Below are 57,671 nucleotides of genomic sequence, written 5' to 3' on the forward strand. Positions count from 1 at the left end.
GCTGAAGGTGGCGCTGATCGCCTTCTGGAAAAACGCGCTGTCGCCGCCGATGGCTCGGACCGTCTGCAAGGCAACACCGTTGCTGCCGATGGCTCCGACCGCCTGCAAGGCAACACCGTCGCCGCCGATGGCTCCGACCGCCTGCAAGGCAACACCATCGCCGCCGATGGCTCTGACCGTCTGCAAGGCAACACCGTCGCCTGAATACATCGCTACAGCGCAACACCCATGAAAAAGCCCGGCCTGATCAGCCGGGCTTTTTCGTGCCCTGTGACAATCGCATCAACGTTCGCTTTCCCCCTGTAGGAGCGAGCATGCTCGCGATGGTCGTCAACGATTACGCTGGCGGCCTGACACTCCGTGGTGTCCTGTCGTCCATCGCGAGCATGCTCGCTCCTACAGAAGAAAAGCGCTCCATTGACCACGTCGATAGTCACCATTGTGCGCGTCCCTTCCGAGAAAACGGCCGCCGCGACATGAATGAAGTTCGCCAGACTGTTCAGGTAGCGCAAAACCTTTCGTCTGCAGATCAGCCTGACCGATAAGCCCTGCAGGTTTACGTTTGCAGGGCTTTTTCGTAGGGGCCTTTTAAGCGAATCTAAGGCCCCCCCTGCTATCCGGAGCCGCTGCATGAGCAAAACCGAGGTGCTGGCCAAAATAATGCTCGGGCCCGTGTTGTTGATGCAGGGGGCGTATACGCGGCGGGTAACGCCAAAATTGCCGGAGGCCGAGGGCGAGCGCGAAGGCATGGCAGGCGATGGTGAGGTCATGCGGCTGTTGATTCTCGGCGACAGCGCCGCGGCAGGTGTCGGGGCGGCGACCCAGGGCGAGGCCTTGAGCGGTCAGTTGGTCAGTCGCCTGGGCAAGCATTACCGGGTGTGCTGGAGGCTCTGGGCGCGCTCGGGCCTGGACTCGCAAGCCTTGCTGCATATGCTCGGACAGCACGCGGCGCAAACCTTCGATGTGGCATTGCTGTGCATCGGTGTCAACGACGTCACCGGCACGCTGAGCTGCGATCAGTGGATTGCCCGGCAACGCGAGTTGATGGACCTGCTGCCCGACAAGTTCGGGGTCAAGCTGATCGTCGTTTCCCCGCTGCCGCCGATGCACCTGTTTCCGGCATTGCCGCAGCCGCTACGCTGGTACCTGGGTAACCGGGCCAGCCGTTTCAATGCCCATCTCACAGAACTGACCAGTCGCCAGGATCACTGTACGATGCTGACAACCCGGTTGGCCCCCGTGGCCGGTGCGATGGCACGGGACGGTTTCCATCCGGGCCCGGCGATCTATAGTGTCTGGGCAGACGACGCCGCGCAGGTCATTGCCCGACACTTTGATCAATCTGCATCAGGCAAGCCTTGAACAACAAAAAAAACAGGAGTTGACGATGTCTGAACTGCAACTGCACCCCAAAGCCGCAGAGTCCTTGAGCCTATGGCACGCCATGATCCGTGCCGGCGACCTCAAGGCCCTGCCCGCCTTGCTCGACCCCCAAGTGGTGTTCCGCTCGCCGATGGCGCACACGCCGTATCCCGGCGCACCGGTGGTCTCGATGATTCTCAACACGGTCTCCAAGGTATTCGAGGATTTTGCCTATCACCGTGAATTGGCGAGCGCCGATGGCTTGAACGTCATCCTCGAATTCAGCGCAAAAGTGGGCGAAAAACAGCTCAAGGGCATCGACATGATCCGCTTCAACGAGCAGGGAAAAATCGTCGATTTCGAAGTGATGGTCCGGCCGATGAGCGGCCTGCAGGCCCTGGGCGAAGAAATGGGTCGGCGCCTGGGCGCTTACCTGGCCGCCAGCAAAGCCTGATCGCTACGCGACACCGGTCGAAGGGTCGGCACCACCTGCAATTCGACCGGGTCGCAAGCAAACGTGCAACAACGCGAACGCAGCCAGCGCTGAGCGCGATCGTTATGTACCGTTGCACGCCAGACCATGGACAGCTCCTGCACCGGCAATGCCAACGGTGCCGGCTCCGCCTTCAATCCCGCCACCGCCGCCATCACCCTGGCCACGTAATCCGGCACGATGGCCACCCTGTCGCTGTGCGCCAGCAGCACCGGCAACGCACTGAACTGCGGAACGGCCAGCGTCACCTTGCGCCGTCGCCCCAGCAGGCTCAGGGCATGATCGGTGTCATCCACGGCATTGCCCATGGACGACACCACCACATGCGGACGCCGGCAGAATTCGTCCAGCCCCAATGGGCCGGGTCGCGTATCCGCGCGCAGCAGCATCGGTCGGATCGGCCTCAAGGCCTTGCGTCGCGCATTGGCCGGCAGTTCGAGGGTGTGGCTGATCCCCACGGAGATGTCGCCATTCATCAACCTTTGCGACATGTTCCGCTGATCGACCCGACGTACGATCAAGGTGATGTTCGGCGCCTCGATCCGCAGTTGCCGCAACAGGCGTGGCAGCAGCGCGTATTCGACATCGTCGGAGAGTCCGACATGAAAGGTCGATTCGCTGGTGGCCGGGTCGAACGATTGGCAACGGCTCAACGCCGCCGCCATCCCCTCCAGCGCCGGCGCAAGGTTGCTGAAAATCTCCTCGGCCCGGGCCGTAGGTTCCATCACCCTTCCCGAGCGAATGAACAGCGGGTCATCGAACAACAGACGCAAGCGGCCCAAGGCAGCGCTGATCGTCGGTTGCCCCAGGAACAGCTTTTCGCCGACACGACTGACATTGCGCTCTTGCATCATCGTCTCGAACACCACCAGCAGATGAATATCGGCACGACGCAGGTCATTTCTGTTCATGAGGTTCGCCATCCGGCACGTGGCCACTGAGTTCGGGAAAGTGCATGAACAGGCTATGGCGCAGCGGGCAGCTCGTCTGTCGTACATGGGGACACCCCGATCATGCATTGGGTCAGCGCATTGATACTTCGGTATAGCGCCTGCACAAAAGCCCGGGATATGAATGAGTTGCGAATGTTGGCCGGCCTCGATCCAGAGCCTTCGGATGGCAGGTTTTTCGGGTTTTTTGTCCTAACGGAATGCGAACCGGTGCTTTTAGGATTGTGAAACGATTCTCCGCTCCCAGCCCGAACAGAAAATCGAGGCGCGCATGATCGATACACGAACAAAACAGCCTGCCTACGCCAACAGCTCGCCTCCCTTTCAGAAAGGAACCTGCAGCAAGATGCTGTACAACTCAGGCCAAAGGACGTCCCGCTTGCTGACCGGCATCAGCCTCAAGCCACTGGAAAACGCATTGGTGTGGCTGATGGGGCTGATCGTGGCCTTCGGCCTGTTGATCGCCACCGATACCCGCTCCGTGCTCTACATCGCATTGTTGCTGATGGCCATTCACCTGGTTTCGATCGGCGCGGTCATCGTGATTGCACTGTTGTGCATGGTGACGCTCACGTCGATGTTCCTTTATGAGGGTGGATTGCACCGCTGGGAATCCATAACGCAATGGCTGGGCAACCTGAGTGTGTTGGCGGCGATTACCCTGGTGGCGCTGCGCGGCAAACAGGTCTCTGACAACCTGCGCCACAAGGAAGTCTACATGGTGGGTGCCCAGCGCCTGACCCAGACCGCTTGCTTCGGTTTTCGCGCCGACCTTCAGACAATGGGCTGGTCGGAGCAGGCCGCGCGGATACTCGAATATCCCTCGGGCACGGCCCCTTCGGCTTCCTTGTTCCTGGCCCGTACTCACCCCGATGACCTGCCGCTGGTACTGGCCTCGTTTGAAAGGGCTGCGCGCCATGAATCCCTGATCGAGGTCAAACACCGCCTGCTGATGCCCGACGGACGCATCAAGCATGTACACATGTTCGCCACCCCGCTGTTCACCCGGCACGGATGCTTCGAATACCTGGGAGCACTGATGGACGTGACCGCCCGCAAACTGGCCGAAAAGGCCCTGTACCGAGCCCAGACCCAGTTGGCCCACGTCACCCGGGTGACATCCCTGGGCGAACTGGCAGCCTCGATTGCCCATGAAGTCAATCAACCACTGGCGGCGATCACCAGCAGCGGCCAAGCCTGCCTCAACTGGTTGAATCGCCCGCAACCCGATCTGCCCGAAGCGCGCCAGGCACTTGAGCGGATCATCGCCAGCGCCAGTCGTGCCAGCGAGATCACCCACCGGGTCAGGGCCTTGTCACGCAAGAGCGACCCGTTGCGTCAGAGCGAATCGCTCAACGATATCGTCAAAGAGACCCTGAGCCTGGTCCGCCATGAACTGGCCCATCACAAGATCAGCCCGAAAATCGAACTGGCCGCCTTCGGTGGCCAGGTCAGCGCCGATCGCGTGCAACTGCAGCAAGTGATCATCAACCTGATCATCAATGCATGCCAGGCCATGGAAAAGGTCAAGGCGCCCGGGCGTACCCTGCTGATTCGCACTTGGGTCAAGGATAACGAGGTGATGCTGGAAGTCACGGATCAGGGTGCGGGCATCCCGTCCGATGTCCTGCCGCAATTGTTCACGCCCTTCTTCACCACCAAGGAAAACGGCCTGGGCATGGGGCTTTGCATTTGCCGCTCGATCATCGACTTCCACGAAGGGCGGATCTGGGCCACCAGTGCAATCGACAAGGGCAGCTCCTTTGTATTTGCCCTGCCGATTCTGGTCGCCAACGAGCCTGGTTATGCCGCAGCGATTTAATACAAAGGTATGGCGTGGGCAAACCCACGTATGGAACGACTACCCACACGTATGAATGCCGCCGGTGTGGCCTGCACTTAATGTAGCGTCCTTTGCACGGCACGCAGCGCGCGGCGGTTGCCTGTCCAATCCCTTGGGAACCAGCAATGAACGAATATCATCCGGTCAACAAAACCCTTCATGGCGAACCGATGGTCTACATCGTCGACGACGACGCACCGCTGCGTGAATCCCTCGGTAGCCTGCTGCGATCCATCGGGTTGCGTGTCGAACTGTTCGCATCGGTCGCCGAGTTCATGGAGTACAAACGCCCGGACACCGTCAGTTGCCTGGTACTGGATGTGCGGTTGCAAGGCAGTAGTGGCCTGGACTTCCAGAACGAGCTGACCGGTGCCGGGATCAACGTGCCGATCGTTTTCATCACCGGTCATGGCGACATCGCCATGACCGTGCGGGCGATGAAGGCCGGGGCCGTGGATTTCCTGACCAAGCCCTTTCGCGAACAGGATCTGATCGATGCCGTGTGCGCCGCCCATGTGCGCGACAAGCATCGCCGCGAATCCGAACGCCATGCCGATGATTTGCGCACGCGTCACCAGACGCTCACCGCGCGGGAGCAAACGGTCATGGCGCTGGCGGCCTCGGGCTTGATGAACAAACAGATTGCCGGGGAAATCGGCCTGAGCGAGATCACGGTGAAGATTCATCGTGGTCAGGCCATGCGCAAAATGGGGGCCCGTTCGTTTGCCGATCTGGTGCGCATGGCCGAGGTGGTTTCGGCGTAACCGGTTTGGCGCCGACTATACCTACGTATACTGCGCCCCCCTTCAGGACGGCGTATCTTGCAATGATGGCGAGCGGCTTCAAGTGCCGTTCGCTACATGGGCAGGACACCCCTATGCGCAATGAAGCGATAATTGCCGTTGTCGATAACGATGAATCCGTTCGAATGGCGCTGGATAGTTTATTGCGCTCCAGCGGATATAACGTAAGAACTTACGCAGGCGCCCGCGAATTCATTTCCTCCAATGAACCAGGCACCTCATCCTGTTTGATCTGCGATATACAAATGCCCGATATGGACGGGGTCAGCCTTTATGAAGAACTGGCGTCCCTGGGTATCCATATCCCGGTGATTTTCATTACCGGCAATCCCGACGCCATGCGCCCGCCAGGGCCCCACACCCTGAAACCCATTGCTTGTTTTTCCAAACCCTTTTCCACGAAAAAGTTGCTTGCCAGTGTCGAAACGGCCCTTGGCAGAAGTAACTAAAGCCGACTGCATCAGCCCCATACTTTGGTATGACGCATTAATACCTTGGCATGTTTCGGCTGACCCTATGTAGCAGTGCCAGATGTAAACCCCTCGAATAACATCTGATCCAGACCAAACGAAATACAACTGATTTGCGTCGTTCTGCAACTTCGCAAACGTTCAACAACATTAACTCTCTTACATCACGACCTTTCCCACGCCCTCGATTGTTTTTCAGGAGCTAAACAATGAAACAACAGATTTTGATTATTGGTGCGGGCTTCGGCGGAGTCTGGAGCGCGTTGAGCGCTGCTCGTCTGCTGGACAAGCACGATAGAAACGACGTCGGGATCACCGTGCTGGCTCCTCAGGCCGAACTGCGGATCCGCCCGCGCTTTTATGAGCCCGACGTGCACAACATGAAGGCGCCCCTGAACGACTTGTTCGCGGCCGTGAACGTCAAATTCGTCCAGGGTTCGGCCCAGATGATCGACGAACACAACAAACTGGTTGGCTACACCGATGCCTCTGGCGCTCAAGGCCGACTGTCTTACGATCGCCTGGTACTGGCTGCCGGCAGCCGTCTGATGCGACCGCCTGTGCCGGGCATGGCCGAGCACGCGTTCGACGTTGACGAAATCGAGTCGGCCACTCGCCTTGAAACCCATATCAAGTCGCTCAAACACCTGCCCGCCAGCGCCGCCCGCAACACAGTGGTGGTCGCCGGTGGCGGCTTCACCGGCATCGAGACGGCGACCGAAATGCCGGCACGCCTGCGTGCCGTGCTGGGTGAAAATGCCGACATCCGGGTGATCGTGGTCGACCGCGCCCCGCAAGTCGCCGCCACCCTGGGCGACGGCATTCGACCTTCGATTGTCGAGGCATCCGAGCACCTGGGCATCGAGTGGATTGTCGATGCCACTGTCGCATCGGTCGATGCCGGTGGGGTCACCCTCGCCGATGGCCGGCGCATCGAATCCAGCACCGTGATCTGGACCGTCGGCTTCCGTGCCAGCCCATTGACCGAACAAGTGCAAGGCACCCGTGACCATCAGGGTCGCCTGCATGTCGACCAGCACCTGAAAGTCAAAGGTCATGCCGATGTGTACGCCACGGGCGATGTGGCCTATGCCGCCACCGATGACCTGGGCAACTTCGCCGCGATGTCCTGCCAGCACGCCATTGCCCTGGGCCGTCATGCCGGCAACAACGTGGCCGCCGAACTGTTGGGCGTCGAGCCGATCGCCTACAGCCAGCCCAAATACGTGACTTGCCTGGACCTGGGTGCCTGGGGCGCGGTGTTCACCGAGGGCTGGGATCGCCAGTTGAAACTGGTCGGCCAGGAAGCCAAGGACCTCAAGACCCAGATCAACACGGTGTGGATCTATCCGCCGGCGGCTGATCGTGCCACTGCGCTGGCGGCGGCCGATCCGTCGATTCCGGTGGCGTGAGCCAAAGGTCACATCGGGGTTACCGGGCGGCTGGCCGGTAACCTTCGACGCAGCATTCGGCCAAGACGCTTCAAGACGCTCACCGCAGGAAATCGACATGTATGGTTTTTTCGAGAGTCCGTATCGACTGTTGACCTTGTCCCGGGTTCTGCTGATTGGCGGATTGATTGCCTTGATCGTCGGCGCCGTTCTGGCCTACGGCCTGGATCAGTATCTGTCGTTGCCCAACGTGGTGGTGGCGCATGCGATGACGATACTCGGCCCGACGGCCATCAAGCTGGGCTACGTGATGCGCCTGCTGGCGTTCAATCGCCTGCGACGCGAACCCGGCCTGCGTCGACCTGGCCTTGCCCGGTGATGTGACGCTACACGCCTGTTTCCCGGCCGGCCTCCTCCTTGCCGGTCGGGACATTTCCCAAACGCCCGCCACCGTTCTTTCCGGCGGGCGTTTTTTCTCAATCCCGATCAATCGCAATTCCCGCTACTGATGGGCTCGACACCGATACGCAGCCTTCGCAAGTACCTTCTGCACACCAATGGAAACGCCCTTACAACGTGTTTGCCGGCATTACCCAGGCCGTGCGAGTTGCCGTTCGATAGCACCAATACGGAAGAACAAATGCCTATCATCAAACGTTGCAAGAAACTGTTATCAACCGATGCCGGCGCCTGGCTGGCCGCCATCGCCGTCGGCAGCATGATCTTCATCACCAACTCGTGGCTGAACCTGGATGTTGCCCCGACACTGCTTTACATCACCCTGGTGTTCATCTCGGCCAACGTCTTTTCCATTTCCGTTTTCCTCGCCGTCGCCTTCGGTTGCGTGGCCGTCCTGACGGCCAGTTTCATTGCCAACGGTGGCTATCAGGACGAGAAACTCATCGCCGGATTCATACGCTGCCTGATTGCGCTGACCACCATTACCCTGCTGGCGTTGCGCAGCAAACGCGCATCGGATGCCCTGCGTCGCAAAGAGGCGTTCTTCATGGGCGCGCAGAAACTGAGCCGTACCGGCAGCATCGGTTTCATCATCGACGCCCCTGCAACGATCTCCTGGTCGGAGGAGTCCGCACGGATCTTCGAATACCCGCCGGACGTCACTCCGACACTGGCGCTGATAAAGGCCCGTACCCATCCCGATGACTTGTACCTTGTCGACCGGGTGATCGAACACGCCACGCAACAGGCCAACCTGATCGAAGTGGAACATCGACTGGTGATGCCCGATGGCCGCATCAAGAACGTGCAGATGATCGCCAACCCGCTGTTCCGCCATGGCCGGCGCATTGAATATGTCGGCGCGGTGATGGACGTGACCCTCGCCCGACAGTCCGAGGAAGCGCTGCTGGCTTCGCAGGTAAAACTGGCCAACGTCAGCCGGGTGACGTCCATGGGCGAGCTGGCCGCCTCCATCGCCCATGAGATCAATCAACCACTGGCGGCCGTGATCACCAGTGGCGAATCCTGCAAGCGCTGGATCAACCGCCCCGAACCCAACCTGGAAGAAGCCCGCCGCTCACTGGACCGGATCATTCAAAACGCCTGCCGGGCCTCGCAGGTCATTACCTGTATCCGTGCGCTATCGCGCCAGAGCGACGTACAACGCAAGGCCGAGGTGTTCGATGACATCGTCAGCGACTCCTTGAGTCTCATGCAACATGACACCTCCAACCACCAGGTGCGTCCGCACCTGCAACTGGGCGCACCCGGCGCCTGTGTGCAAGGCGACCGGATTCAACTGCAGCAGGTGATCATCAACCTGATCATCAATGCCTGCCAGGCCATGGCCGATGTGCAGGATCGAGCGCGGACCCTGCGCATTCTCACCTCGATACAGAACAACGAGGCCGTGCTTGAAGTCGCCGACTCCGGCACCGGCATTGCCGAACAGGTCCTGCCATCGCTGTTCGATCCCTTCTTCACGACCAAGCAGAGCGGTCTGGGCATGGGTCTGTCGATCTGCCGTTCGATCATCGAATTCCATGGCGGACGCATCTGGGTCAGCAGCACGGTCGGGGTCGGCACGCGGTTCCTGTTCGCCATTCCGCTGACAAACCCCGGACACCCTCAATAGCGTTCAACCCTGCCTGACTGGAGAGCAATGCAATGTCTTTCGATGATTCAAACGATCGCCTGGAGCCAGCCCAATCCGTGTCGGCAATGCCGCGCAATGTCGTGTTCGTGGCTTACCCGCAAATGGGCCTTCTGGACCTGACCGGTGCCCAGACCGTTTTCTGGGCGGCGACCTACTGTCTGGGTGAACGCGGGTTGCCAGGCTATGACCTGCACACGGCCAGCCTGCAAGGCGGGCCGATCCAGACCGCCGAGGGGCTGGCCGTGCAAACCGGCAGGCTGGAGGAGCTTGCCGATACGGCGATTGATTCATTGCTTGTCCCCGGCTCCCCGCACATTCGCCAGGTCATGGCCGACAATCAGCCGTTGGTGGACTGGTTGCGCAAAGCCTCCAACAGCGCCAAGCGCACGGCATCGGTATGCAGCGGGAGTTTTTTGCTGGCCCAGGCGGGTTTGCTCGATGGCCGGCGCGCGGCAACCCACTGGATGATGGCCGGCGATTTCGAATGCCGGTTCCCGTTGGTCGAACTCGACCGCGAGGCGATCTTCGTCCAGCAGCAATCGATATGGACATCGGCGGGTGTCAGTGCCGGCATCGATCTGGCGCTGGCGCTGGTGGAGGCCGATCACGGTCGCGAAGAGGCGATGCAAGTCGCCCGCCACCTAGTGGTGCATTACCGCAGGCAAGACAACCACGAACAATGGAGCGCACTGCTGCAGGCACAATTCCGGACCGGTGCCTGACCGACCGGACTTGTCTGCGGGGAACGTTCTTGTGCCCCGGCGCCAGGCGTTCATACCCTGGTATGAACGGCTTGACCCCATGGGCTAGGCCACGGTCCCTAAGTAGGAGTGTTATCGAGCCGGCATCGAATTACGCTGGCTGCATTGAATCAATCAACTCATCGCGCCCATGCGCAGGTCCCGGGACGGTTGTCATGAACGCACGGCAAACGCTGTACATCGTCAGTCATCCGTTGCGGATCAGCCGTTATGGCGCGCACACGTCCCTGTCGGCCGCCGAACGCGTGGAGATCGTCGACGCCTTGAGCGATACATTGGGCACTACGCTGGGCATGCTCGCACAGTTCAAGCGGGGCCAGCAGAAACTGCGCAACATCAGCTTCCTGCCGGTGCAGCAGCTGTTCCACTGCCTGGTGCGCGCCAATGGCGTCTACGCCGAGTTCCTTGCCACGGTGATCGTCGACCTGGGCGGCCATGTCGAAACCGCAGCCCTCTACAGCCTCCATGACATCCACGAACCGCAGTGCCTTGCCGATTGCCTGGCTCACATTTGCCGGGGCGCGCGCCGCCTGCGGGCGCTCGATGCCTTGCTGCGCGATTGCCGCGAAAACGCCATCGACCACAAGGACAATGCCAGCAGACGTCTGCTTGATGAGTGCATCCGACACACCGCACGCTTCACCTCCCTGATAGAGGACAACCTGCCCCATGAGCAGCCCTGGTGAAGCTGTTGTTTCACCACTTTGAACCAGGACCGGGCCCGCAATGAACTCGGCCTGATTCGCCTGATCAAGTTGATAAACCGTCGAAACTACGGTGAAACTCCGAACACACATACACAAGTATACTTTTGCGCTTTTTCGCAGCGCGTATCTTGCAAAGATGACAGGTGCCAGCAATGCCACTGGCAATAACGCAAGGTTTCTACATGTTCAAACCGGCTATTATTTCAGTTATTGACGATGACGAACTTGTACTTATTGCGCTGGACAGTTTATTGCGCTCTTGTGGTTACACCGTCAACACCTATGCCAGCGCCTGTGCCTTTCTCCAATCCGATGGGCCGCAGCAAACCGACTGCCTGATTTCGGACATCCAGATGCCAGGCCTGTGCGGCGTGCAGATGTACGAAGCGCTGGCAGCAGGAAACATCCACATCCCTACGCTTTTCATCACCGGAAAGCCGGGCCCTCCTCCCGTATTCAGCACCCGCGTGCGCAAACCCGAGGGCTACTTTTCCAAACCGTTCGATTCCGACGCGCTGCTGGCGTGTATTGAAATGGCCTTGAAACGCCGGGCCTGATAAACCGAACAAAACCGGATAAGCGCTGGTTGCCGACTTCAATAACTTCGCCAAGCGAATAATTGCTTCGCACGTTTATTGCCAACAACTTAAAAAGTTTAAAAACCTCATTTACACCTCCAACTAAAGCCTCAACTTGAAGAGCCGTGCCATGCCAAAAGAAAAACTGACTTCAATCAATGGCGCCCCCGTCGCCGACAACTTCAATATTCAAACGGCGGGGCCTCGAGGCCCGGCCTTGCTGCAGGATGTCTGGCTGCTGGAAAAACTCGCTCATTTCGATCGCGAAGTGATCCCCGAGCGACGCATGCATGCAAAGGGTTCCGGCGCCTATGGCACCTTCACCGTGACCCACGATGTGACACGCTACACCAAGGCCCGCCTGTTCTCTGAAGTCGGCAAGCAGACACCGATCTTCACCCGCTTTTCCACCGTGGCCGGCGAACGGGGCGCGGCCGATGCCGAGCGTGACATTCGTGGTTTCGCCCTGAAGTTCTACACCGAACAGGGCAACTGGGACCTGGTGGGCAACAACACCCCGGTGTTCTTTTTCCGCGATCCGTTGCGCTTTCCCGACCTCAATCATGCGGTCAAGCGTGATCCGCGTACCGGCATGCGCAGTGCGCAAAGCAACTGGGATTTCTGGACATCCCTGCCCGAAGCCCTGCACCAGGTCACCATTGTCATGAGCGAGCGCGGCATTCCGCGCAGCTACCGGCACATGCACGGCTTCGGCAGCCACACCTTCAGCCTGATCAATGCCGACAATGAAAGGCACTGGGTCAAGTTCACCTTCAAGTCCCGCCAAGGCATTGAAAACCTGAGCGACGAACAGGCAGGGAACATCATCGGTCGTGACCGGGAAAGCCATCAGCGAGACCTGTACGACAGTATCGCGGCGGGCGACTTTCCGCGCTGGACCTTCTACATCCAGGTCATGACCGAGGACCAGGCCAGGGACCATGACGTCAACCCGTTCGACCTGACCAAGGTCTGGTCGCACAAGGACTATCCATTGATCGAAGTGGGCTGGTTCGAGCTCAATCGCAATCCGCAAAACGTGTTCGCCGAAGTCGAGCAAGCGGCGTTTTCGCCGTCGAACGTGGTACCCGGCATCGGTTTTTCACCGGACCGGATGTTGCAGGCACGCCTGTTTGCCTACGGTGATGCCGCGCGCTACCGGCTGGGCGTCAACCATCACCAGATCCCGGTGAATGCCGCGCGTTGCCCGGTGCACGGTTTCCATCGCGATGGCGCCATGCGCGTGGATGGCAACTACGGCAGTCAATTGGCGTACGTACCCAACAGCCAGGGCGAATGGGCCGACCAACCGGACTTTCGCGAACCACCCCTGAAAATATCCGGCGCGGCCGGGCATTGGGATCATCGCGTGGACGAGGACCATTTCGAACAACCGGGCAACCTCTTCCGCCTGATGTCGCCTTCGCAGCAACAAGCCCTGTTCGATAACACGGCACGCTCGCTGCGTGGCGTGTCGCAAGAGGTACAGCAGCGGCATATCACTCACTGCACCCAGGCCGATCCGTTTTATGGCGCGGGGGTTTCCAGGGCGTTGGCGCAATTGAATCCGTAAACACCGCACCTGTGGGAGCGAGCCTGCTCGCGATAGCGATGGTTCAGTCGACATCTGCTTTGACTGTCACACCGCCATCGCGAGCAGGCTCGCTCCCACAGGATTGCGCGGCTGGTGCAGTCAGCCGCACTTTTTACTCCGATCAGATTTCCCAGATCAGGTTCACGGCAGTGTAACGACCTGGCTGGGTCAGGCGGCCAAGGCCGGCGGCATCTTCGTCGCGGCCCTGCACATCGCTCCAGTTCCAGTACTTCTGGTCAGTGATGTTGAACAGCCCGGCGTTGATCGAGACTTGCCGGGTCACTTGCCACCAGGCGTTGAGGTCAAGCACGCCGTAGCCCGGCGTCTCGAACTGGCGGTTGATCAGCAGTTCGGCGTCACCGGTGTGGTCGACGCGATCCTTGGCCTGCACCAGGGTCCAGGTCAGTTGCCCGCCATAGACACCGCTCGGCGCATCGTAGCCCAGGCCCAGTACGGCCTTGAGCGGGTCGACACTGTTGAGGGCCTCGCCGGTTTCTTCATCCTTGCCACGGGCGTAGGCAATCGAACCCAGGGCACGGGTGCCGGCCGGCATGAAGGCGTCGAGCTTGATATCGCCCTTGGCTTCGGCGCCACGGATGGTGACCTTGCCGATGTTGCGTGGCTGGAACGTCAGCAGACCGGTGCCGTTCGGGTCCGGCACGGTGTCGGTGGCGATGAAGTCCTTGTACTTGTTGTAGAACAGCGCAATGCCGAAGCTGCCCAGGTCGTAGCGCCCGCGCAGGCCGAATTCGTAGCTGTCACTGGTTTCAGGCTTGAGGTCCGGGTTGCCAATCTGCTGATAACCGAACTGCGGGTTGCTGAATTCGCCGAACATGTTGATCGGGCTTGGCGCACGGAAACCGGCGGCATACTGGCCATACAGGCTTTCGTGTTCAGTCAGTTGATAGGTGATACCGAGCTTGGGCGAGATGTGATCGTCGGTGATGCGCGACGGATCGGTTTCCGACGGCAAGCCCCGCAGGTAGTCATCGGTGACATGCGGCGTCTGGCGGTAATAGTCGTAGCGCACGCCTGGCAACAGGGTCCAGCGGCCGATTTCGATGTTGTCCTGCACGAACAGGCCCAGCGAGTCGCTGGTCGGGTCCGGGAAGTCGCTGACCGGGAAGTTTTCCGTGGCCGGTACGGTCGCGCCGGTGTCCAGCCGCACTTCCTTGCCCGTGCGCAGGTTGCTGGCGTCGATGCGCTTGACCTCGGCACCATAGATCAGATGGTGGCGGGTATCGGCAATGGCGAACTCTTTGTCCAGCTGTGTATTGAGGCTCCACAGGCGCTCATCGTATTGCGAGTCGCGGGTGCGCAGACGGTTGACCCGGGAGGTGGTCTGGCGCTGCTGCAGGGTCTTCTGGCTGTTGCCGCTTTCCTGGTAGTTCAACTGCCATTGCAGTTTGTCGGCCAAAAGGCTGTCCAGGCTCAGGGTGTGCGCCAGGCTGTAGCGGGTGCGGTCGATGCTGTCTTCGGAACTGGAACCGAGAATTGCCGGGCTGGTCAGGGTGGCGCGGGTCACCACGTCACTGAGCAGGTTGCTGTTGGCGTCGTCCTGATAATTCTCGTAGGTGAATTGCAAACGGTCGCCGTCGGCGTAGTCCCAGCCCAGTTTGGCCAACAGGTTCTTGGTGGTGTAGTCGAGCGGGTTGGCGTCCTCGCGGGATGGACCGACGCCGCCGGTGCCACCCCAGGTATCGGTGGACTGGCCATCGCGGCGGCCCAGGTGCAGCAGGCCATCGACCGATCCTTCACGGGCCGCGAACGTGGCGCTTCGCTGCCAGCTGTCATCGCTGCCGTCATAGCCGGTCTTGAAGCGTGCGTAGGTATCGTTGCCCTCCTCCAGGTAATCGCCGGCATCCTTGGTCAGGTAACTGACCGCACCGCCGATGGCGTCACTGCCGTACAGCGAAGACGCCGGGCCACGAATGATTTCCACCTGCTTGACGGTGTCGAGGTCGACGTAGTTGCTGCGCACGTCCTGGAACGGACTGAAGAAGTTGCTTTGCGGCATGCGCACGCCATCGACCTGGGTCAATACGCGGTTGCCGTCGATGCCACGAATGTTGGCGCCGGTCAGGCCGAACCGGCTGCCGGTGCCCCCCACCGAAACACCCGGCTCATAGCGCACCAGGTCCTTGAGGTCCTTGTCGTTGTGTTGATCGATTTCGCGTTCGGTGTGGACCGAAACCGTGCTCGGCACCTGCAACAGGGTCTGCTCGGTGCGCGTGGCGGTCACACTGACTGTATCGAACTGGGTGACGGGTTCTGCGGCATAGGCCAATGAAGGCGAAAGCAGCAACAAGGACAGCCATGGGCGCTTGGCGAATGGCGGGCGAATGGACATCTAGCTCACTCCTGATGATCGAACAACCGTCACTTCGCCAGGCCCTGGGGCAGGCCTGTACCAGCGACTGTGGCTGTCCGGCATGTGTTTGATTTTGTTGTGAACGCAGCGCTGGAACGCTTTCTGTGAAGCGCTTTGACCAAACGCTCGCTTGGCAGCGGGAGGCGAAGATAAACGAGCTTGACTCGTGAATGCAAATTATTATCATGTGCGTTCTTACTAATAACCAGAACAAACGTGCATGAAGCACTTCCGGGGTTTTCTGCTGCTGTCGATTGCGCTCCATGCGGGCGCCGGCTGGCTATTGCGCGAGCTTCATACCAGGCCGGAGCCACTGGCCTGGCAGCCGCCGATGTCGATTCAACTGGTCAGCCTTGCGCCGACAACCGAGGCCATGCCGACTGCCCAACCCGAGCCAGTGCGTCGCCCGGTCGCGCCTGTACCGCCACCCAAGGCCATTGCCCCGGCGAAAGCCGAGCCGGCGCCCTCGCCCCCCAAGGCGATCGTGCGGCCAACAGCGATCGCCAAGGCATCGCCCGTGCAGCCACAGGCTCGACAGCCCGCGCCAGTGCGCCCGGCCACACCTTCAAGCGCACCGGCCGCCGTCGCACAAACCAACAGCGCTTCGGTGCCGGCCGCCACTCCCGTGCCAACAGCCGCGTCGCCAGCGCCGGTCGTTGCCGCTCCCGCACCACCGGCCACCCCCGTCGTCAGCCTGCGCCCCGCTTTCGTCACACCGCCACCGGCGCCGCGTTATCCGAACGAAGCCCGACGCCGCAACCAGCAAGGCATCGTGCGGGTCGAGGTACACCTGGATGAACGCGGGCAGCAGCTCAAGTGCGTGCTGACGCGCTCCTCGGGCATAGAGAGCCTCGATCAGGCTGCCCTCGAAGCCGTTACCCGATGGCGTTTTCGCCCCGAAATCGTCGACGGCCGGGCCGTGCCCAGCCGCGTGGAAATACCAATAGAATTCGCCCTCACGGCGAACCGATGACCCTGAAGGAGTTCACATGACCGCTCAATCCAATGCCCTGTCCGCCGCCCCGGCGCTGTACCAACGCTGGCAACAGCTTCGCACCGAGCAACCGGGCCTGCGTGCCCGCGATGCCGCTGCCCGACTGGGTGTCAGCGAGGCCGAGCTGACGGCCAGCCGCCTGGAAATCGACGCCGTGCGCCTGCGCCCCGAGTGGGCGGCGCTGCTGCCGGCACTGGGTGACCTGGGCTACATCATGGCGCTGACCCGCAACGAGCACTGCGTGCATGAACGCAAGGGTGTGTATGCCGAGGTGACGGTGATGGGCAGCGGCCAGATGGGCATGGTGCTGTCGCCGGACATCGACCTGCGTCTGTTTCTCAGTGGCTGGGCCAGCGTGTTCGCCGTCGACGAAGCCACCACCCGTGGCCCGCAACGCAGCATCCAGGTGTTCGACCGTCAGGGCGTGGCCGTGCACAAGGTATTCCTTACCGCCACCAGTGAAGAAGCTGCCTGGGCGCCGCTGATCGAGCGCTTCCGCGCTGAACAACAGGACGCCGAGCTGGATCTGCAACCGGCACCACCAGCCAAGGCGCCACGCGCCGATGCCGAGGTGGATGTCGCCGCCCTGCGCAGCGAATGGTCGCAGCTCAAGGACACCCACGACTTCTTTGCACTGCTCAAGCGCAATGACGTGGCGCGCACCCAGGCCTTGCGCCTGGCCGGTCACGAATGGGCCGAACCCCTGGCCACCGTCGAGTTGACCAAGGTCATCGAGGCCGCCGGCAAAGGCGAAGTGCCGATCATGGTGTTCGTCGGCAACAAACATTGCATTCAGATTCACTCGGGCCCCGTGAGCAACCTGCGCTGGATGGACGCCTGGTTCAACGTGCTCGACCCGCACTTCAACCTGCACCTCAAGACCACCGGCGTGACCGAACTGTGGCGTGTGCGCAAGCCGAGCGTCGATGGCATCATCACCAGCTACGAAGGTTTCGATGCCGAGGGTGAACTGGTCATCCAACTGTTCGGCGTGCGCAAGCCAGGCATCCCGGAGCGTGACGACTGGCGTGCCCTGGCAGAAACCGCCACCGTCCTGATCGACTGAGGAAGTCTGTTGATGCGTATGAAATCACTGCTGGCCTGCGCCGGCATGCTCCTGAGTCAGCTGGCCCTGGCCGATGACCTGCCCCAGCGCTGGGTCAGCGCCGGGGGCGCCTTCAGCGAATGGGTGGTCGCCCTCGGTGGCGAGCGCAAACTGGTGGGCGTCGACAGCACCAGCCAATACCCGCGCTCGCTGCACAACCTGCCGGGCATCGGCTATCAGCGTGCGCTGGCGGCCGAAGGCATCCTGGCCCTCAAGCCCGATATTCTGGTGGGCAGCGCGGAAATGGGCCCGCCGCCGGTACTGGCGCAGCTCAAGGCTGCCGGTGTGCGCATCGAGTTGCTGTCGGCCAAGGCCGATGTGCCCTCACTGCAACACAACCTGACCGCACTCGGACAATTGCTCGGCAACCCGACGCAAGCGCAAGCACTGATGGGCACTTACCAACAGCGGCTGCAAGCTCAGGCTGCGTGGGTCAAACAGGCGCAGCAGCAAAACCCGGCGCCTCGGGTGTTGATGCTGCTCAGTCATGCCGGCGGCAACCTTCAGGCCGCCGGCAAGGACACCCTGGCGGCGTGGATGATCGACCAGGCGGGCGGGAAAAACCTCACCGAGCACAATGGCTACAAGCCGATCTCCAACGAGGCGATGCTGGCCCTGGACCCTCAGGTCATCATCTTCGCAGGCGGCAAGCTGGAAGGCGATTTGGCACGGGCGGCGCTGCTTGCGCAAAACCCGGTCCTGGCGCAGACCCAGGCCGGTCGTGATGGCCGGGTGCTGGTGATTGACCCGACATTGCTGGTCGGCGGTCTTGGTCCGCGTGTGCCGGATGCACTGGGCGCACTGTCCAAGGCGTTTTATCCGTCGGTCCAGACAGCCGGGCTCCAGACAACAGAGAGCACCCGATGACCGCTATCGTCCGGCCTCGGCCGATGTTGATGACGCTGGGTCTGCTGTTGCTGTTGGTGTTCTGGTTGTCACTGGCCCTGGGGCCGGTCAGCCTGCCACTGGGCGATACCTTGCTGGCCGGGTTGCGCCTGTTCGGGCTGCCGGTCAATGGCGGCGATACCCAACAGGCCGAGCTGATCCTCGGCCAGATTCGCCTGCCGCGCAGCTTGCTCGGCATTGCCGTGGGCTCGGTTCTGGCGTTGTCCGGCGTGGCCATGCAGGGGTTGTTTCGCAACCCGCTGGCCGATCCGGGGTTGGTCGGGGTGTCTGGTGGCGCGGCGCTCGGCGCGGCCGTGGCCATCGTCGGCGGCAGCCTGCTGGGCGGGATCTCGCCAACGCTCGAGCCGTATCTGCTGTCGATCAGCGCATTCGCCGGAGGCCTGATCGTCACCGCCGTGGTGTACCGCTTCGGTCGCAGCAATGGCCAGACCAACGTCGCCACCATGCTCCTGGCGGGCGTGGCGATGACGGCGATGGCCGGTGCCGGGGTCGGCCTGTTCACCTACCTGGCCGACGACGCCACATTGCGCACCCTGACCTTCTGGAACCTGGGCAGCCTCAACGGCGCCAGCTACCCGCGCCTGTGGCCGTTGCTGATCGTGGCGGTGGGCGTGGCCCTGTGGCTGCCGCGCCGCGCAGCGGCACTCAATGCGATGCTGCTGGGCGAGTCGGAGGCCAGGCATCTGGGTTTCAACGTCGAGCGAATCAAGCTTGAGCTGGTGATCTGCACGGCGCTGGGTGTCGGTGCCGCCGTGGCGGCCGCGGGCCTGATCGGCTTCATTGGCCTGGTGGTTCCGCACCTGATGCGGTTGCTGGTGGGACCTGACCATCGGGTGTTGTTGCCGGCGTCGCTGCTCGCCGGTGCCAGCCTGTTGCTGCTGGCCGACCTGGTCGCCCGCCTGCTGCTGGCGCCGGCCGAACTGCCGATAGGTATCGTTACCGCGCTCATCGGGGCACCCTTCTTTCTTTATTTGCTGGTACGGGGGCGCACCTGATGCTGCGGGCAAACAACTTGATGGTCCGACGCGGCAGCCGCACCGTGCTGGCCGATATCGATATCGAGCTGCATCCGGGGCAAGTCCTCGGTGTTCTGGGCCCCAATGGTGCCGGTAAAAGCACCCTGCTCGCCGCCTTGTGCGATGAGCTGCCGGCCAGTGAAGGCACGGTCAGCCTCGACGGACGCACACTGGCCGACTGGCCCGGCCAGGAGCGTGCCAGACGCCTGGCGGTGTTGCCCCAGAGTTCGAGCCTGAGCTTCGCATTCTCGGTCAATGAAGTGGTGGGCATGGGGCGCTTGCCCCATGCCAGCGGTCGTGTGCGCGATGGCGAGATCGTCGAGCTGGCCCTGCGTGCCGCCGATGCCCTTCATCTGGCCGGGCGCAGCTATCTGGCCTTGTCCGGTGGCGAGCGTCAGCGCGTGCATCTGGCGCGGGTGCTCGCGCAATTATGGCCTGGCGCCGAAGGACAGACCCTGCTGCTCGACGAGCCGACATCGATGCTCGATCCACTGCACCAGCACACCATTCTGCAAGCGGTACGCGACTTCGCCGAAAGGGGCGCGGCGGTGCTGGTGGTGCTGCATGACCTCAACCTGGCGGCACGTTATTGCGATCACCTGCTGCTGTTGCAGGACGGTCGCCCCCACGCCTATGGCACGCCGGACAACGTCCTGACCGCCCAGGCGCTGGAAGCGGTGTACGGGCTGCAGGTGCTGATTCAACGGCACCCGGAGCGCGGGCATCCGCTCATCATCGCGCGCTGAAAACCGCCCCCTGCCGCCATGGCGAGCGAGGGGGCCATTGTCTGACAAGGAAAACCGATGCGCATTCTGCTGCTATGCCTGTTCAGCCTGCTGGCTGCCTGCCAATCCCACGTTGTGGCGCCACCACCGGCCGCCATCGCCCCACAAGGGCGCGACCATGCCGACCTCGGCGTGATCCGCGAACTCGCCACCGGGCGCAGCCTGACACCACAAGAGCTGGTCGAGCGCCTGGCGACCGCGCCACGGGTGCTGGTCGGCGAGCAACACGACAACCCCGATCACCATGCCTTGCAACTGTGGCTGCTGCGCGAACTGGCGGCGCAACGCCCGCAAGGCAGCCTGCTGATGGAAATGCTCAACCCCGACCAACAGGTGAAAGTCGATGCGGCACAGGCCGCCACCCGTGCCGGTCAACCGCCGGCCGATCCTTATCAGGCGTTGTCCTGGCAGGCCAATTGGGATTGGGGGGTGTACGGTGCGCTGGTCACCTACGCCTTGCGCCAACCCTACCCGCTGCTCTCGGCCAACCTGGACCGCGCGCAGATCATGCAGATCTACAAGCAGCGGCCGACGCTCGAGGGACAGGCCTCCACCACTGCACAGGTGCAGGCGACATTGCTGGACGATATCCGCCAATCCCATTGCGGCTTGCTGCCTGAGTCGCAGATGCCGGCGATGCTCGCCGTGCAGCAGCAACGCGACCGGCGCATGGCCGAGCGCCTGTTGGCCGCACCGACACCAGCGGTATTGCTGGCCGGCTCGTTCCATGTGCGCAAGGACCTGGGCGTGCCGTTGCATCTGCAAGACCTCGGCGCAGGCCAGGGCAATGCCGTGCTGATCCTGGCCGAGGTGGGCAAGACCGTGACCGCCCAAAGCGCCGATTACGTGTGGTACACCGCGGCGCAACCGGAGCAGGATCACTGCGCGAAATTGCGATAACACGCAGGCAGCCTGACAACCGGCCTGATTCTGTGGCTGTTCTCATTCCAATGTGGGAGCGAGCCTGCTCGCGATGGCGGCCTGATGCCGTGCGGCGCTATCGAAAACGCTTCGCCGGCAAGCCTGGCTCCTACGGATTTTGCGGGCCCATGAAATGGCGGTGTATCGCGGCTCTGTAGGAGCGAGGCTTGCCCGCGAAGGCGGCCTCACGTCATGCGTCTATTTCGAAAACGCCTTCGCTGACGTCATGCGGCGCTATCAAAAACGCCTTCGCCGGCAAGCCTGGCTCCTACGAGGGGGTTTGGGGTCGACCATGAAATGGCGGTGCGTCGCGACTGCTGCACCATCACGGCGCCTGGAAGGTCTGCAGGTAAGCCAGCAGGTCGTCGATTTTTTCCTGATCGCTGATCCCCCAGAAAATCATCCGCGTGCCGGACACCACGGCTTTCGGGTCTTGTATATAGGCGGCGAGTTTTTCCCGTGTCCATACAACGCCTGATGACTTCATGGCATCGGAGTACTGATAGTCCGTCGTACTACCGGCAACGCGCCCGATCACATTGTTCAGCTGTGGGCCAAAGAACGCCCGTGCCGACTCGCCGACCTGATGGCAGCCGCCGCAGACCCGCTTGAACAACTTCCCGCCCGCTTCGGCATCACCCTGGGCGCAAGCCTGCAAACCGAACAGACCCGTACCCAGCCCCAGGATCAGTGCCATCACCGCCGCTTTACTCATCGACCACTCCAGATCAGGTATTACCCAGCGAAAACCGGCCGCCATTTGAGCATGAGCCGGCCTCTGTTCCGAAGCTTTTCATACCGTTCGCTTGAAAATCTGCCGTCCATCCTTCGCCGCTGGCAGACCGATAACCCACGCCTAAGCTGGCAGACACGGCGTCTTGCCTGAAACAACTCAGCAGTACCCCTGCCTTGATGAGGACTGTCCCATGCGAACCCATGTTCTCTTGTCCCTGCCTGCCCTGCTTTTAACCGCGAGCCTTTCGGCCCTGGCTGCCCCCCCTCCGGTCGTGACGCCCGTTTCGCAAATGCCTTTGCCTGACTACCCCGGCAAGGAAGTGCTGATGCTCACCGTCGAGTATCCGCCTGGCGGCGCCGATCCGATTCATCGGCACGACGCCCAGGCGTTTGTCTACGTGCTCGAAGGCTCCATCGTCATGGGGGTCAAGGGTGGCAAGGAAGTCACGCTCATGCCGGGGCAAACCTTCCACGAAGGCCCCGAAGACATTCACACGGTGGGCCGCAACGCCAGCCAGGACAAACCGGCCAAGTTCGTCGTGTTCTTGTTGAAAGACCAAAACAAGCCGGCGTTGATTCCGGTCAACAATTGATCTGCCCGGGTAAAAAAAAAACCGGAGCCAGGCTCCGGTTTTTTATGCCCCCGTAGGAGCCAGGCTTGCCGGCGAAGGCGACCTCACGTCAGGCAGCACCAATGAAAGCGCCTTCGCCGGCAAGTCGGATCGCCGCACCGCAGGCTCCTACAAACAGGCGAAACGATATAGTTATGTAAAAGGCGCCAAAAGCCTCAGTCCTTGAAATCGGTGGACAGTGCCAGTTCGTTCCACTGCGCCAGTTCCTGTTCAACGAAGCGGTTTTTCGCTTCGATGCGAGCCAGGGTGTCGCTGCCCAACGCCAGGCGCTGCGGCGGTTTTGGCGCGTTGACCAGGGCCAGCATGGCCTCGGCGAACTTCACCGGGTCGCCCGGCTGGGCGTGATTGGCCGACTCGGCATACTTGCGCATGGCACCCACTGTCTCGTCGTAGTCCGACAGCTCCAGTGCGGTCTTGATCAGCGACTGTTCATCGAGGAAGTCGGTGCGGAAGAACCCCGGCTCCACCACTGTCGCATGGATGCCCAATGGCGCCAGTTCCTGATGCAGTGCCTCGGTGATGCCTTCGACCGCAAACTTGGTGGAGCCGTAGACACCCCACCCCATGTAGGCCTGGTAACCGCCGATGGAGGAAATGTTGATGACGTGCCCGCTGCGCTGGCGACGCATGTGCGGCAGTACCGCACGGGTCACGTTGAGCACGCCGAAGACGTTGGTGGCGAACAGGCGTTCGGTCTCCTTGGCGCTGGTTTCTTCCACCGCACCCAGCACGCCGAAACCGGCATTATTGAGCAGTACGTCGATCCGGCCGAAACGCTTGATGCCTTCTGCCACGGCCTGATGGGCTTCTTCCTCGCGGGTCACGTCCAGACGCACGGCCAGCAGGTTCGGATGTTCGCCCAGACGGGCAGTGATGTCTTCGGGTTTGCGCGCGGTGGCAATCACCGCGTCACCGGCACGCAGGGCATGTTCTGCGACGAGGGTGCCAAAACCACGGGAAGCGCCAGTAATGAACCAGGTACGCATATCAACTCCTCCTGTCTGCGACCCTGCCTGATTGCCGGGTCATCTCGATGAGTTGACGCCACTGTAGAACTCCACTACTGATGTGATAATCCCAATAATTTTTCATGGCTTTGTGAAACCTGCTCACATATGAAAGCACCTTCGGCAGCCGACCTTTCGATCTTCCTTTGCGTGGCCAACCACCTGAACTTCAGCCGTGCCGCCGTCGAACTGGGTGTGACGCCTTCGGCGTTGAGCCATTCGGTGCGCACGCTGGAGAACCGCCTCGGTGTCAGGCTGTTCAACCGCACCACCCGCAGCGTCGGCCTGACCGAAGCCGGGGAACGCCTGTACGAACGATTGAAACCGGCCTTTCGCGATATCGACGATGCGCTGGAAGACCTCAACCATCTGCGCGACAAACCCTCGGGCAACTTGCGGATCACCGCCGGCCGCCAGGCCGCCGAACTGGTAGTGCTGCCGCTGGCCAGTCGGTTCCTCGCGGCCTACCCGGACGTGAAGCTGGAGATCGTGGCCGACGATGGCCTGGTCGATGTGGTCTCCGGCGGTTTTGATGCCGGCGTGCGCTTCGGCGCACGGCTGGAGGCCGATATGGTGTCGTTGCCCATTGGCGCTTACTTGCGTTCGGTGGTCGTCGGCTCACCGGCATTCTTTGCCCGGCATCCCGCTCCGCAACAACCCCGGGACCTGCATGGCCTGCCCTGCATCCGTCATCGCTTCCCCAGTGGCGCGCTGTATCGCTGGGAATTCGAACGTGGCGGTATCGCCCAGGAAATCGAAGTCGACGGCCCGCTGACCCTGGGCGACGTGAGCCTGATGGTCGACCCGGCAGTGCGCGGCGTCGGTATGGCCTACATTTTCGAGGACATGGTCAAGGCGCAACTGGCCGACGGCCGCCTGATTCAGGTACTGGGGGACTGGTGCCCCTATTACCCGGGGTTGCACCTCTATTACCCGAGTCGTCGGCATGTGCCGGCAACACTCAAGGCCTTTATCGAATTCGTTCGCGCCGATCGGCAGGCCGATCCGGCTCTGGCGCCACCAGTAACCCGGCCAGGCGTTTGATCAAGGGCGTTGCCAGCAGCACGAAGGGAATGAGAGTGGTCCAGGCCAGCAGCCAGGTCTTGAACCCGTAAACGAGCAGTGCCTGGGACGACAGACCGGATGGACTGGCAATCGCCGTGGCAATGGCACAGGTGATGGCCGACTGGATAACGCCGGTGACCTGTGGACGATAACGCGGGGGAATTCTGGGCATGATTCGGGTCTCGCGGTGAGCTGGCACTGCCCGGCAAAACGGGCAGCGCCAGGTGCCTGGGGGATGATCAGGCCTTGAGATAGTCCAGGGTCTGCGCCGTGGTCCACAGGGCGTTGGCGATGTAGCGGTAGTTGATCAGTGCCGCCAGGTAGCCATCGCCTTCCGGGGTGGTCGGGCCGGCGGTGGCGTCACGCACCACGGCCACCTCGAAGCCCTGCTCCAGCAGTTCACGCAAGTGCGATTCGACGCAGAGGTTCGCCGCCATGCCCGCCAGGATGATCTGCGAAACGCCCTTCTTGCGCAGTTGCAGGGCCAGGTCGTTGGTCTCCGGGCCGTAGACCTTGTGCGGCGAAGCGATGATGGTCTTGCCGTCGAGAATGTAGGGCTTGAACTCGGGCATGAAGTCGGCGCCGGAGTTTTCGAAACCGTCGAGGGTCAGCGGCCCCTGGCGATCGAACATGCAGATGCTGTGCATGACCTTCTCCAGCGGCCCGCCGAACTGCCATTCGTGATCGCATGGGTAGTAATAATGCGGGGAGACGGCAACGGTGATGCCCGCGCCCTTGGCGGCGGCGAACAACTGGCCCAGATGATTGACCACATCGTGTTCGACGATGCTCTTGCCGAATACCCCCCAGCTCACGCCTTCGGGGCTGAGGAAATCGATTTGCGGGTCGATCACTACCAACGCCGCGCGTGACAGGTCAAGCTTCATGCCCGGGTCGGGGAGCGCGGGCTCTGCCGGGTCGGCGTACTGTGGGGTGGTACGAATCGGATCATTGCTCATGTCTGTAGGCTCCTGTGAATGGACGACGGTCGTTCTGCGCCATGGCCCCTTCAAGGGGTTGTTTGCCATGGGAGAGAGCTGCATCCTACGGCCGCGACCTGCCCCACTTTTGCCAGGCCGTACACAGTCTTTACCCGGACGTCTCCAACATGGATATCCTTTCCGAATTCTTCGAACGCACGCACCTGCAGGGCCGTCTGTTCTTCGCCGGTCCAATGGACGGCACCCTGCTACTCGATAAGCCGCCGGGCATGGCGTTCATTCATGTGATCAGCCGCGGCGATATCGATATGGTGCAGCCAGGCCTGCCGAAAATATCCATCACCGAGCCCAGCGTGCTGTTTTGTCCCAGCAGTTGCCGCTACCAGTTGCGCTCAAGCTCGGCAGGCGGCGCGGAGCTGATCTGCGCCTCGTTCCAGTTCGGGCGTCACTCGCTACAGCCGTTCCCGCTGGGGCTCAAGCAAACCCTGGTGTTCCCCTTCCGGCAATTGAGCAACCTCATGCCCCTGCTTGGCACCCTGATCGACGAATTCCAGAGCCAGGCCCCGGGCCGCAGCAAGGCGCTGAACCTGCTGTTCGAATACGTTTTCGTGTTGCTGGTACGGCGTTCGGTCATGGAAGGCAAGATTTCCGGCGGTCTGCTCTACGCCCTGCAGGACGGGCGCCTAGCGCCCGTGTTCAATCGCATTCACCAGGAACCCGAGGCGCTCTGGACCGTCGAGAAACTGGCCAGCCTGGCGAACATGTCACGGTCGAAGTTCTCGGCCTGCTTCTCCCGAATCATGGACATCTCGCCCATGGGCTATGTCACCACCTGGCGCATGAAACTGGCCCAGGACCTGTTGCGCGACGGGGTACAGATCAAGGTGATTGCCGCGACGGTCGGCTACAGCTCCCAAGCCTCGTTTTCCCGGACCTTCCTCAACGTGGTCGGCTTGCCCCCGGCCGAATGGCTCAAACGCGATGGCAGTGACGATGCAGCAGGCAACGACGTAACCCAGGTGACGGCGCGAGTGCTGCGCGACCTGCCGGACAGTTCCACGAACAACCAACCCTGACAGAGAGAAAACGCGATGGTCACTTGCTACCTGAAATACGTGCTCGATCCCTACAAACTCGACGCGTTCGAACACTACGGCAAACTGTGGATCCCGCTGGTGGAAAAATTCGGCGGCCAGCACCACGGCTACTTCCTGCCCTCCGAGGGCGCCAACAACATCGCCATGGCGATGTTCACCTTCCCCAGCCTTGCGGCGTACGAATCCTATCGCCAACAGTCCATGAACGACCCGGACTGCATCGCCGCGTTCCGCTACGCCGAAGAGACCCGCTGCATCCTCAGTTATGAGCGCAGTTTCTTTCGGCCGGTGTTTGGCCAACCGCCAGCCTGAAATCACTCGAGGCACGGCAGAGCCCGACGCCGACCAAGCCCCCGCTATGGCTAATGGCTACCGTGCCGCATGTCTCAAAGCCTTCCGAACGCTGCCCCGACGTCTGGAAATGCGAGAAAAGCGACCTACGCTGAACCTGTCGAACTATGCGTTTGCAAATAAGAATGTTCTACGGTAGCGGCAGTTCGGGGGCTCCACCATGCAAGCACCACCGCGTCTGCTCTCAGGCCTTCACCTGCGTCCTCAACGTCAATCACTGGCCCTGGAGCCACGAATACTGTTCGACGGTGCCGCCGCCTCGGCCGCCGCCGACCAGCATCATGCCAATCCCGTAGTAGCGGCGCCGGCAGCTCCCGATGCCGCCGCACACGCCGCACCGACCGAAGGCCGCCCTACCACCGAACAAGCGCCCTCCGCTGCGCGCAGCCTGCTGGTACTGGACAGCCGCATCGAAAACCGCGAGCAACTGCTGGCCCAACTACCGGGCAACGTCACCGCCATTGTCGTCAATAGCAACCAGGATGGCCTGGCCGCGATCTCGGCAGCGCTGGAGCAATTGGGCAAGGTCGATTCCATCCAGGTGCTCTCACACGGTGCAGCCGGCCAGTTCACCCTCGGCAATCGCACAATCAGCTCCGACAACGTGGACCAATTTGCGCAAACCTTGCAGCAATGGCAGCACAACCTCACCGACAAAGCGGACATCCAGTTGTACGGCTGCAACATCGGGGCTGGCACCGCCGGCCAGACCCTGGTCACCGAACTGACCCGCTGGACCGGCGCCGATGTCGGGGCGTCGAACAACGACACCGGCAGTGCCGCAGCCGGGGGCGACTGGACGCTGGAAGTGCACGTGGGTGACATCGACAAGCCCATCGCCTTGAGCAGCCTGGCCCTGGCTGAATTCACCGGGCTGTTGCCAGACGCCGCACCCACGGCAGCCCTGCCGACCACAGCCCAGCAAGTTCTGCTGGGCGACCAGTTCAGTTTCACCGTCAATTTTTCCAATACCTCGACACAGCCAGGCTTTGCGCCCTTCATCGACCTGTTCATGCCGGCCACCGGCAAGGACGGTAACGATGGCGCCACCTTCATTTCTGCCAGTTACCTGGGCCAGAACCTGGTCAGTCACGTAGTAGTGTTCGATGCAGCAGGCAACGCTACCCACCCGCTTGCCAAAGACGCCAACGGCAACTTTCTGGTCCTGTCGGCCACGACCTTCGGCATGAACCCGGGGGATCAACTGGTGGTGCTGGAACTGCCCTTTGCCAGTGTTACTACCGATCAGCCCGTGATTGCCGTGCAGGTGACGGCAAGCCTGAGCAACCTGGCCGATACCAGCTTCTCCAATGGCAGCCCCGACCTGACCGTGAAAGTGAACGGTGGCTTCCAGTTCGGCAACGATGCCCAGGACAATCCCCTGGCCGACCCAAGCCTGATTCAGGCCGGGACCGCGAGCCTTGTGCTGCACCCGAGTGTCCTGACTTTTGACCAGACGATCAACGCCCCTGAAGGCGAAACGGCCACAGGCCCCAATTTCGAACGCACCCTGACCCTGACGGTCAACCCGGCGCCCGGCCAGACCCTCACCAATGTGTCGATCACTCAGCCGCTGCCTGACAATATCCAGGTCAATGCGATCACTCCCGGACCAGGCGGCGTCATCACTTCGATCACCCGACACGACGGCACTGTGGTGACGAACCCCACCGTCATTGCCGCCCTGATCGCTGCCAATGACGTCTTTATCGACTCATTTACCGTTCACTATGCCACCCTCACGGGCCCGACCAGCACGGTCGTCGCGTTTTATGTACCGGAGATCAACGGCGACGGCCAGACGATTCTCAATCCGGTCACCGGAGACGCCGTCACCATTACCATCGGTGCGCCTTCAGCGTCCGGCCAGTGGACACCACTGGACCCACGGGATGTGGTGGCGCCGAACACCACCATCGACTTCAGCGGTACCGGCGAAATCACCACATTTGTCGCCAAGTCCATCACCCTGCTCAAGCAAGTGACCGAACAGACCGATCTTGGCACGCCCGGCCTGACCCCCGGCGATACCTTGCAGTACACCCTCAATATCGCGGTGTCCGACTTCTTCGCCTTCGGCAAGGACTTCTTCGGCGGCGGTCAACTGGTGGTGCGTGACCAACTCAGCGACGGCCAGACCCTGGTCGGCACACCGACCATGACCGTTACGCTCAACGGGGTGTCGCAGACCATTACCCTGGTGACCGCGCCCCCGGTGGTCAACGCCGACGGCACCACGTCGCTGGTCTTCGACATCGCCCAATCCTTGCAAAACGCATTTTTCGAATTCCGCGGCTGGCTCAACGGTGACCTGGCCTTCGATACGCAACTGCAGGGTGCCGTGCTGGCAGTACTGAGCTACTCCGCCGTGGTCGGGCAAAGCTACAAGCCACCTTCCGGAGCGCCCCACAGCGAGATCAACGAAGGCGATGACGTGGGCAACAACGCCGTCGTCGACGGCACCCTCCTGCAAGATCCGTTCAACCTGACCGGGGCCTCGGAGACCGATACCTCGGCAACACTGAGCACGGTGCCCACCCACACCGTGGACATCCTGGTGCTGGACGTCAACAACCTGCCGCCGCCGAGCAATGGCGAGCTGCGCCCGGGGGACGAAGTCACCTTCCAGCTCAGTTACGACCTGGTGACCGGCGACTACGAACAATTCAAGCTGACCACCTACCTGCCCTTGCCGTTGTTCGATGTGTCGGCCATTACCTGGACCGTGGGCGATCAGGCCGGGCAATGGCAGATCGGCACCGGCAACACCAACGCCGGTGCCCTGGTCAGCGTCACCAGCGGCCCGGGCAACTCGGTGATCTTCGATTTCGGCAACTTTGTGTCAGCTGCCACTGTCGGCAGCCGCATCGTGGTGAATTTTACCCTGCGCGTGGGTGACCAACCGTTTGCCGATCAGCGTTCGCTGGATGTGCTGGCCCAGTCCAGCCAGCAGACCACCCTGACCGACCGGACCTTGATTTCATCCGATGTCGCCGTCATCACCTCCATCGCCGAACCGGTACTGGCGATCAAGCATGGGGTGGTGGCTGCGTCCAATGGCACGGTCACCGGCACCACCGGCAGCTGGAACGCGCCGGGTACCCAGGGTGTGCCTTTCAGCGGCAGCGTGATTGACCTGGCGGCCGTGGACGGCAATGTCAGCGGTATCGACGGCGGCGACCTGCTGCGTCTGGTGACAGCCATCGAGAACAGCGGAGGTGGCGGCGCCTTCGACGTGATTACCCGTATCACTTTGCCGACGGGCCTGAGTTTCGTCGGAGGCAGCCTGGCCAGTGCCAATCTGCAAATCTACCGGGGCGACGGCACACAGTTGATCCTCGGTGTGGACTACAGCGTGACCGGCAACCAGGTGACTTTCCTGGACGCCGGCGGCCAGGCCACGCTGCTGGCGGGGCGCAGCGGCACAGCCGCCGACAACAGCGGTGCCAATCTGCTGGTGATCAGCTATGACGTGGTGGTCAGCGCCACCATCGACGCCAGCCGCAGCTTGCAGAGTACGGGCGTGCTGACCAACTATGCCAGCGTCAACAATGGTCAGGACTTCACGCCCACCGACCTGCAGGACCTTGCCAGCCAACAGGTGGCTGCGCCCGATGTGCGCAAGACTTTCGCCGATGGCAGCCTCGATAACGGCGACTCCAGTGCCCCCCACACCACCGGCAGCGACCTGGTGGTGGGCGAAAGCATGCGCTACGACATCGTCGTCACCCTGCCTGAAGGCACCACTCAGACACTGCGTATCGACGACCTCATACCACCGGGCCTGCGCCTGGACACCAGCTTCAACGGTGGTCTGGGCTATCAGATCATCACCACCACGGCCGGTAGCGGTGCCCTTGCCGCCAATTTCGCCGGCTCCGTGGTGGTCAGCAGCTTTACCGGCCAAGGCGGCACCCTGGGTGGCGACGGTGTCGATGGTCGGCTGACCTTCAGCGTTTCCAGCGCCAACGCCGACAATGTGACCGGCAACAACAGCTTTGTGATCCGCCTGCAACTGGTCGCCAACAACGTCATCGGCAACCAGGCCACCAAATCCCTGCAGAACAGTACACAAGCACTGTACAGCGACCCGGATGGCGACACCGCCAATGGCGCGACGCCGCTGGATCGCGCCGTTGCAATCACAGGCGGGGAACCGACCATTACCATTCGCGAGCCGACACTGCAGGTGACCCAGGTCCTGACCTCGGTCGCCAACCCCGCCGGCTACGATCAGGGCGACGTGGTCTCGTTCAACATCACCCTCAGCAATGGCAATGCCAGCAGCGATTTCAATGCCTTCGACATCACCTTTCTCGACAACCTGCCGACCGAGCTCAATAACCTGACCCTGACCGGCGTGCTCTATCAGAACGGTGCAACCAACAACGGCGGCGTGGACTTCATATTGGTCAACGGCCAGTTGCGCACGGTCAATGGCGCCAATATCGATATCCCCAAAGGCGGCAGCATCGTCTTGCAGGTGACCGGCGTGGTCAATGCCACGGCCGCCGGTGAGTCGGTTTTTACCAATACCGCGACGGCGCAATGGACCAGCCTGGACGGTACCCAGGCCAGCGAGCGCACGGGTGTCGACGGCCTCATCGGCAGCGGTGTGCTCAACGACTATCGCACAAGCTCGGTCCTGGTCATCGACGTCGCCCAGAAAATGCAAATCTCGCGGGTCGGCGGCCTGCCCGACAGTCTGGCGGCGATCCCGACGACTGCACCATTGGAGGCGGTGACCATCGGAGAGATCATCCGCTATCGGGTGGTCGTGCTGGTCCCCGAGGGCAATAACCCCAACTATCAGATTCAGATCACCTTGCCCAACGGCCTTGAGTTCATCTCGCCCGATGCCCTGGCCAACGCCCTGCGCATCGCCTTCATTTCCAACGGCGGCTTGTCCAGTGATGCGAACCTGATCGTCGGGGGCACACTCAATGTCACCGGCAACCAGAACAACCCCGAAGCCCTGCCAATCACCCCGGACCTTTCCGGTGTAGCGCCCACCGGGATACTCGACCCTACTCGCGTGGTCGTGGTCACCAACCCCGACGGCAGTCAGACCATTACTTTCAACCTGGGCAACCTGGTCAACGCGGAAAGTGATGCCGACCTGGAAGGTATCTCCCTGGAGTTCAACGTCCGTGTCAGCAATGAAGCGTCCAATATTGCCGGTGCCCAGTTGCCAGTGACCGCCCACGAAATTGTCAACGGTATTGGCCGGTCCAGCAGCGACACCATTTTCGAGCAGGTGGTGGAACCCGGTTTCACCGGCCTGGACAAATTCATCAGCAGTTTCGACCCGAACCCGAGCGGCAGCACCGGTACGGCCACCGTACAAATCAACTTCACGCAAAACGGTGGCCTGCCTGCCTACGACACCCACCTCACCGACAGCTTCGTCGGCGGCAGCGGTTATACCCTGATCAGTGTGCAGATCAACGGCACCAGCTTCGGCCCGGGCAACCTGCCAAGCGGCGTCACGTTCAGCACCACCGGTGGCCTGAGCGTAGACTTCGCCCAACTGAACGTCGGCACGAAGGTCAGCGTGCTCTATCAGGTGACCCTGCCCAACAATGCGGTCATTGCCAGCAGCGATGCCACCCTGACCTGGAGCAGCCTGCCAGAAACCTTCACCAGCTTCGGCGGCTCTGCGATCGGCCCTGACGGTACTGTTACCGGTGAGCGCACGGGCAGTACCGTGGGGCCCAACCAGTACATTCTTCACGACAATGCAGGGCTGGGTGTCATCAGCGGCACCTTGTGGAACGACACCGCCTCGGCCACCGCCAGCGCCGTACCCGATGGTGCCGGCCTGGCCGGGCAAACCGTGACCCTGACCTGGGCCGGCCTCGACGGCTCACTGGCCACCACCGCCGACAACCTGCAGTTCAGCACCCTGACCGATGCCAATGGCCAATACCATTTCGGCGTGCTGCCGACCGGGGTATTCCGCATCGATGTACCGGCCGGTTTGATCAGCTACCCGCAACCGCTGGGTAGCCTGCGCGTGCGTATCGACACTGAGGCTGCCACGCCCCTGGGCCAGATCAACGTCACCCTCGGCGATGCCGCCACGGCCAATGCGAACGCAGGTTTCGTCGAACAGAACGACGCCCCGGTCAACATTCTTCCTGGCACCCAGAACGGTCAGGAGGATATCCCGCTGCCTATCACCGGCATTCGCGTGGCGGACGTGGATGCCGACCGCGATCCCAACCCTGCCGATCGCACCCTGAGCATCACCTTGACCGTGCTGCACGGTACCCTGTCCCTGAGCGCCACGCCGCCCGGCGTCGTGGTCACGGGTAGCAATACCGCCAACCTGAACCTCACCGGCAACCTGGCCGATATCAACCTGGCCCTGGCCAACCTGCTCTATCTGGGCAATGCCAACTTCAACGGAAACGACACCCTGACCGTTTTGAGCAACGACCAGGGTAATTTCGGCGATGCCAATGGCGACGGCACGCCTGGCACGCCGGCCGATGCCCTGACCGACCAGGACAGCCTGCTGATCGTGCTCGCCGCCGTGAATGACAACCCGCAAGCCTTTCCGGACACCGCAGTGGCAGTGGAAGCCGGTGGTACCGCCAACAACGTGCCCGGCGTCAACCCCCAGGCCAATTTGTTGACCAACGACACTGACGTGGACATCGCCACCAATAGCGACCAACTGCATATAGCCTCGGCAGGCGTGAACCTGGCCTCGCAGGTGGCCATCCCGGCCAACAGTGTCACCGCGATCACGGGCCAGTTCGGTCAACTGGTGGTCAACAGCAACGGTACGTACCAATACATCGTCGACAACAACAACCCTCAGGTACAGGCCTTGCGCCTGGCCAACCAGATTCTCACCGAACAGTTCACGTATGTGCTTTCCGACATTGCCGGGGCGACCAGCAGTTCGACCCTGACCGTGACTATCCAGGGCGCCAACGATACGCCGGCAGGTGTCGATGATGCCGACACCGCCATCGAAAAAGGCGGTGTGGCCAATGGCTCCGGCGGCGCCGATGCCGTCGGCAATGTGCTGAGCAACGACACCGACGTCGATAGCGTCGCCAACGGCGAAACGAAAACCGTGGTGGGCATCCGCGCCTTGCGCGAGACCGCGGCAGGTACCTTCGTCGCCGTTGCCGCGGGCACTCCCACCAGCGTCAATGGAACCTTCGGCACCCTGACGATCAATGCCGACGGCAGCTACCGCTATGTCGTCGATAACAACAACACGGCGGTCCAGCGCCTGGGCGCCAATGACCAATTGATCGAGTTCTTCAGCTACCGGTTGACCGACGCAGGTGGCTTGAACGATGTGGCCCAGTTGCGCATCGTCATCCAGGGCGCGTTCGACAACCCTGTGGCCAGCGACGACCAGGCGGCTGCGCAAGCGGCTTCAACCAATGGCGATGCGGCGGAGAGCAACCCCACCGGCAATGTGATCCTGTTTCCCAGCCGCCCCGGTCCCATTGACCAACCGGGAGGCAACGGCGTGGACCAGGACGTGGACCGTGCCGACCGACCCAGCAGCCTGCTGCGGGTCGACGGTGTAATCGCCTCATCCGAGCAGAATTTCGTCAACAATGGCGGAACGCTGACGAGCGTCACTGCCGGTACGACCTCGGCCAACGGCACGCTGATCAACGGGCTCTTTGGCACCTTGCGCATCGGTGCCGACGGTTCGTTCTTCTACGACGTCGACAGTACCAATGCGACTGTCCAGGCCCTGCAGGCCGGACAGACCGTCACCGAATTCTTCACCTACCGCCTGGTCGACAGCGAAAACCTGACCGACGTGGCGCAACTGGTCATCACCGTACACGGCGTCAATGACCCGCCCGTGGCGCAAAACCTGGTGTCGCTGGCCACCGAGAGCGGCGGCATCAACAACACGTCGCCCGGGGTCAACCCCAGCGGCGATGCCACTGCCACGGCGTTCGACCCGGACGGCGACCCGATCACCGTAATCCTCATCCAGGCCGAAGGTACGTCCGGCACGCCGGTGCCGGTAGTGACCGGCGGCACCACCGTAATCGGCCTGTACGGCACCCTGACCATCAACTCGAACGGCAGCTACACCTATACCGTCAATAACAGCAACCCGGACGTAGAAGCATTGCGCTTGAGCAGCGACCTGCTGCTGGAACGCTTCACTTACACCATCAGCGATGGCACCACCCCCACGCCAGAGACCGACACCGCAGAAATCATCGTGGTGATCCGCGGCCAGAATGACAATCCGGTGGCCATCGACGATGCCGGCACGGCTATTGAAGCAGGCGGCCTGAACAACAATGTTCCCGGCCAGGACCCGAGCGGCAATGTACTGACCAATGACAGCGATGTGGACGGCGGTGAAATCCCGGCTGACCTGCCGGCCCACGACTACGGCGAAACCCGGGCCGTATCCTCGGTACGCACCGGCACCGAGACAGGCACCGGCACCGCTGGCGTGCTGGGCACCGAGTTGCGTGGGGTCTTCGGCTGGCTGACTCTCAATGCCGATGGCAGTTACACCTATCGCCTGGACAACACCATGACCGAAGTGCAGCAACTGCGCGTCGGCAACACCCTGGCGGACAACTTCAGCTACACCGTGATCGATGCCGCCGGCGCCGAAGACCGCGCCAGCCTTCTGATCACCATCCAGGGCGCCAATGACACCCCGATTGCGCAAGACGACAGTGCCACGGCCATAGAAGCCGGCGGGCTGAACAACTCCCTGCCGGGCTTCAACCCCAGCGGCAATGTCCTGACCAACGATAGCGATGTGGATGCCTTTGGCGAGACCCTGACGGTGATCGGCGTCAACCAGGGCCTCAAGACAGGCGTGATCGGCACGCCCCTGACCGGCAATTTCGGCACCCTTACCCTCAATGCCGACGGCAGCTACAACTACCAGCTGGACAACAACAACCCGGCGGTCCAGGCACTGCGCTCCCTGATCGATACCCTGAAGGAATCCTTTACCTACACTATTCGCGATCTTGCAGGGGCGACCAGCACGGCCATTCTCACCATCACCATTCGCGGCAGCGACGACTCGCCCCTGGCGGTTCCCGACTTCGCCATCGCCGATGAGGCCGGGGGCACTTTCAACACCACGCCGGGCGTCGACCCCAGCGGCAACGTGCTGACCAATGATCGTGATGTCGACAGCAACGATTCAAGGCTCGTCACCGGCATTCACCTCGGGCTTCCCGACACAAACAGAGCCTTCGAACTGGTGGGTACCCGGCAGGTCATCGGCGGACTGTATGGCAACCTGGTGATTGGCAACAATGGTGGCTTCTCCTATTCCATCAACCAGAACCTCGCCGCGGTGCAGGCCTTGAAGGCCGGCGAGATTCTGGTTGAAACCTTTACCTACCGAATGCTCGACGGACTCGGTTTTTCAGATAACGCCCCCCTCATCATCACCATCCGCGGCGCCTTTGACGCACCCGTTGCCAACGACGACTTCGCTCTGGCGGCGGCCGACAACGGCGCCGGCAACAGCGTCAACCCCACCGGCAACGTGCTGCCCAACGACACCGATGTCGACCAGGGCGATCAGAAACAGGTGAGCGCAGTACGCGCCGGCACCGAATCCGTGCCGGGGGCCCTGGCCAGCGTCAATGCCGGTACCGACAGCACCAGCGGCACCCTGGTAATCGGCCTGTACGGTGAACTGATCATTGGCGCCGACGGCAGCTTCATCTACAACGTCGACAGCGAAAACCCCACGGTAAAGGCGCTTGGACCGTTGCAGTTTCTCCAGGACACCTTCACCTATCAGGTCACCGACCTGGGTGGCTTGAGCGACCTGGCACAAATCAACATCGTCGTGCGTGGCCGCAACGATGCCCCGGTTGCCATCGACGACACCGGGGCAGCGGTGGAAGCCGGCGGCCTGAACAATGCCCAGGCGGGCGTGAACCCCAGTGGCAATGTCATTACCAACGATACGGACGCCGAAGGCGATGCCCTGCACATTGCGGCCATTCGCACCGGTGCCGAAGCCGCCAGTGGTGTCGCCGGCACCGTCGGCACGGCATTGCGAGGCCTCTATGGCGACCTCACGATCAATGCCGACGGCAGCTACACCTATATCGTCGACAACAGCCTCGCCGCCGTGCAGGCCTTGCGCATCAGCGGGCAAACCCTGACGGACGTTTTCACCTACACCCTGAGTGACGTGCTTGGCGCCACTGACACGGCCCAGTTGACCCTCACCATCGATGGGCGCAACGACACACCTGTGGCCCGGGACGATGGGACAATTGCTGTGGAGGCCGGTGGTGTCGCCAATGGCACGCCGGGCAGCAACGGCACCGGCAATGTGCTGGACAACGACACCGACGTCGACAGCGTCGCCAACGGTGAAAGCAGACAGGTGCTCAACGTTGTCAGCGAAACCGGACAAGCGGCCAGCGCCGGACAGGTCCTGATCGGCCGCTACGGCCAGCTCACCCTGAACGCCGATGGCAGCTACAGCTATGTGATCGACAACAACAACCCCACCGTCCAGGCCCTGCGCACCGCCGGCAATACCCTGTCGGAAACCTTCACCTACCGCATGCGCGACAGCGTCGGTGCAACCTCCGATGCCCGCCTGACCGTGGTTATCCAAGGCGCCGACGACGCCCCCGTGGCGCAAAACGACAGCAGCGTCGCCAACAGTGAAGTGTCTGCCCCACAAACCAGCGGCAATGTCTTGCCCAACGATACCGACGTGGACGCCAACGATAATCTGCACGTAGTGGCCATCCGTACGGGCGCCGAAAACGCGAGCGGCACTGCCGGCATCATCGGCCAACCCCTGCAAGGGCTCTATGGCACGCTGATCCTCAATGCCGATGGCAGCTATACCTATTCCATCGACCTGACCAACCCGCAAGTCCTGGCGGCGGCAGGCCTGGGGCAGGTGCTGCGGGACGTGTTCACCTACACCATCAATGACCTGGCCGGTGCCAGCGACCAGGCCGAGCTGAGCATCGTCCTCGACATCGCCGCGCCTTTCATTCCCGCTCCTGCAGAAGCGATTTTCAACCGGGGCGCCAGCGATACATTCACGAACCTGCCGATACCTGATGTGCGACCTGCAATCTTCATCAGCCCGGTGGTGGAGCGCGACGCGCTGCTGCAGGAGGTTTCCGGTTGGCAATCCGACGGCAGTCGTATCTGGCTGGCGCTGGCAGCACCGCAGCAGAGTGAATCGATCGGTGCCGGCCTGGGTGAAGTACAGGGCCAATTCGTCAGCCAGGTGGTGCGCCAGAGCCAGACTGTCAGCGACCTGGAACTGGCCTGGTTGTTGGGCCGTCAGGGCCGTATCGGCCTGAGTGCCGACGATCTGTTGAGCGATCCATCGGTGTTTACCGTTGACCCGGCCCACCTGACCAAAGGCCCGGCCCAGGTCGAACACCCCAAAGAGACAAGGACCCCGCGCGGCTTCACCGCTCAATTGCACGCCGCCGCGCATCGCCTGTATCGGCATGGACGCAACATGCCTGAATAAGCTCGTCATCAACAAAGGATTGAGTATGCCTACTAACGCGACCAGGTTCGTCAGTACTGCCATCGCTTCGGTCATATTGCTCAGCGCCTGCTCGCAACTCGAGCCCAAGGCCATCACCGAGGATGAGAACCGCCAGCGGATCGTCAACGACCAGGCGCGCATGTACCAGAACCAGGAGCCCATCACCGCCCCCATCACTTTCTACGAGGCGGCAGCCCGGGCACTGAAGTACAACCTGGACTATCGGCTCAAACTGATGGAGAGCGCACTCGCCTCGGACTTGCGCGATGTGTCCAGCCACGAAATGCTGCCCCGGCTGGTGGCATCGGCTGGATACGCCGGACGCAACAACGATTCGGGCGGTACCTCGATCGGTATCGAGGACCGCCAGCAGAGCTTGCGCCCTTCGACTTCCGAAGACCGTTACCGCACGTTGGCGGGGCTCGGTTTGAGCTGGAGCCTCCTGGATTTTGGCGTGGCCTACTACCGCACCCAGCAGAAGTCCGACCAGATACTCATGGCCGAAGAGCGCCGGCGCAAGGTGGCCCAGAACGTCCTGCAGGATGTGCGCAATGCCTATTGGCGAGCGCTGGCCGCCCAACGCCTGATGCCTGAGGTGGACGAACTGCTGATGCGCACCAACCGCGCCCTGGTCCAGGCCCGCGAGGCTGAAACCCGTGGCCTGCTGCCACGCCAGGAAATACTGGCCTACCAGCGCGCCCTGCTCGACTCGGTGTACCTGTTGACCGTGCGCCGCCAGGATCTGGAGTTTGCCCAGGCCGAACTGGCCGCCCTGATGTCACTGCCACCCGGTTCGCACATGGTCCTGGCCGACCAGGCGGATCCGGCCCTGCCACAACTGGGCCAGCGCATGGACCAGCTGGAATTGCTGTCGCTGCAGAACCGGCCGGAAATCATGGAGGAGTGGTATCGCAAGCGAGTCAACGAAAAAGACCTGGAAATCGCCAAGGCCCAACTGTGGCCCAACGTCAGCGTGGACTACGGTTACCGCTACGACTCCAACTCACTGGCCTATAACAACGACTGGATGGCAACCGGCCTGCAAGTCTCGATGAACCTGCTCAAGCTGCTGCAACTGCCTTCTCTGAATGCCGCCCAACAGTCCCAGAGCGAAACCGATGACATGCGCCGAGTGGCCCTGTCCATGGCCATCCTGACCCAGGTCCGGGTCGGTACCCTGCGTTATCAACTGGCCTGCCAGGAGGTGGCGTTCTCCGAGGAAAGCCTGCGCGTGGACCGTAGCCTGCTCGATTACGCCCATGCCGCGCAAAGCAATAACCTGGGTTCGGAACTGGAAGTGATCCGTGCCGAAGGCCGCTACCTGCTGTCGCGCTACCAGCGCGAAGCGGCATTCTCCAGTGCCCAGGCCGCCTGGGGTCGGTTGTACAACTCGGTCGGCCTGGATGTTCTGCCGGCTGAAATCGACAAGCACGATATCAAGACCCTGGCCCGCGAGATCAATCGCACCCTGCACGAGCAGGAGAACAAGCGCCTGCTCGTCACCCAGCAAGGAACGCCTTATGCGCCAACGAACCCTTGAGTCCGTCGCATTGATTCTGCCGTTGCTCGTAAACGCCCTGCCCGCTCTGGCGCAGGAAACCGAAACACTCCAGACGGCCGACGAAGCGTCGGCCATTCGGGTCTTGTTGGCCCCGGAGCTGGAAACCACCTTGTCCAGCCAGATGGCCGGCACACTCACCGAACTGCGCGGGACCTTCGGCCAGGCCGTCGCCAAGTCAGCCCCTTTGGCCCGCTTCAACTGCAACGAAGCCGAGGCGCGCGCAAAAGTCACCGTTGCCGAACTGGCCATGGCCCGGCAAAACCTCGACGCCAAGAAGAACCTGCGCAAACTCGACGCCGTGGGTGACCTGGAAGTGTCCATGGCCAATACCGAAGTACTCAAGGCCGATGGCGCCCGAGCCATGGCTGCTGCCCAAAGCAGCTACTGCCAGGTCATCGCGCCCTTCTCCGGGCGTGTCGCCAAGGTCTACGTCAAGCCCTACCAGACGGTCAGCGCCGGCACGCCCTTGTTCGACCTGGTCAGCGACGGCGCACTCAAGGTCCGGCTCAATGTGCCCTCGACCTTGTTGAAAAAACTCAAGCCGGGGGCACCTCTACGGATCAACATCCACGAAACCGGCAAGGACTACCCGGCCCACGTCAGCGTCATCAACTCGCGGGTCGACGCCGTGGCCCAGACCGTCGAACTCGAAGCTCAGTTCGATGGCAAAAATCCCGATCTGATTGCCGGCATGAGCGGCACGGCACGGTTCTTCGATGACCATGAGTGAAGCACCACCCCCGCTGCAATTGCTGCTGGAGCTGACGGCCCTGCGCGATCGCGCCCTGCAGGCCGACACTTTGAATGCGCTGGCCTTCTCCATGGCCAACGATCTCTACCCTTTGCTGCATTTTCATCAGGCACTGGTGTTCGCCCGGCACGGCCAGTCGTTTGAGCTGTTGCAGGTGTCCGGCTTGTCCCGGCCCAGTGAAGATTCGCCCTATCTGGTCTGGCTACGCCGTGCCAGCCGTTGGATTGCCAGCCAGGCCACAGACCCGCAACCGGTCTTGCTGGATCGGGAGCAGTTGCAGCCTCCGGTGGAAATTGCCGACGGTTGGGATGAATGGTGGCCGCAACACCTCTGGTGCATCCCCGTGCATGGACGCCACGGCGAGCGCCTCGGCCTATTGCTGGTGCTGCTCGAACAGGCACCTGCGCCACTGGTGCAACAGACCCTGCCTACCCTGATGCAGACCTGGGGCTACTGCTGGTGGGCACTGACCCGCCGCCATCGACTGCTGAACTGGCGTCTGAGCCGACGCCAGGCCCTCTTGATCATTGCCGGGCTGGCCGGGTTACTGCTGTTGCCCGTGCGCCAGACGGCGCTGGCGCCCACGGAAATCGTTTCCCGTCAGGCGCAGATCATCAGTTCGCCCATCGACGGGGTGATCGAGCGGATGCAGGTCCGCCCCAATCAACCGGTGGAGGCCGGTACATTGCTGTTTTCCCTGGACGAAACCACCCTGCGCAGCCGCGCCCAGGTGCTCGGCAAGGAAGTGGCGGTGGCCGATGCCGAGTTGCAGGCCGCCAGCCAGCGAGCCTTCGACAACCCCCAGAGCAAAAACGAACTGACCCTGCTTGAAGGTCGCGCCCAGCAACGCCGGGCTGAATTGGCGGCGGTGCAGGCCCAGCTCAAGCGCACTCAGGTCATCTCGCCACGCAACGGTGTCGCGGTGTTCAGCGATCCCAACGACTGGCTGGGCAAGCCCGTGGTGACCGGCGAGCGGATCATGCAGGTGGCCGATCCGACGCAACCGGCCATGTTGATCCAGCTCGCGGTGGCCGATGCCATTGCCCTGGAGCCCGGTGCCGAGGTCACTTTGTTTCTTACCGCCTACCCGTTGACGCCACTCAAGGGAAAAATCCTCGAAACCAGTTATCAGGCGCGGCCCAGTGATGAAGGCGTGGTGGCGTACCGGTTGCTGGCCAGCATCGACGGCGCGCCGGAACATGCCCGTCTCGGCCTGCACGGGACCGCCAAACTGTATGGCGGCCGCGTGTTGCTCGGTTATTACCTGCTGCGCAGGCCATTGGCGACGTTGCGCGCCTGGAGTGGCTGGTAATGCCCGATCCGGCCGACCTGCCCCTGCCACCCCTGCGCGAGGACCTGCGCCTGATCGAGGCCGCCCACGGCAGCAGCGGTGAACCGGCGTGGGTGATTCAGGACACGGTGATCAACCGTTTCTACCGCATCGGCTGGCTGGAGTTCGAATGCCTGTTGCGCTGGGGCCAGTCGGCGCGGCAGATCAGCGAGCAGATCGCCGAAGGCACCGCGCTCAAGCCTGACGTGGAGCAGATTCTCGACTTTCACCAGTTCCTTGAGCAGCACCAATTGCTGCGTGCCGGCCCGGCAGCCCTGGCGCGCCTGCAGGCCAGGGACGAAGAAGGCAGTTGGTTGAGCTGGCGCTGGTGGCTGCATCACTACCTGTTCTTCCGTATTCCACTGCTGCGCCCGCAACGACCATTGCAACACCTGACCCATGCACTGCGCTGGCTGTTCCATCCGCTGACCGCCCTGCTGGTGATCGGCCTGAGCCTGCTGGGCATCATTCTGGTGCTGCAGCAATGGGACAGTTTCACCAGCGCCGTGGTCGAGTCGTTCTCCACCGAAGGTTTGTTCAGCTTCGCCCTGGCCTTGATCGTCGCCAAGACCCTGCACGAGTTGGGGCATGCGCTGGTGGCGACACGGCTGGGATTGCGCGTCGGCCATATGGGCATCGCGTTCGTGGTGATGTGGCCGATGCTCTACACCGATACGGGCGAAAGCTGGAAGCTCAGCCGCTCCCGCCAGCGGCTGGCCATCGCCTCGGCGGGAATCGTCACCGAACTGTCCCTGGCCGGGCTTTCCACCCTGGGCTGGGCGCTCTGTGATCCGGGGGCGCTGCGCAATGCCCTGCTGTACCTGGCGACCACCAGTTGGCTGTTATCGCTGGCGTTGAACGCCAGTCCGTTCATGCGTTTCGACGGCTATTTCATTCTCTCCGACCTGCTCGACTTCCCCAACCTGCACGAGCGCGCCTCCGCCCTGGCCAGGGTGACGTTGCGGCGCAACCTGCTGGGTTTGCGGGAGGACTGGCCCGAGCTGTTCCCGGCCGGGCAGCGCCGCATGCTGGTGACCTTCGCCATCATCACCTGGCTGTATCGGCTGGTGCTGTTTCTGGGCATCGCCCTGGCGGTGTACCTGTTCTTCTTCAAACTGCTGGGGATCTTCCTGTTCATGGTCGAACTGTCCTGGTTCATTGCCCTGCCGGTGATACGCGAATTGGGCCACTGGTGGGCCCATCGCGCGAGCATCCCGAGCCGTCGGAAAATACTGTTTTATTCAATATTGGGCCTGATCCTGATCGGGCTCGCGGTGCCTTGGCGAACCCAGATCGACGCCGTCGGCGTGGCCCGCGCCGAACACCAGTTGCGGGTCTACGCACCCTACCCCGCGCGCCTGCAATCGATCCATGCCGAAGGACCGGTGCAGGTCGGCGACATTCTGGTGGTACTGGACGAACCGGACATCGCCTCGCGCATGCTCAGCAGCGAAGCCAATGCCCGCAGCTATGAAGCGCGACTCTCGGGCCTGCTGGCCGATCCCGCCGGGCTGACCGAAGACGCCGTGACCCGTCGGCGTCTGAACGTGCAATTCGAAGAGGCCCGGGCCGCCCGCTCGGAAATCGCCCGACTGAACCTGCAAACACCCTTTGCCGGGGTCTGGCTGGACGTCAATCCCGACTGGAAACCCGGTCAATGGTTCGGCCGCCAGGAACCCCTGGGCATCCTGATCGACCCGCGCAGCTGGCAGGTGGATGCCTATGTTGCCCAGGATCAGGTGCATCGCCTGGCCAGTGGCGACCCTGTGTGGTTCTACCCCGACGGTCAGACCACGCCCCTGACAGGCCGGGTGCAAGCCATCGGCAGTACTCGCGCCAGTCAACTTTCGCACCGCATGCTTTCTTCACATTTTGGCGGCCCGGTGCCGACCGTCTCGCAGGAACACGCGCTGGTGCCCAGCACTGCGCTGTTTCAGGTACTGATCCAGCTCGACGAACCCTTGCCGAGCCTGCGCGAAACCCGTGGCCACCTGAAAATCGAAGGCGAACGGCGCAGCCTGCTGGCCGATGCGGCAACCCATGCGGCGGCCGTGTTCATGCGTGAAAGCGGTTTCTGAGTCAGGCCCCTCAACCCTGGGTCAAATCCAGGCAGTAGGTGTAGTAGCCAGGATCGCGCACATAACCCAGCGACTCATACAAGCGCTGCGCGCTGTAGTTGTCGGTTGCGGTCTCCAAAGTCATGCCCTTGGCACCGCTCAACCGGGCGAAGTCGCGGGCGGTGTTCATCAGCAAGGTGCCTACCCCTTTGCCACGGGCGGCGGGCGTGGTGAACAGGTCGCCGAGCAACCAGGTGCGGTGCGCGTCGATGGAGGAAAAGGTCGGGAACATCTGCACGAAACCCAAGGCCTCGCCGTTGGCGTCTTCGGCAAGGAAAATCACCGACTCGTTACGGGCAATGCGCTCGGCAATGAAAGCGCGGGACTGCGCAAGGTTCGAAGGCTGGCGGTAAAAGCCCCGGTAGGCATCGAATAACGGGGCGATGGTGTCGAGGTGCGAAGCGTCGGCGCGCAGGGCCTTAATAGGCATGGGGGTGCTCCATTACAGTCTGAAGGATTACAGCGTAGGAGTGAGCATGCTCGCGATGGTCGTCAACGATAACGCTGGATGCCTGACACCCCGCGGCGCTCTCAGGTTCATCGCGAGCTTGCTCGCTCCTACAAGGGTCGGTCTGAAGGAGTACAGCCTAGCAGCCCTGTAGGAGCGAGCACGCTCGCGATGGTCGTCAACGATAAAGCTGGATGCCTGACACCCCGCGGCGTTCTCAGGTTCATCGCGAGCTTGCTCGCTCCTACAAGGGTTGATCGTTCCCACGCTCTGCGTGGGAATGCAGCCCGTGACGCTCTGCGTCACTGGACGCGGAGCGTCCCTTGAGGCGTTCCCACGCATAGCGTGGGAACGATCAGTCAAAAGGGTCAAACCCGCACGTTACGCCCAGGCAATGTCGAGCGCTGGCTGTTTTCCCAGTTTTCCACCAGCCCTACCGGCACATCCGCCGCCGGCAGCATCGCCGTGCCGCGCACCAGATCCGAGGCGCGCTCGGCGAGCATGATGGTTGGCGCATTGAGGTTGCCGTTCGGCTCGGTCGGGAACACCGAGGAGTCGATCACCCGCAAGCCGCTGATGCCACGCACCCGCAGTTCGGAATCCACCACCGCCATGTCGTCCTCGCCCATGCGGCACGAACCGCAAGGGTGATAGGTGCTTTCCAGGTTTGCCCGAACGAAGGCGTCGAGTTCTTCATCGGTATTGACCAGCGGCCCCGGCGCGATTTCACCGTCGCGGAAGCGATCCATCGCCTTCTGCCCGATGATCTCGCGGGTCAGGCGGATGCAGCGGCGGAAGCCTTCACGGTCCTCTTCGCGTTCCAGGTAGTTGAAGCGGATTTCCGGGTGCTGGTACGGGTCGGCCGAGCGTACCCGCACGTACCCGCGGCTTTTCGGTTTATTGGGGCCTGTAAGCACCATGAAACCATGGCCCTTGATCGGTTTGTTGCCGTCGTAACGCATGGCGGCGGGCAGGAAGTGGAACTGAATGTCCGGCCAGCGCAGGCCCTTGTCGGAGCGGATGAAACCGCCGGCCTCGAAGTGGTTGGTGGCACCCAGGCCATCCTTGAACAGCAGCCAGCGCAGGCCGATCATCAATTTGCTCAGCGGGTCCATCTTGCTGTTGAGCGTCACCGGTTCCTTGCAGCCGAACTGGATGTACACCTCGGCGTGATCCTGCAGGTTCTCCCCTACCCCCGGCAGGTCATGGCGTACGCTGATCCCGGCCTTGCGCAGGACCTCGGCCGGGCCGATGCCGGAGCGTTGCAGCAGGTGTGGCGAACCGATGGGGCCGGATGAAATCAGCACTTCGCGGTTGCAATACACCTGGTGGGTCTGGCCTTCATGGTCATACATGACCCCTACCGCGCGCTTGCCGTCGAGGATGATCTGGCGGGTCATCGCGTGGGTGATCACGGTCAGGTTCGGGCGGCTCATGGCCGGACGCAGGTACGCATTGGCCGTGGAGCAACGCACGCCGTTTTTCACTGTCATGTGCATCGCGCCGAAACCTTCCTGCATGTAGCCGTTGCAGTCCTCGGTCTTGATGTAGCCCGCTTCCGCCCCCGCTTCGACCCAGGCGCCATACAGCGGGTTTTTCATGTGGTTGCCGTTGGTGGTGTGCAACGGTCCGGACTGTCCACGGTAGTTGTCGCCACCGTCCTCATAGCTCTCGGCGCGCTTGAAGTACGGCAGGCAGTTTTTATAGCCCCACCCCTTGGCACCGAGGGACTCCCACTCGTCGAAGTCATAGGCATGGCCACGGATGTAGACCAGGCCGTTGATCGACGAAGACCCACCCAGCACCTTGCCCCGTGGGCAGTGAATGCGCCGGCCGTCGAGGAAGGGTTCCGGTTCGGTTTCGTAGCGCCAGTTGTACTTTTTGGTGTTCATCGGGATCGAAAACGCACTGGGCATCTGGATCACCACGCTGCGGTCGCTGCCGCCGAATTCCAGCACCAGCACTCGGGTGGCCGGGTCTTCGCTGAGGCGGTTGGCCAATACACAACCTGCCGAGCCTGCGCCGATGATGATGTAGTCGTATTTTTGCGTTGCCATGATTATCTCCGTGCCGCCGCTTCGTTGAACACCGGCCGCGAAGCCTGGGTCAGCGAGTCGCCGGTGGTGTATTGCGGACAGGTTTTTTCGATGTGCTGAATCACGCTTTCTTCGCGTTTGAGATCGATCGAGCGGCTCAACCAGTAGTAGGCCAGCCCCGACACGATCAGCCCGACCAGCCAGGCGATGTCGATGCTGCCTAGCGCCTTGGCCAGGGGGCCGACATACACTTCGCGCTGCTCGACGCCGTCGTAGATGTAGAAGAACGGAATCATCGAGATGAAGCCGATGGCATAGGCGAGCATGCCGCGCACGCCCCAGCTGCCGTAGATGTTGCCGTGGGGCATGAAGAAGTGCGGGATGGCATAGCGGCCCTTGCGTACGAAGAAGTAGTCGGTGAGGTTGACCGAGGTCCAGGGCACCAGGAAGTACAGCATCACCACCAGGTAGATACCGAGTACCGACAGGCCTTTGCCCGAACTCTGGATGCTCAGGGCCACGCCCAGTTGCAGCAGGATCACGAAACCGATGGCCAGGATGCGTGCCTTGCGGGTCGGCTCGATGTGTTTGATGGAGTCGACACAGGTCAGCGTGGTCAGTTTGGCGCTGTAGATGTTCATCGCAATCACTGGCAGGAACGCCAGGATGGTGATCACCACCACCGCCGTGCCCATCAGTGGCGACACCGTATTACCGACTTGCCCGAGGGCCACCAGCACGTCGGTCGAGTGCAGGTGGTCGGCCAGCCAGCCACCGACGGAAATCATCCAGGCACCGGACAACGAAGCGCCGAGGAAGACCACCGCAATCAACTTGCCGCTGGAGGTGTTCTTCGGCAGGTAGCGCGAGTAGTCGGACACGTACGGTGCGTAAGCGATGTTGTAGCTGGCCGCCGCCGCGAACTGGGCAATGAAACCGGTCCAGTTGAAACCCAGCGGCGCCGGGGCCGTTTCGCCCGCCGCAAGCGCCGGCATCGCCGCATCCGGCACCCAGCCCATCAGCACCGCCAGGGTCACCAGGCCGTACAGCGGCAGCGACAGATACAGTGCCCATTTGAAGCTGCGGTGCATCCAGTCATGGCCGAGAATCGCCAGCACTGCCGCCGGTACGGTCACCGCGACGGCAATCGCCGCGGGGTTGAAGCCGAACAGTGTATGCAGCCCCTGCATCATCAACACCAGGTTGACGATGTTGAACCCGGCGAACACGAACAGTGTGGCCAGCAACACCAGGATCACCCCGCGATAACCGAACTGGGCGCGGGACTGGATCATCTGCGGCAAACCCAGATGCGGCCCCTGCGAGCCGTGGAAGGCCATGAACAGCGTGCCGAACATGATGCCCAGCGTACCGGCCAGTGTGGTCCAGAGCGCCGTCAGGCCGACGCTTGGGCCGACGAAGCCGATGGTCATGGTGAAGAAGGTGAAGTTGCCGAGGAACCAGAACGGGCCCTGGCTCGACAGCTTGTCGGTGCGCTCGCTCTCGGGAATGAAATCGATGGAATGACTCTCGACCACGGATTTGTCGTCGAGTAGGGACACATTCGGTGCAGGCTTGGCGTCAATGTTCATGATGGTCTCTTATTGTTGGAAGATCATGACGAGATAACCGCATCCATTCGGATGAACCTTTCCCCTGTAGGAGCGAGCACGCTCGCGATGGATTCAGCTTCACCGCGGGGAGTCAGGATGCCCGCGTCATCGTTGACGACCATCGCGAGCATGCTCGCTCCTACAGGAAAAGCATCAGCTGGGCAGCGTGATCCATACCGCCTTGGTTTCGAGCAGGTAATCAAGCTGCTCGGCACCCAAATCCTTGCCGAACCCAGACTGTTTGTAGCCACCGAACGGCATCGACGGGTCGAGGGTGCCGTGGGCGTTGACGTAGACCGAGCCGGCTTTCAACCGTGGAATCAGGCTGTGCACCTTGCCCAGGTCATTGGAGTACAGAGCCGCCGCCAGGCCGTAGGGCGAGTCGTTGGCCAGGGCCAGCGCCTCTTCCTCGTCATCGAACGCGGCGGTCACCAGTACCGGGCCGAAGATTTCCTCCTGGACGATGTGCATGTCGTTGCGGCAGTGGGCAAAAATCGTCGGCTCGACGAAGAAGCCGTTGCCCTCGACCGGCTGGCCGCCGTAGATCAGTTCGGCACCTTCGCGCTTGCCGGTTTCGATGTACTCGGTCACGCGCTGCTTCTGCAGGGCCGACACCAGCGGGCCGATGAAGCACTCAGGGTCCAGGCCGGGGGCCATCTTCAACGTTCGCGTGTAGGCGACCAGCTCGCGCAGGAATTGGTCGTAGACACTGCGATGCACATAGGCTCGCGTACCGGCGTCGCACACTTGCCCCGAGTTGAAAAACACCCCGTTGGCGACCGCTTGCGCAGCGGCTGGAATGTCCGCATCGGCCAGGACGATTACCGGTGATTTTCCTCCCAGTTCCAGGGTTAGTCGCTTCATTTCGTCGAGGGCGGCGCGGCCGACGGTACGGCCGACCGGGGTCGAACCGGTGAAGGTCAGTTTGTCGATGCCGGGATGGGTGGCCATGGCGGCGCCGACCACGCTGCCACGCCCGGTGACGATGTTGATGACCCCGTCCGGAATGCCCGCCTCTTGCACCAGCTCGGCAAACCGCAGGGCCGACAGCGAGGTCAGTTCGGCGGGTTTGACCACCACGGTGCAACCGGTGGCCAGCGCCGCGCCGAGCTTCCAGGCCATGGTTTGCAGCGGAAAGTTCCACGGCACGATGGCGCCGACCACACCCACCGCCTCCTTGCGGGTATAGGCCAGGTAATTGCCCGGCAGCGAAGGCTCGACGGTGCGCCCGTGGAGCTTGGTGGCCCAACCGGCGAAATAGCGAAGGGTGTCGACGGTGCCCTGGATATCGACGTCTCTGGCGAAGGCCACGGACTTGCCCATGTCAATGGATTCGATCTCCGCGAGTTCGGCGGCGTTTTCCTCGATCAGGTCCGCCAGACGCTGGATCAACCGCTCGCGTTCGGCCGGTTTGGCCTGGCGCCAGGCGCCGCCGTCGAACTGTGCGCGGGCCGCTTGCACGGCGCGGTCGAGGTCTTCGACGGTGCCCATGGGAATGCGCGTGATCAGCCCTTCGCTGGAAGGTTCGATGACCTCCGAGGTCTGGCCGTCGGAGGCCTCGACCCAGGCGCCGCCGATGAACATTTTCTGCACCTTGCTCAAGAAGGTCTGGGTCGCTTCGCTGACGCCGAATTTTTGTAGGTACTGTTTGACGATCGTGTCCATTTTTATTCTCTCGGCCCGGCAGTCAGGTCCTGCCGGGGGGGTTGTGGTTTCGATGATCAGGCTGGAACGGATTCGCTGTTGGCCGCCCGCACCTTGCCCCGCTCGTGGAAGATGAAACCGATGCTGTTGAGCAACAGTTGCGCCGCCAGAATCGAGGTCATGCCGGTCGGGTCGTACACCGGTGCAACCTCCACCAGGTCCATGCCGACGATGTTGCCTTTACTGCGTTTGGCCAGGGCCTGGATGATTTCCAGCACTTCGTAGTAGAGGAAGCCGCCGTGGCTCGGGGTGCCGGTGCCGGGTGCGATGGACGGGTCGAAACCGTCGATGTCGATGGTGATGTAGTAGTTGATGTCCTGTGGAATCAGCGCCAGCACGCCTTCCACGCCCAGGCGGCGCACATCGCGCACCGACAGGATCTTCGACCCGGCTTCATGGGCCGCTTCGTAGTCGTCGCGGTTGGACGAGGAGACGTTGCGGATGCCCATCTGGGTCATGCCGGCGATGTGGTTCATTTCCGAGGCACGGCGCAGCGGGTTGCCGTGGCCGTAGCGAACGCCGTGGCGCTCGTCGACGAAATCCAGGTGCGCGTCGAAGTGGATGATATGGATCGGACCGCGCCCTTCGAACGCCTTGATCACCGGCGCGTGCACCGAGTGATCGCCGCCGAGCACGACGGGCATGACACCGGCGTCGAGGATCTTGCGCACGGCGTATTCGGTGTTCTTGTTGCTGGTGGCCATGTCGGTGTGGACGATGTCCGCGTCGCCGACATCGACCATGCGCACGTCCGACGCGGTGAGGTACATCACGTCGTCTTCATGGTCGTAGGCGCCGGCGTGGCCGAAGGAAAACAGCGTCGATGCCTCGCGAATCCCGCGTGGTCCGAAGCGCGCGCCGGAGCGCCATTGGGTGCCCATGTCATTGGGCACGCCGAGCACCGCGACGTCGGCATCCAGGGCATCCCAATCGGTGCACACCGGGGCTTTGCCAAAGGTGCAATGACCCACGAATGGCAGGTTCAGGCGACCGGATTCATAACCGTTGTTCGACATTTCTAGCCTCTCCACTTCTTGTTATCGGCCTGGCGGACTGCAAGGCGACCGCCGTTGGAAAGACTATGAGCTCAGCTTTTCGTGGAAAAAATGCCAAACATCAGATACTCATATCGGCATTACCGATGCATCCCCACGCAGGAGTTCCCACGTGATCCAGCTGCACGATGTCGATCTGAAGTTGCTCCGGGTGTTTGCCACGATTGTCCGTTGCGGCGGTTTCTCTGCCGCGCAAGCCGCGCTGAACGCCGGCCAGTCGACCATCAGCGAACAGATGACCCATCTGGAAACCCGCCTTGGGGTCAAGCTCTGTCAGCGTGGGCGCAGCGGTTTTCGCCTGACCGAGCAAGGCGTGGCGATTCATGAAGCCACCCAGCGCCTGCTGTCGGCGGTGGAAAATTTCTGCATGGACGCCGACGTGCTCAAGCAGCACATCAGCGGCAAGCTCAACCTGGGGATCATCGACACCACCATTACCGACCCGGACTCGCCGATTCCGCGCACCACCCAGCGCTTCGTATCGCGGGGACACGATGTGCACCTCAACGTCTACGTCGGTACGCCGGCGGAACTTGAGGAACGGGTGCTCGACGGCCGGTTGCACCTGGCCATCGGGCACTTTCCGATCTACGTGCCGGGGCTGCTGCATTCGCCGCTGTACCAGGAAGCGCTGGGGCTGTATTGCGGCCGGCGCCATCCCTTGTACGGCAGCCAGGCCGAGGGCGAGGAACTGCTCGAAGAACTGGCCACCAGCCGGATTGTCGTGCGCGGCTACATGCAGCAATACGACCTGGAACACCTGGGCGTCAGCAAGGCCGCGGCCACCGTGGACAACATCGAGGCCCTGGCGATCCTGATCATCTCCGGTGCCTATCTGGGCTTCCTGCCGGCGCACTTCGCCGCCCAATGGATCAAGACCGGCGAGATACACCAACTGGCGCCCCAGAGCCTGCACCTGATGTCGCCGTTCGACGTGATCACCCGGCGCGGCACGGCGCCGCCACCTATCCTGCAGGCATTCCTTGAAGACCTGGCGGCCTGCTCGCGCAAGACACCGACGGCGCAAAAGCCCTGACGACGACACCCGAAGTATTCGACATACTCATTGACGCAGCCGCTGCTGCACCACCTGTTCAGGTCTCTTATGCGCATCCACGTCACCTTCATCGACCGCGTCGGCATCACCCAGGAAGTCCTGGCCCTGCTCGGTCGTCGCAGCCTCAACCTGGACGCCGTCGAGATGGTGCCGCCCAACGTCTACATCGACGCGCCGACGCTCGACGCCGGGGTGCTGGAAGAATTGCGCGAAGCCTTCCTCGGCGTCGAGGGCGTGCAGGCGGTGACCATGGTCGACATCCTTCCGGGGCAACGCCGGCGCCTGCAACTGGAAGCCCTGCTGGCGGCCAGTTCCGACCCGGTGCTGGCGGTGGATGACCGAGGTCATGTGCTGCTGGGCAATCCCGCGCTGATCGCCCTGTGCGGCCGCGAACCGGCCGGCGAGTCACTCAATACACTGTTCGATGATCCGGCCCTGCAACCGGAGCTGGTCGCACATGGCTTCCGCCTGCCGATGCGCGAAGTCAGCCTCGGTGGTCACACCCTGCTGCTCGATGCCATGCCCGTCACCGATGCCGGTGCCCTGCTCACCTTGTATCAACCCAATCGCATCGGCGAACGCCTGTCGGCGCTGCACCATGACCACGCCGAAGGTTTCGATACGCTTTTGGGCGAATCGCCACCGATCCGCGCGCTCAAGGCCAGGGCGCAACGTGTCGCGGCCCTGGATGCACCGCTGCTGATCCAGGGCGAAACCGGCACCGGCAAGGAGCTGGTGGCCCGTGCCTGTCATGCCATCAGCGGCCGACGCGAGGCGCCGTTCCTGGCACTCAACTGCGCGGCGCTGCCGGAAAGCCTGGCCGAGAGCGAGCTGTTCGGTTATGCGCCCGGCGCCTTCACCGGCGCGCAGCGCGGCGGCAAATTGGGCCTGCTGGAACTGGCCGATCAGGGCACGGTGTTTCTCGATGAAGTGGGTGAAATGTCACCCTACCTGCAAGCCAAGTTGCTGCGCTTTCTCAGCGATGGCTGTTTCCGCCGGATCGGTGGCGACCGTGAGGTCAAGGTCAACGTACGCATCCTCAGCGCGACCCACCGCGACCTGGAGAAGATGGTCGGCGAAGGACACTTTCGCGAAGACCTGTTCTACCGCCTCAACGTGCTCAACCTGCAAGTGCCACCGCTGCGCGAACGCGGCCACGACATTCTGCTGATGGCCCAGCACTTCATGCAGCAAGCCTGCGCGCAGATCCAGCGCCCGGTCTGTCGGCTGGCGCCGGGCACCTTTGCCGCGCTGCTCGGCAACCGCTGGCCGGGCAACGTGCGGCAACTGCAAAACGTCATCTTCCGCGCCACGGCCATTTGCGAAAACCCGCTGGTGGACATCGACGACCTCGACATCGCACGCACGGCGGTGGAGCGGCAGAACGACGGCGAAGTCGGCAGCCTGGAAGCGGCCATCGAAGGCTTTGAAAAGGATCTGCTGGAAAAGCTTTACCACAGCTATCCGTCGAGCCGGCTGCTGGCCGCGCGCTTGCAAACGTCCCATAGCGCGATTGCCGTTCGACTGCGCAAGTACGGCATACCCAACAAACCCTGAACGTCGTACATACCCGTAGGAGCCAGGCTTGCCGGCGAAGGCGATTTCAACGGTACCGCATGACGTAAGGCTGCCTTCGCCGGCAAGCCTGGCTCCTACAGAAAGCGGTGCGTGTGAAAATCGATACGGCGTATCGAAATCAAGACAAACATCTTGCAACCCGTCTATCCCGGACTTCTCGCCCTCGTCCTCACCGGTTTGTATTGATTTCAATACAACGGCTGCTTGCCAAAAACACAAAAACGAAGCTAACAGATTGATTTAAAACAATTAATTAATACTGGCATCGCCCTTGCTATCTCCTCTCCCAGCCACGCTCGCTGCACCGCACGAGCCTGCAAATCGTCATCCGCCACCTGCAGCGGATGGGTCAGAACAATGAGGAGTTGCTATGAGCACATTGCGTTTTACCGTCGAACACGAATGGCTGCGTCTGGAAAGCGATGGCCGCGTCACTGTGGGCATCACCGCGTTTGCTCAACAGGCGCTGGGGGATGTGGTGTTTGTGCAGGTGCCCGAGTTGGGGACTTTTGCCGCCGGTACTGAAGTGTCGGTAGTGGAGTCGGTCAAGGCCGCCAGCAGCATCGGCATGCCGCTGGACGGTGAAGTGATGGATGTGAACGGCGAACTGGATGGCAACCCGGAGCTGGTCAACGAAGACCCGATGGGCGAAGGCTGGTTCTTCCGCTTCCAGCCGGCCGACCCCGAGGCGCTCGGCCAACTGCTGGACCAAGCCGCCTATGACCGCCTGATCCAGGATCAGGCCGACGCTTGAGGACTTCCCATGACTGCCCTGCTCGATACCCGTAACGAATTCATCGCCCGCCACATCGGCCCGCGCGCCGGCGACGAACAAGCCATGCTCAATAGCCTCGGTTTCGACTCCCTCGAAGCCCTGAGCGCCAGCGTGATTCCTGACTCCATCAAGGGCACCAGCGTGCTCGGCCTCGATGACGGCCTGAGCGAAGCCGATGCCCTGGCGCTGATCAAGTCCATCGCCGGCCAGAACCAGCTGTTCAAGACCTTCATCGGCCAAGGCTACTACGGCACCCACACGCCGTCGCCGATCCTGCGCAACCTCCTGGAAAACCCGGCCTGGTACACCGCCTACACGCCGTACCAGCCGGAAATCTCCCAGGGCCGTCTCGAAGCGCTGCTCAACTTCCAGACCCTGATCAGCGACCTCACCGGCCTGCCGATCGCCAACGCCTCGCTGCTCGACGAAGCCACCGCCGCCGCCGAGGCCATGACCTTCTGCAAGCGCCTGAGCAAGAACAAGGGCAGCCACCAGTTCTTCGCCTCGGTGCATTGCCACCCGCAGACCCTCGACGTGCTGCGCACCCGTGCCGAGCCGCTGGGTATCGACGTGGTGGTCGGTGACGAGCGCGAACTGAGCGACGCCACGCCGTTCTTCGGCGCCCTGCTGCAATACCCGGCGAGCAACGGTGACGTCTTCGACTACCGCGCCATCACCGAGCGCTTCCATGCCGCCAACGCCCTGGTGGCGGTGGCCGCCGACCTGCTGGCCCTGACCCTGCTGACCCCGCCGGGCGAGTTCGGCGCCGACGTGGCCATCGGCAGCGCGCAGCGCTTCGGCGTGCCGCTGGGCTTCGGTGGCCCGCACGCGGCGTACTTCTCCACCAAGGATTCGTTCAAGCGCGACATGCCGGGCCGCCTGGTCGGCGTGTCGGTCGACCGCTTCGGCAAGCCGGCGCTGCGCCTGGCCATGCAGACCCGCGAGCAGCACATCCGCCGCGAGAAGGCCACGTCCAACATCTGCACCGCGCAGGTGCTGCTGGCCAACATCGCCAGCATGTACGCCGTGTACCACGGTCCGAAGGGCCTGACGCAGATTGCCCGGCGCGTGCACCAGTTGACCGCGATCCTGGCCCAGGGCTTGAGCACGCTGGGCCTGGGCGTCGAACAAGCCAACTTCTTCGACACCCTGACCGTCAACACCGGCGCCCACACCGCCGCCCTGCACGACAAGGCCCGCGCCCAGCGGATCAACCTGCGCGTGGTCGATGGCGAACGTCTGGGCCTGTCCCTGGACGAAACCAGCACCCAGGCCGACGTCGAAACCCTGTGGAGCCTGCTGTCTGACGGCAAGGCCCTGCCGGACTTCGCCGCCCTCGCCGCCAGCGTTCAGGGCACCCTGCCGGCCGCGCTGGAGCGCCAGTCGCCGATCCTCAGCCACCCGGTGTTCAACCGTTATCACTCGGAAACCGAGCTGATGCGCTACCTGCGCAAGCTGGCCGACAAGGACCTGGCGCTGGACCGCACCATGATCCCGCTGGGCTCGTGCACCATGAAGCTCAACGCCGCCAGCGAGATGATCCCGGTGACCTGGGCCGAATTCGGCGCCCTGCACCCGTTCGCCCCGGCCGAACAGAACGCCGGTTACCAGCAACTGACCGACGAACTGGAAGCGATGCTCTGCGCCGCCACCGGTTACGACGCGGTGTCGCTGCAACCGAACGCCGGTTCCCAGGGTGAATACGCCGGCCTCTACGATTTCGCCGGCGATGGTGCGCTGCTTGAAGTAACCCAGGGAAATGTAGCCCCAGATGTCACGGTCGAAGTCGATCAGGATGGTGTTGAAGCGGGCGATCGCATCGAACAGCTCGGCAATGTAGTCGTGCGGTTCGATCTGTGTGGTGTAAGGGTTGAAGGCCAGGCCCAGCTCGTCTTCGATGAAGGCGCGGGCGTTGGCTTCCCAGTCGATCTCGGGGTAGGCCGACAGGTGCGCGTTGTAGTTGCCGACGGCGCCGTTGATCTTGCCCAGCAGCGGAACGGCAGCGACCTGGGCGATCTGACGCTCAAGACGGTAGACCACATTGGCCAGTTCCTTGCCCAGGGTGGTCGGCGACGCCGGTTGCCCGTGGGTGCGCGACAGCATTGGCACGTCAGCGAAACGCAGGGCCAGTTCGCGGATGGCTTCAGCGGTCTGGCGCATCAGGGGCAGCATCACGTCATCGCGGCCTTCGCGCAGCATCAGGGCGTGGGACAGGTTGTTGATGTCCTCGCTGGTGCAGGCAAAGTGGATGAATTCGCTGACCTTGGCCAGCTCCGGCAGCTTGGCTGCCTGCTCCTTGAGCAGGTATTCGATGGCTTTGACGTCGTGGTTGGTGGTGCGCTCGATCTCTTTGACGCGCTCGGCGTGCTCAAGGGAGAAGTTTTCCGCCAGGGCGTTCAATACGGCGTTGGCTTCGGCGGAGAACGCCGGCACTTCGCTGATGGCAGGGTGAGCGGCCAGGCGCTGGAGCCAGCGCACTTCAACCAGAACGCGGGCACGGATCAGGCCGTACTCACTGAAAATCGGGCGCAGGGCCTGGGTTTTGCCGGCGTAGCGGCCGTCAACAGGGGAAACCGCAGTGAGCGAAGAGAGCTGCATGGGGTGTTCTCGGACAGTCGGGCAACGAAATGGGGCGCGTATCATACATGAAAAAATCCGCAGGTCCGTTGCCAACTGACCAGCGTATTACGCGTTACAGACTACAAATTGGTGCAGGTGATGCGTTTCAACTGCTGCGCATCAGCGGGTAAAGCTCTCTGAGCAACTTGCGGCGGCTGACCACCAGTTGCCAGCGATGACCACCCAGTTGCCGCCACAGGCGTGCCGAACGAATGCCGGCCAGCAACAGGGCGCGGATTTTCGACGCGTTGCTCGGTTGCTGCAGGTTGCGCATGTCGCCGTGCACCTGAATGCGTTGGCGCAGGGTGCTCAGAGTGTCCTGGTACAGCGCGCCGCAAGCGGCGATCACGTTTTCATGGGCGGGGCCGAAGTGTTCGACCTGGGACTGGATCTGCGGCAGGCGGTTGCCGATCATGTCAAGCATGTCGCCGCGTTTTGCCAATTGGCGCTCAAGGCCGAGCATGGCCAGCGCATAGCGCAGCGGCTCGCGTTGCAAGGCGCTTGGGTCG

Annotated in this window: 43 protein-coding genes and 4 pseudogenes (1 of these 47 running past the window's edge); 33 read left to right on the plus strand and 14 right to left on the minus strand. The window is 62.3% G+C overall.

Annotated elements, in window-relative coordinates; all coding sequences use genetic code 11:
- From ACQKP2_RS14970 to ACQKP2_RS14985, 4 genes and pseudogenes are all read left to right on the plus strand, one after another.
- Positions 1 to 204: pseudogene (locus tag ACQKP2_RS14970) on the plus strand (hypothetical protein); the annotation flags it as partial.
- Between the two features lie 110 nt (positions 205 to 314).
- Entirely contained in the window at positions 315 to 545 is a 231-nt protein-coding gene (locus tag ACQKP2_RS14975; RefSeq protein WP_427577465.1) for a hypothetical protein, read from the plus strand.
- 85 nt (positions 546 to 630) lie between these two features.
- Positions 631 to 1,362: an SGNH/GDSL hydrolase family protein gene (locus ACQKP2_RS14980; RefSeq protein ID WP_427577466.1), complete on the plus strand. Its 732-nt coding sequence runs from the start codon at positions 631 to 633 to the stop codon at positions 1,360 to 1,362.
- A gap of 25 nt (positions 1,363 to 1,387) precedes the next feature.
- Positions 1,388 to 1,816, plus strand: a complete 429-nt coding sequence (locus tag ACQKP2_RS14985) for a nuclear transport factor 2 family protein (RefSeq protein WP_427577468.1) — start codon at positions 1,388 to 1,390, stop codon at positions 1,814 to 1,816.
- Here the strand turns inward: ACQKP2_RS14985 and ACQKP2_RS14990 are convergent.
- A complete protein-coding gene (locus tag ACQKP2_RS14990; RefSeq protein ID WP_427577470.1) occupies positions 1,792 to 2,766 on the minus strand; it encodes a LysR substrate-binding domain-containing protein in 975 nt (324 codons plus the stop codon). The two genes, ACQKP2_RS14985 and ACQKP2_RS14990, sit on opposite strands and share 25 nt — an antisense overlap.
- Positions 2,767 to 3,151: 385 nt before the next feature.
- Here ACQKP2_RS14990 and ACQKP2_RS14995 point away from each other — a divergent pair, with 385 nt between their 5' ends.
- The 10 genes and pseudogenes from ACQKP2_RS14995 to ACQKP2_RS15040 all read left to right on the plus strand — a co-directional run bounded on the left by ACQKP2_RS14995 (position 3,152) and on the right by ACQKP2_RS15040 (position 13,047).
- Positions 3,152 to 4,627, plus strand: a complete 1,476-nt coding sequence (locus ACQKP2_RS14995; RefSeq protein WP_427577472.1) for a sensor histidine kinase — start codon at positions 3,152 to 3,154, stop codon at positions 4,625 to 4,627.
- A 146-nt stretch (positions 4,628 to 4,773) separates the two neighbouring features.
- Positions 4,774 to 5,412, plus strand: coding sequence for a response regulator transcription factor (locus ACQKP2_RS15000; protein ID WP_427577474.1), 639 nt, complete (start codon positions 4,774 to 4,776; stop codon positions 5,410 to 5,412).
- A 113-nt stretch (positions 5,413 to 5,525) separates the two neighbouring features.
- The gene (locus ACQKP2_RS15005) at positions 5,526 to 5,900 is read left to right on the plus strand and encodes a response regulator transcription factor (protein ID WP_427577475.1); all 375 of its coding nucleotides are present in this window, start codon (positions 5,526 to 5,528) and stop codon (positions 5,898 to 5,900) included.
- Positions 5,901 to 6,130: 230 nt separating this feature from the next.
- A complete protein-coding gene (locus ACQKP2_RS15010; RefSeq protein ID WP_427577477.1) occupies positions 6,131 to 7,333 on the plus strand; it encodes an NAD(P)/FAD-dependent oxidoreductase in 1,203 nt (400 codons plus the stop codon).
- 97 nt (positions 7,334 to 7,430) lie between these two features.
- Positions 7,431 to 7,691: a transmembrane sensor/regulator PpyR gene (locus ACQKP2_RS15015; RefSeq protein WP_427577479.1), complete on the plus strand. Its 261-nt coding sequence runs from the start codon at positions 7,431 to 7,433 to the stop codon at positions 7,689 to 7,691.
- 261 nt (positions 7,692 to 7,952) lie between these two features.
- Positions 7,953 to 9,407, plus strand: coding sequence for a sensor histidine kinase (locus ACQKP2_RS15020; RefSeq protein ID WP_427577480.1), 1,455 nt, complete (start codon positions 7,953 to 7,955; stop codon positions 9,405 to 9,407).
- Between the two features lie 32 nt (positions 9,408 to 9,439).
- Positions 9,440 to 10,132, plus strand: a pseudogene (locus ACQKP2_RS15025) (AraC family transcriptional regulator); the annotation flags it as partial.
- A 212-nt stretch (positions 10,133 to 10,344) separates the two neighbouring features.
- The gene (locus ACQKP2_RS15030; RefSeq protein ID WP_427577482.1) at positions 10,345 to 10,875 is read left to right on the plus strand and encodes a hypothetical protein; all 531 of its coding nucleotides are present in this window, start codon (positions 10,345 to 10,347) and stop codon (positions 10,873 to 10,875) included.
- A 203-nt stretch (positions 10,876 to 11,078) separates the two neighbouring features.
- Positions 11,079 to 11,453 (plus strand): response regulator transcription factor, encoded by a 375-nt coding sequence (locus ACQKP2_RS15035; RefSeq protein ID WP_427577530.1) that lies wholly within the window; start codon positions 11,079 to 11,081, stop codon positions 11,451 to 11,453.
- Positions 11,454 to 11,604: 151 nt separating this feature from the next.
- Positions 11,605 to 13,047 carry a catalase gene (locus ACQKP2_RS15040; protein ID WP_427577484.1) on the plus strand — a complete coding sequence of 481 codons (1,443 nt, stop codon included), beginning with the start codon at positions 11,605 to 11,607 and terminating at the stop codon, positions 13,045 to 13,047.
- 142 nt (positions 13,048 to 13,189) lie between these two features.
- On the opposite strand, the gene ACQKP2_RS15045 is transcribed toward ACQKP2_RS15040, so the two are convergent.
- Positions 13,190 to 15,418 carry a TonB-dependent hemoglobin/transferrin/lactoferrin family receptor gene (locus ACQKP2_RS15045; protein ID WP_427577485.1) on the minus strand — a complete coding sequence of 743 codons (2,229 nt, stop codon included), beginning with the start codon at positions 15,416 to 15,418 and terminating at the stop codon, positions 13,190 to 13,192.
- Between the two features lie 241 nt (positions 15,419 to 15,659).
- Here ACQKP2_RS15045 and ACQKP2_RS15050 point away from each other — a divergent pair, with 241 nt between their 5' ends.
- Genes ACQKP2_RS15050 through ACQKP2_RS15075 form a run of 6 tightly spaced genes read left to right on the plus strand, consistent with a single transcriptional unit; the run spans position 15,660 to position 21,145 of the window.
- A complete protein-coding gene (locus ACQKP2_RS15050) occupies positions 15,660 to 16,412 on the plus strand; it encodes a TonB family protein (RefSeq protein ID WP_427577487.1) in 753 nt (250 codons plus the stop codon).
- A 16-nt stretch (positions 16,413 to 16,428) separates the two neighbouring features.
- A complete protein-coding gene (locus ACQKP2_RS15055) occupies positions 16,429 to 17,499 on the plus strand; it encodes a hemin-degrading factor (RefSeq protein ID WP_427577488.1) in 1,071 nt (356 codons plus the stop codon).
- A 12-nt stretch (positions 17,500 to 17,511) separates the two neighbouring features.
- A complete protein-coding gene (locus ACQKP2_RS15060) occupies positions 17,512 to 18,405 on the plus strand; it encodes a heme/hemin ABC transporter substrate-binding protein (protein WP_427577490.1) in 894 nt (297 codons plus the stop codon).
- A 50-nt stretch (positions 18,406 to 18,455) separates the two neighbouring features.
- Positions 18,456 to 19,439, plus strand: a complete 984-nt coding sequence (locus ACQKP2_RS15065) for a FecCD family ABC transporter permease (RefSeq protein ID WP_427577532.1) — start codon at positions 18,456 to 18,458, stop codon at positions 19,437 to 19,439.
- A complete protein-coding gene (locus tag ACQKP2_RS15070; RefSeq protein ID WP_427577491.1) occupies positions 19,439 to 20,206 on the plus strand; it encodes a heme ABC transporter ATP-binding protein in 768 nt (255 codons plus the stop codon). The genes ACQKP2_RS15065 and ACQKP2_RS15070 overlap by 1 nt, the downstream gene beginning before the upstream one ends.
- A gap of 57 nt (positions 20,207 to 20,263) precedes the next feature.
- Positions 20,264 to 21,145, plus strand: coding sequence for a ChaN family lipoprotein (locus ACQKP2_RS15075; RefSeq protein WP_427577492.1), 882 nt, complete (start codon positions 20,264 to 20,266; stop codon positions 21,143 to 21,145).
- 346 nt (positions 21,146 to 21,491) lie between these two features.
- Here the strand turns inward: ACQKP2_RS15075 and ACQKP2_RS15080 are convergent, their stop codons facing one another.
- Positions 21,492 to 21,881: a c-type cytochrome gene (locus ACQKP2_RS15080; protein WP_427577494.1), complete on the minus strand. Its 390-nt coding sequence runs from the start codon at positions 21,879 to 21,881 to the stop codon at positions 21,492 to 21,494.
- A 211-nt stretch (positions 21,882 to 22,092) separates the two neighbouring features.
- Here ACQKP2_RS15080 and ACQKP2_RS15085 point away from each other — a divergent pair, with 211 nt between their 5' ends.
- On the plus strand, positions 22,093 to 22,494 hold the full coding sequence (locus ACQKP2_RS15085) for a cupin domain-containing protein (RefSeq protein WP_427577496.1): 402 nt from the start codon (positions 22,093 to 22,095) through the stop codon (positions 22,492 to 22,494).
- A gap of 194 nt (positions 22,495 to 22,688) precedes the next feature.
- On the opposite strand, the gene ACQKP2_RS15090 is transcribed toward ACQKP2_RS15085, so the two are convergent.
- Complete coding sequence (locus tag ACQKP2_RS15090; protein WP_427577498.1) at positions 22,689 to 23,519, minus strand: oxidoreductase; 831 nt, start codon at positions 23,517 to 23,519, stop codon at positions 22,689 to 22,691.
- A 129-nt stretch (positions 23,520 to 23,648) separates the two neighbouring features.
- Here ACQKP2_RS15090 and ACQKP2_RS15095 point away from each other — a divergent pair, with 129 nt between their 5' ends.
- Complete coding sequence (locus tag ACQKP2_RS15095; protein WP_427577499.1) at positions 23,649 to 24,584, plus strand: LysR family transcriptional regulator; 936 nt, start codon at positions 23,649 to 23,651, stop codon at positions 24,582 to 24,584.
- Here ACQKP2_RS15095 and ACQKP2_RS15100 read toward each other — a convergent pair.
- Positions 24,511 to 24,777: a hypothetical protein gene (locus ACQKP2_RS15100; protein WP_427577501.1), complete on the minus strand. Its 267-nt coding sequence runs from the start codon at positions 24,775 to 24,777 to the stop codon at positions 24,511 to 24,513. The genes ACQKP2_RS15095 and ACQKP2_RS15100 overlap by 74 nt on opposite strands.
- A gap of 67 nt (positions 24,778 to 24,844) precedes the next feature.
- Complete coding sequence (locus tag ACQKP2_RS15105) at positions 24,845 to 25,564, minus strand: cysteine hydrolase family protein (RefSeq protein WP_427577502.1); 720 nt, start codon at positions 25,562 to 25,564, stop codon at positions 24,845 to 24,847.
- A 149-nt stretch (positions 25,565 to 25,713) separates the two neighbouring features.
- Between ACQKP2_RS15105 and ACQKP2_RS15110 the strand changes: the two genes are divergently transcribed.
- From ACQKP2_RS15110 to ACQKP2_RS15140, 7 genes are all read left to right on the plus strand, one after another.
- Positions 25,714 to 26,622 carry an AraC family transcriptional regulator gene (locus ACQKP2_RS15110; protein WP_427577503.1) on the plus strand — a complete coding sequence of 303 codons (909 nt, stop codon included), beginning with the start codon at positions 25,714 to 25,716 and terminating at the stop codon, positions 26,620 to 26,622.
- 15 nt (positions 26,623 to 26,637) lie between these two features.
- A complete protein-coding gene (locus ACQKP2_RS15115) occupies positions 26,638 to 26,955 on the plus strand; it encodes an NIPSNAP family protein (RefSeq protein WP_427577504.1) in 318 nt (105 codons plus the stop codon).
- A gap of 199 nt (positions 26,956 to 27,154) precedes the next feature.
- A complete protein-coding gene (locus ACQKP2_RS15120) occupies positions 27,155 to 38,497 on the plus strand; it encodes a VCBS domain-containing protein (protein WP_427577506.1) in 11,343 nt (3,780 codons plus the stop codon).
- Between the two features lie 25 nt (positions 38,498 to 38,522).
- Positions 38,523 to 40,058, plus strand: a complete 1,536-nt coding sequence (locus ACQKP2_RS15125; RefSeq protein WP_427577507.1) for a TolC family protein — start codon at positions 38,523 to 38,525, stop codon at positions 40,056 to 40,058.
- Positions 40,039 to 40,809, plus strand: coding sequence for an efflux RND transporter periplasmic adaptor subunit (locus ACQKP2_RS15130; protein ID WP_427577509.1), 771 nt, complete (start codon positions 40,039 to 40,041; stop codon positions 40,807 to 40,809). The genes ACQKP2_RS15125 and ACQKP2_RS15130 overlap by 20 nt, the downstream gene beginning before the upstream one ends.
- A complete protein-coding gene (locus tag ACQKP2_RS15135; RefSeq protein WP_427577511.1) occupies positions 40,796 to 42,142 on the plus strand; it encodes an efflux RND transporter periplasmic adaptor subunit in 1,347 nt (448 codons plus the stop codon). Before ACQKP2_RS15130 ends, ACQKP2_RS15135 begins: the two co-directional genes overlap by 14 nt.
- The gene (locus ACQKP2_RS15140; protein ID WP_427577513.1) at positions 42,142 to 44,238 is read left to right on the plus strand and encodes an HlyD family efflux transporter periplasmic adaptor subunit; all 2,097 of its coding nucleotides are present in this window, start codon (positions 42,142 to 42,144) and stop codon (positions 44,236 to 44,238) included. The genes ACQKP2_RS15135 and ACQKP2_RS15140 overlap by 1 nt, the downstream gene beginning before the upstream one ends.
- Positions 44,239 to 44,248: 10 nt before the next feature.
- Here ACQKP2_RS15140 and ACQKP2_RS15145 read toward each other — a convergent pair whose 3' ends face one another.
- From ACQKP2_RS15145 to speB, 6 genes are all read right to left on the minus strand, one after another.
- Positions 44,249 to 44,707, minus strand: coding sequence for a GNAT family N-acetyltransferase (locus ACQKP2_RS15145; protein ID WP_427577515.1), 459 nt, complete (start codon positions 44,705 to 44,707; stop codon positions 44,249 to 44,251).
- A 386-nt stretch (positions 44,708 to 45,093) separates the two neighbouring features.
- Positions 45,094 to 46,782, minus strand: coding sequence for a choline dehydrogenase (gene betA / locus ACQKP2_RS15150; protein WP_427577516.1), 1,689 nt, complete (start codon positions 46,780 to 46,782; stop codon positions 45,094 to 45,096).
- A gap of 2 nt (positions 46,783 to 46,784) precedes the next feature.
- The gene (locus ACQKP2_RS15155) at positions 46,785 to 48,353 is read right to left on the minus strand and encodes a purine-cytosine permease family protein (protein ID WP_427577517.1); all 1,569 of its coding nucleotides are present in this window, start codon (positions 48,351 to 48,353) and stop codon (positions 46,785 to 46,787) included.
- Positions 48,354 to 48,376: 23 nt separating this feature from the next.
- A complete protein-coding gene (locus ACQKP2_RS15160) occupies positions 48,377 to 48,505 on the minus strand; it encodes a hypothetical protein (protein ID WP_427577519.1) in 129 nt (42 codons plus the stop codon).
- 22 nt (positions 48,506 to 48,527) lie between these two features.
- Entirely contained in the window at positions 48,528 to 50,039 is a 1,512-nt protein-coding gene (locus ACQKP2_RS15165; protein WP_427577521.1) for an aldehyde dehydrogenase family protein, read from the minus strand.
- 56 nt (positions 50,040 to 50,095) lie between these two features.
- Positions 50,096 to 51,094, minus strand: a complete 999-nt coding sequence (gene speB, locus ACQKP2_RS15170) for an agmatinase (RefSeq protein ID WP_427577522.1) — start codon at positions 51,092 to 51,094, stop codon at positions 50,096 to 50,098.
- 151 nt (positions 51,095 to 51,245) lie between these two features.
- On the opposite strand from speB, the gene ACQKP2_RS15175 reads away from it, so the two are divergent.
- The 4 genes and pseudogenes from ACQKP2_RS15175 to ACQKP2_RS15190 form a co-directional block, all read left to right on the plus strand.
- Positions 51,246 to 52,169: a LysR family transcriptional regulator gene (locus ACQKP2_RS15175; protein WP_427577524.1), complete on the plus strand. Its 924-nt coding sequence runs from the start codon at positions 51,246 to 51,248 to the stop codon at positions 52,167 to 52,169.
- Between the two features lie 69 nt (positions 52,170 to 52,238).
- Positions 52,239 to 53,747 carry a sigma-54-dependent transcriptional regulator gene (locus ACQKP2_RS15180; RefSeq protein WP_427577525.1) on the plus strand — a complete coding sequence of 503 codons (1,509 nt, stop codon included), beginning with the start codon at positions 52,239 to 52,241 and terminating at the stop codon, positions 53,745 to 53,747.
- A gap of 391 nt (positions 53,748 to 54,138) precedes the next feature.
- Positions 54,139 to 54,522: a glycine cleavage system protein GcvH gene (gene gcvH / locus ACQKP2_RS15185; protein WP_427577527.1), complete on the plus strand. Its 384-nt coding sequence runs from the start codon at positions 54,139 to 54,141 to the stop codon at positions 54,520 to 54,522.
- A gap of 9 nt (positions 54,523 to 54,531) precedes the next feature.
- Positions 54,532 to 56,256, plus strand: a pseudogene (locus ACQKP2_RS15190) (glycine dehydrogenase (aminomethyl-transferring)); the annotation flags it as partial.
- Between the two features lie 3 nt (positions 56,257 to 56,259).
- On the opposite strand, the pseudogene purB reads toward ACQKP2_RS15190, so the two are convergent.
- Positions 56,260 to 57,141: pseudogene (purB, locus tag ACQKP2_RS15195) on the minus strand (adenylosuccinate lyase); the annotation flags it as partial.
- Between the two features lie 127 nt (positions 57,142 to 57,268).
- On the minus strand, positions 57,269 to 57,671 hold the 3' portion of the coding sequence (gene hflD, locus ACQKP2_RS15200; RefSeq protein WP_427577529.1) for a high frequency lysogenization protein HflD. 221 nt of this gene lie beyond the right edge of the window; the window shows 403 of its 624 coding nt (coding positions 222-624); the start codon falls outside the window, past its right edge; its stop codon occupies positions 57,269 to 57,271.

The sequence above is a fragment of the Pseudomonas sp. NPDC089569 genome, assembly GCF_050280625.1.
Taxonomy (GTDB): Bacteria; Pseudomonadota; Gammaproteobacteria; order Pseudomonadales; family Pseudomonadaceae; genus Aquipseudomonas.

Coding starts and splice junctions, on each gene's coding strand:
- ACQKP2_RS14975 (WP_427577465.1), top strand. CDS start 315: ATGCTCGCGATGGTCGTCAACGATTACGCTGGCGGCCTGACACTCCGT.
- ACQKP2_RS14980 (WP_427577466.1), top strand. CDS start 631: ATGAGCAAAACCGAGGTGCTGGCCAAAATAATGCTCGGGCCCGTGTTG.
- ACQKP2_RS14985 (WP_427577468.1), top strand. CDS start 1,388: ATGTCTGAACTGCAACTGCACCCCAAAGCCGCAGAGTCCTTGAGCCTA.
- ACQKP2_RS14990 (WP_427577470.1), bottom strand. CDS start 2,766: ATGAACAGAAATGACCTGCGTCGTGCCGATATTCATCTGCTGGTGGTG.
- ACQKP2_RS14995 (WP_427577472.1), top strand. CDS start 3,152: ATGCTGTACAACTCAGGCCAAAGGACGTCCCGCTTGCTGACCGGCATC.
- ACQKP2_RS15000 (WP_427577474.1), top strand. CDS start 4,774: ATGAACGAATATCATCCGGTCAACAAAACCCTTCATGGCGAACCGATG.
- ACQKP2_RS15005 (WP_427577475.1), top strand. CDS start 5,526: ATGCGCAATGAAGCGATAATTGCCGTTGTCGATAACGATGAATCCGTT.
- ACQKP2_RS15010 (WP_427577477.1), top strand. CDS start 6,131: ATGAAACAACAGATTTTGATTATTGGTGCGGGCTTCGGCGGAGTCTGG.
- ACQKP2_RS15015 (WP_427577479.1), top strand. CDS start 7,431: ATGTATGGTTTTTTCGAGAGTCCGTATCGACTGTTGACCTTGTCCCGG.
- ACQKP2_RS15020 (WP_427577480.1), top strand. CDS start 7,953: ATGCCTATCATCAAACGTTGCAAGAAACTGTTATCAACCGATGCCGGC.
- ACQKP2_RS15030 (WP_427577482.1), top strand. CDS start 10,345: ATGAACGCACGGCAAACGCTGTACATCGTCAGTCATCCGTTGCGGATC.
- ACQKP2_RS15035 (WP_427577530.1), top strand. CDS start 11,079: ATGTTCAAACCGGCTATTATTTCAGTTATTGACGATGACGAACTTGTA.
- ACQKP2_RS15040 (WP_427577484.1), top strand. CDS start 11,605: ATGCCAAAAGAAAAACTGACTTCAATCAATGGCGCCCCCGTCGCCGAC.
- ACQKP2_RS15045 (WP_427577485.1), bottom strand. CDS start 15,418: ATGTCCATTCGCCCGCCATTCGCCAAGCGCCCATGGCTGTCCTTGTTG.
- ACQKP2_RS15050 (WP_427577487.1), top strand. CDS start 15,660: ATGAAGCACTTCCGGGGTTTTCTGCTGCTGTCGATTGCGCTCCATGCG.
- ACQKP2_RS15055 (WP_427577488.1), top strand. CDS start 16,429: ATGACCGCTCAATCCAATGCCCTGTCCGCCGCCCCGGCGCTGTACCAA.
- ACQKP2_RS15060 (WP_427577490.1), top strand. CDS start 17,512: ATGCGTATGAAATCACTGCTGGCCTGCGCCGGCATGCTCCTGAGTCAG.
- ACQKP2_RS15070 (WP_427577491.1), top strand. CDS start 19,439: ATGCTGCGGGCAAACAACTTGATGGTCCGACGCGGCAGCCGCACCGTG.
- ACQKP2_RS15075 (WP_427577492.1), top strand. CDS start 20,264: ATGCGCATTCTGCTGCTATGCCTGTTCAGCCTGCTGGCTGCCTGCCAA.
- ACQKP2_RS15080 (WP_427577494.1), bottom strand. CDS start 21,881: ATGAGTAAAGCGGCGGTGATGGCACTGATCCTGGGGCTGGGTACGGGT.
- ACQKP2_RS15085 (WP_427577496.1), top strand. CDS start 22,093: ATGCGAACCCATGTTCTCTTGTCCCTGCCTGCCCTGCTTTTAACCGCG.
- ACQKP2_RS15090 (WP_427577498.1), bottom strand. CDS start 23,519: ATGCGTACCTGGTTCATTACTGGCGCTTCCCGTGGTTTTGGCACCCTC.
- ACQKP2_RS15095 (WP_427577499.1), top strand. CDS start 23,649: ATGAAAGCACCTTCGGCAGCCGACCTTTCGATCTTCCTTTGCGTGGCC.
- ACQKP2_RS15100 (WP_427577501.1), bottom strand. CDS start 24,777: ATGCCCAGAATTCCCCCGCGTTATCGTCCACAGGTCACCGGCGTTATC.
- ACQKP2_RS15105 (WP_427577502.1), bottom strand. CDS start 25,564: ATGAGCAATGATCCGATTCGTACCACCCCACAGTACGCCGACCCGGCA.
- ACQKP2_RS15110 (WP_427577503.1), top strand. CDS start 25,714: ATGGATATCCTTTCCGAATTCTTCGAACGCACGCACCTGCAGGGCCGT.
- ACQKP2_RS15115 (WP_427577504.1), top strand. CDS start 26,638: ATGGTCACTTGCTACCTGAAATACGTGCTCGATCCCTACAAACTCGAC.
- ACQKP2_RS15120 (WP_427577506.1), top strand. CDS start 27,155: ATGCAAGCACCACCGCGTCTGCTCTCAGGCCTTCACCTGCGTCCTCAA.
- ACQKP2_RS15125 (WP_427577507.1), top strand. CDS start 38,523: ATGCCTACTAACGCGACCAGGTTCGTCAGTACTGCCATCGCTTCGGTC.
- ACQKP2_RS15130 (WP_427577509.1), top strand. CDS start 40,039: ATGCGCCAACGAACCCTTGAGTCCGTCGCATTGATTCTGCCGTTGCTC.
- ACQKP2_RS15135 (WP_427577511.1), top strand. CDS start 40,796: ATGACCATGAGTGAAGCACCACCCCCGCTGCAATTGCTGCTGGAGCTG.
- ACQKP2_RS15140 (WP_427577513.1), top strand. CDS start 42,142: ATGCCCGATCCGGCCGACCTGCCCCTGCCACCCCTGCGCGAGGACCTG.
- ACQKP2_RS15145 (WP_427577515.1), bottom strand. CDS start 44,707: ATGCCTATTAAGGCCCTGCGCGCCGACGCTTCGCACCTCGACACCATC.
- betA (WP_427577516.1), bottom strand. CDS start 46,782: ATGGCAACGCAAAAATACGACTACATCATCATCGGCGCAGGCTCGGCA.
- ACQKP2_RS15155 (WP_427577517.1), bottom strand. CDS start 48,353: ATGAACATTGACGCCAAGCCTGCACCGAATGTGTCCCTACTCGACGAC.
- ACQKP2_RS15160 (WP_427577519.1), bottom strand. CDS start 48,505: ATGCTCGCGATGGTCGTCAACGATGACGCGGGCATCCTGACTCCCCGC.
- ACQKP2_RS15165 (WP_427577521.1), bottom strand. CDS start 50,039: ATGGACACGATCGTCAAACAGTACCTACAAAAATTCGGCGTCAGCGAA.
- speB (WP_427577522.1), bottom strand. CDS start 51,094: ATGTCGAACAACGGTTATGAATCCGGTCGCCTGAACCTGCCATTCGTG.
- ACQKP2_RS15180 (WP_427577525.1), top strand. CDS start 52,239: ATGCGCATCCACGTCACCTTCATCGACCGCGTCGGCATCACCCAGGAA.
- gcvH (WP_427577527.1), top strand. CDS start 54,139: ATGAGCACATTGCGTTTTACCGTCGAACACGAATGGCTGCGTCTGGAA.